At 48.9% G+C, this 57,671-nt stretch carries 38 protein-coding genes, 13 tRNA genes and 1 rRNA gene (1 of these 52 running past the window's edge); 47 read left to right on the forward strand and 5 right to left on the reverse strand.

Annotation, left to right across the window (positions count from 1 at the left end; all coding sequences use genetic code 11):
• The 26 genes from H8S44_RS02560 to H8S44_RS02685 all read left to right on the forward strand — a co-directional run.
• Window positions 1-116: ribosomal RNA gene (locus H8S44_RS02560) — 23S ribosomal RNA — on the forward strand; the annotation flags it as partial.
• 236 nt (window positions 117-352) lie between these two features.
• Window positions 353-424, forward strand: a tRNA-Asn gene (locus tag H8S44_RS02565).
• A gap of 152 nt (window positions 425-576) precedes the next feature.
• A tRNA-Glu gene (locus tag H8S44_RS02570) sits at window positions 577-648 on the forward strand.
• A gap of 5 nt (window positions 649-653) precedes the next feature.
• Window positions 654-727, forward strand: a tRNA-Ile gene (locus H8S44_RS02575).
• A 31-nt stretch (window positions 728-758) separates the two neighbouring features.
• Window positions 759-832: transfer RNA gene (locus tag H8S44_RS02580), tRNA-Asp, on the forward strand.
• A 20-nt stretch (window positions 833-852) separates the two neighbouring features.
• Window positions 853-938, forward strand: a tRNA-Leu gene (locus H8S44_RS02585).
• A 331-nt stretch (window positions 939-1,269) separates the two neighbouring features.
• Window positions 1,270-1,343: transfer RNA gene (locus H8S44_RS02590), tRNA-Arg, on the forward strand.
• A 197-nt stretch (window positions 1,344-1,540) separates the two neighbouring features.
• Complete coding sequence (locus H8S44_RS02595; RefSeq protein ID WP_186873389.1) at window positions 1,541-2,146, forward strand: cytidylate kinase-like family protein; 606 nt, start codon at window positions 1,541-1,543, stop codon at window positions 2,144-2,146.
• Window positions 2,147-2,172: 26 nt separating this feature from the next.
• Complete coding sequence (locus H8S44_RS02600; protein WP_186873388.1) at window positions 2,173-4,662, forward strand: efflux RND transporter permease subunit; 2,490 nt, start codon at window positions 2,173-2,175, stop codon at window positions 4,660-4,662.
• Complete coding sequence (locus H8S44_RS02605) at window positions 4,652-7,852, forward strand: GLUG motif-containing protein (protein ID WP_186873387.1); 3,201 nt, start codon at window positions 4,652-4,654, stop codon at window positions 7,850-7,852. The genes H8S44_RS02600 and H8S44_RS02605 overlap by 11 nt, the downstream gene beginning before the upstream one ends.
• Window positions 7,839-8,333 carry a DUF1700 domain-containing protein gene (locus tag H8S44_RS02610; protein WP_186873386.1) on the forward strand — a complete coding sequence of 165 codons (495 nt, stop codon included), beginning with the start codon at window positions 7,839-7,841 and terminating at the stop codon, window positions 8,331-8,333. Before H8S44_RS02605 ends, H8S44_RS02610 begins: the two co-directional genes overlap by 14 nt.
• Before the next feature lie 108 nt (window positions 8,334-8,441).
• Window positions 8,442-8,606 carry a hypothetical protein gene (locus H8S44_RS02615; RefSeq protein ID WP_186873385.1) on the forward strand — a complete coding sequence of 55 codons (165 nt, stop codon included), beginning with the start codon at window positions 8,442-8,444 and terminating at the stop codon, window positions 8,604-8,606.
• 128 nt (window positions 8,607-8,734) lie between these two features.
• A complete protein-coding gene (locus H8S44_RS02620) occupies window positions 8,735-9,076 on the forward strand; it encodes a rhodanese-like domain-containing protein (RefSeq protein ID WP_186873384.1) in 342 nt (113 codons plus the stop codon).
• Window positions 9,077-9,159: 83 nt separating this feature from the next.
• On the forward strand, window positions 9,160-10,317 hold the full coding sequence (locus H8S44_RS02625; RefSeq protein ID WP_186873383.1) for a THUMP domain-containing class I SAM-dependent RNA methyltransferase: 1,158 nt from the start codon (window positions 9,160-9,162) through the stop codon (window positions 10,315-10,317).
• Window positions 10,314-11,714: a lectin like domain-containing protein gene (locus H8S44_RS02630; protein ID WP_186873382.1), complete on the forward strand. Its 1,401-nt coding sequence runs from the start codon at window positions 10,314-10,316 to the stop codon at window positions 11,712-11,714. The genes H8S44_RS02625 and H8S44_RS02630 overlap by 4 nt, the downstream gene beginning before the upstream one ends.
• The gene (locus tag H8S44_RS02635; protein ID WP_186873381.1) at window positions 11,711-12,304 is read left to right on the forward strand and encodes an XTP/dITP diphosphatase; all 594 of its coding nucleotides are present in this window, start codon (window positions 11,711-11,713) and stop codon (window positions 12,302-12,304) included. Before H8S44_RS02630 ends, H8S44_RS02635 begins: the two co-directional genes overlap by 4 nt.
• Window positions 12,305-12,315: 11 nt before the next feature.
• The gene (locus tag H8S44_RS02640) at window positions 12,316-12,795 is read left to right on the forward strand and encodes a metallophosphoesterase family protein (RefSeq protein WP_186873380.1); all 480 of its coding nucleotides are present in this window, start codon (window positions 12,316-12,318) and stop codon (window positions 12,793-12,795) included.
• A 145-nt stretch (window positions 12,796-12,940) separates the two neighbouring features.
• Window positions 12,941-13,015 (forward strand) — tRNA-Pro (locus tag H8S44_RS02645).
• 10 nt (window positions 13,016-13,025) lie between these two features.
• Window positions 13,026-13,096, forward strand: a tRNA-Gly gene (locus tag H8S44_RS02650).
• 40 nt (window positions 13,097-13,136) lie between these two features.
• Window positions 13,137-13,210: transfer RNA gene (locus H8S44_RS02655), tRNA-Arg, on the forward strand.
• A gap of 49 nt (window positions 13,211-13,259) precedes the next feature.
• A tRNA-His gene (locus tag H8S44_RS02660) sits at window positions 13,260-13,333 on the forward strand.
• 20 nt (window positions 13,334-13,353) lie between these two features.
• Window positions 13,354-13,425: transfer RNA gene (locus H8S44_RS02665), tRNA-Gln, on the forward strand.
• Between the two features lie 43 nt (window positions 13,426-13,468).
• A tRNA-Lys gene (locus H8S44_RS02670) sits at window positions 13,469-13,541 on the forward strand.
• A gap of 61 nt (window positions 13,542-13,602) precedes the next feature.
• Window positions 13,603-13,683 (forward strand) — tRNA-Leu (locus H8S44_RS02675).
• Window positions 13,684-13,877: 194 nt separating this feature from the next.
• The gene (locus tag H8S44_RS02680; RefSeq protein ID WP_178039397.1) at window positions 13,878-14,138 is read left to right on the forward strand and encodes a type II toxin-antitoxin system Phd/YefM family antitoxin; all 261 of its coding nucleotides are present in this window, start codon (window positions 13,878-13,880) and stop codon (window positions 14,136-14,138) included.
• A complete protein-coding gene (locus tag H8S44_RS02685) occupies window positions 14,128-14,439 on the forward strand; it encodes a type II toxin-antitoxin system RelE/ParE family toxin (RefSeq protein WP_186873379.1) in 312 nt (103 codons plus the stop codon). The genes H8S44_RS02680 and H8S44_RS02685 overlap by 11 nt, the downstream gene beginning before the upstream one ends.
• Window positions 14,440-14,518: 79 nt before the next feature.
• Here H8S44_RS02685 and H8S44_RS02690 read toward each other — a convergent pair whose 3' ends face one another.
• Window positions 14,519-15,427, reverse strand: coding sequence for a hypothetical protein (locus H8S44_RS02690; protein WP_186873378.1), 909 nt, complete (start codon window positions 15,425-15,427; stop codon window positions 14,519-14,521).
• Window positions 15,428-15,584: 157 nt separating this feature from the next.
• Here H8S44_RS02690 and H8S44_RS02695 point away from each other — a divergent pair, with 157 nt between their 5' ends.
• Window positions 15,585-16,994 (forward strand): ABC transporter substrate-binding protein, encoded by a 1,410-nt coding sequence (locus tag H8S44_RS02695; RefSeq protein ID WP_186873377.1) that lies wholly within the window; start codon window positions 15,585-15,587, stop codon window positions 16,992-16,994.
• Window positions 16,991-18,256 (forward strand): dihydroorotase, encoded by a 1,266-nt coding sequence (locus tag H8S44_RS02700; RefSeq protein WP_186873376.1) that lies wholly within the window; start codon window positions 16,991-16,993, stop codon window positions 18,254-18,256. The genes H8S44_RS02695 and H8S44_RS02700 overlap by 4 nt, the downstream gene beginning before the upstream one ends.
• A gap of 147 nt (window positions 18,257-18,403) precedes the next feature.
• Here H8S44_RS02700 and H8S44_RS02705 read toward each other — a convergent pair whose 3' ends face one another.
• Window positions 18,404-18,820 carry a helix-turn-helix transcriptional regulator gene (locus tag H8S44_RS02705; protein WP_186873375.1) on the reverse strand — a complete coding sequence of 139 codons (417 nt, stop codon included), beginning with the start codon at window positions 18,818-18,820 and terminating at the stop codon, window positions 18,404-18,406.
• 143 nt (window positions 18,821-18,963) lie between these two features.
• The gene (locus tag H8S44_RS02710; RefSeq protein WP_186873374.1) at window positions 18,964-19,413 is read right to left on the reverse strand and encodes a CYTH domain-containing protein; all 450 of its coding nucleotides are present in this window, start codon (window positions 19,411-19,413) and stop codon (window positions 18,964-18,966) included.
• Window positions 19,414-19,554: 141 nt separating this feature from the next.
• Between H8S44_RS02710 and H8S44_RS02715 the strand changes: the two genes are divergently transcribed.
• The 8 genes from H8S44_RS02715 (at window position 19,555) to ytvI (ending at window position 28,109) form a co-directional block, all read left to right on the forward strand.
• Window positions 19,555-20,106 (forward strand): DJ-1 family glyoxalase III, encoded by a 552-nt coding sequence (locus H8S44_RS02715; protein WP_186873373.1) that lies wholly within the window; start codon window positions 19,555-19,557, stop codon window positions 20,104-20,106.
• Between the two features lie 72 nt (window positions 20,107-20,178).
• Window positions 20,179-20,388: an alpha/beta-type small acid-soluble spore protein gene (locus H8S44_RS02720; protein WP_243167460.1), complete on the forward strand. Its 210-nt coding sequence runs from the start codon at window positions 20,179-20,181 to the stop codon at window positions 20,386-20,388.
• 261 nt (window positions 20,389-20,649) lie between these two features.
• Entirely contained in the window at window positions 20,650-21,936 is a 1,287-nt protein-coding gene (tig, locus tag H8S44_RS02725; RefSeq protein ID WP_186873372.1) for a trigger factor, read from the forward strand.
• Window positions 21,937-22,043: 107 nt separating this feature from the next.
• Window positions 22,044-22,628, forward strand: coding sequence for an ATP-dependent Clp endopeptidase proteolytic subunit ClpP (gene clpP / locus H8S44_RS02730; protein ID WP_186873371.1), 585 nt, complete (start codon window positions 22,044-22,046; stop codon window positions 22,626-22,628).
• Window positions 22,629-22,641: 13 nt separating this feature from the next.
• Window positions 22,642-23,913, forward strand: coding sequence for an ATP-dependent Clp protease ATP-binding subunit ClpX (gene clpX / locus H8S44_RS02735; protein WP_186873370.1), 1,272 nt, complete (start codon window positions 22,642-22,644; stop codon window positions 23,911-23,913).
• A gap of 77 nt (window positions 23,914-23,990) precedes the next feature.
• Window positions 23,991-26,318 carry an endopeptidase La gene (gene lon, locus H8S44_RS02740; RefSeq protein WP_186873369.1) on the forward strand — a complete coding sequence of 776 codons (2,328 nt, stop codon included), beginning with the start codon at window positions 23,991-23,993 and terminating at the stop codon, window positions 26,316-26,318.
• 21 nt (window positions 26,319-26,339) lie between these two features.
• Window positions 26,340-26,960: a ribosome biogenesis GTP-binding protein YihA/YsxC gene (gene yihA / locus H8S44_RS02745; RefSeq protein ID WP_186873368.1), complete on the forward strand. Its 621-nt coding sequence runs from the start codon at window positions 26,340-26,342 to the stop codon at window positions 26,958-26,960.
• Between the two features lie 30 nt (window positions 26,961-26,990).
• On the forward strand, window positions 26,991-28,109 hold the full coding sequence (gene ytvI, locus H8S44_RS02750; protein ID WP_186873367.1) for a sporulation integral membrane protein YtvI: 1,119 nt from the start codon (window positions 26,991-26,993) through the stop codon (window positions 28,107-28,109).
• Between the two features lie 17 nt (window positions 28,110-28,126).
• Here the strand turns inward: ytvI and H8S44_RS02755 are convergent, their stop codons facing one another.
• Together H8S44_RS02755 and H8S44_RS02760 are read right to left on the reverse strand one after the other, a co-directional pair.
• Window positions 28,127-28,639, reverse strand: a complete 513-nt coding sequence (locus H8S44_RS02755) for a DUF4364 family protein (RefSeq protein ID WP_186873366.1) — start codon at window positions 28,637-28,639, stop codon at window positions 28,127-28,129.
• Between the two features lie 3 nt (window positions 28,640-28,642).
• Window positions 28,643-29,575 carry a TIGR01212 family radical SAM protein gene (locus H8S44_RS02760; protein ID WP_186873365.1) on the reverse strand — a complete coding sequence of 311 codons (933 nt, stop codon included), beginning with the start codon at window positions 29,573-29,575 and terminating at the stop codon, window positions 28,643-28,645.
• Window positions 29,576-29,925: 350 nt separating this feature from the next.
• Here H8S44_RS02760 and H8S44_RS02765 point away from each other — a divergent pair, with 350 nt between their 5' ends.
• The 11 genes from H8S44_RS02765 to H8S44_RS02820 form a co-directional block, all read left to right on the forward strand.
• The gene (locus H8S44_RS02765) at window positions 29,926-44,112 is read left to right on the forward strand and encodes a DUF5722 domain-containing protein (RefSeq protein ID WP_186873364.1); all 14,187 of its coding nucleotides are present in this window, start codon (window positions 29,926-29,928) and stop codon (window positions 44,110-44,112) included.
• 136 nt (window positions 44,113-44,248) lie between these two features.
• Window positions 44,249-44,695: a hypothetical protein gene (locus H8S44_RS02770; protein ID WP_186873363.1), complete on the forward strand. Its 447-nt coding sequence runs from the start codon at window positions 44,249-44,251 to the stop codon at window positions 44,693-44,695.
• Window positions 44,647-45,603 (forward strand): carbon-nitrogen hydrolase family protein, encoded by a 957-nt coding sequence (locus tag H8S44_RS02775; protein WP_186873362.1) that lies wholly within the window; start codon window positions 44,647-44,649, stop codon window positions 45,601-45,603. Before H8S44_RS02770 ends, H8S44_RS02775 begins: the two co-directional genes overlap by 49 nt.
• Before the next feature lie 35 nt (window positions 45,604-45,638).
• Window positions 45,639-46,274 carry a helix-turn-helix domain-containing protein gene (locus tag H8S44_RS02780; RefSeq protein WP_186997525.1) on the forward strand — a complete coding sequence of 212 codons (636 nt, stop codon included), beginning with the start codon at window positions 45,639-45,641 and terminating at the stop codon, window positions 46,272-46,274.
• The gene (locus tag H8S44_RS02785; RefSeq protein WP_186873360.1) at window positions 46,225-46,839 is read left to right on the forward strand and encodes a hypothetical protein; all 615 of its coding nucleotides are present in this window, start codon (window positions 46,225-46,227) and stop codon (window positions 46,837-46,839) included. The genes H8S44_RS02780 and H8S44_RS02785 overlap by 50 nt, the downstream gene beginning before the upstream one ends.
• A 36-nt stretch (window positions 46,840-46,875) precedes the next feature.
• Window positions 46,876-47,751, forward strand: coding sequence for an HAD family hydrolase (locus tag H8S44_RS02790; protein WP_186873359.1), 876 nt, complete (start codon window positions 46,876-46,878; stop codon window positions 47,749-47,751).
• Between the two features lie 269 nt (window positions 47,752-48,020).
• Window positions 48,021-49,775, forward strand: coding sequence for a phosphotransferase (locus tag H8S44_RS02795; RefSeq protein WP_186873358.1), 1,755 nt, complete (start codon window positions 48,021-48,023; stop codon window positions 49,773-49,775).
• Window positions 49,759-50,634, forward strand: coding sequence for an NTP transferase domain-containing protein (locus H8S44_RS02800; RefSeq protein ID WP_186873357.1), 876 nt, complete (start codon window positions 49,759-49,761; stop codon window positions 50,632-50,634). The genes H8S44_RS02795 and H8S44_RS02800 overlap by 17 nt, the downstream gene beginning before the upstream one ends.
• Window positions 50,631-52,136 carry a BCCT family transporter gene (locus H8S44_RS02805; RefSeq protein WP_186873356.1) on the forward strand — a complete coding sequence of 502 codons (1,506 nt, stop codon included), beginning with the start codon at window positions 50,631-50,633 and terminating at the stop codon, window positions 52,134-52,136. The genes H8S44_RS02800 and H8S44_RS02805 overlap by 4 nt, the downstream gene beginning before the upstream one ends.
• A gap of 800 nt (window positions 52,137-52,936) precedes the next feature.
• On the forward strand, window positions 52,937-55,501 hold the full coding sequence (locus H8S44_RS02815; RefSeq protein WP_186873355.1) for an SIR2 family protein: 2,565 nt from the start codon (window positions 52,937-52,939) through the stop codon (window positions 55,499-55,501).
• Window positions 55,502-55,697: 196 nt separating this feature from the next.
• A protein-coding gene (locus tag H8S44_RS02820; RefSeq protein ID WP_186873354.1) for a hypothetical protein crosses the window boundary here: on the forward strand, window positions 55,698-57,671 show its 5' portion. The gene runs 1,608 nt beyond the window's last position; 1,974 of the gene's 3,582 nt are visible here — the first part of the coding sequence; the start codon lies at window positions 55,698-55,700; its stop codon lies off the right edge, out of view.

Here is a 57,671-nt window from a genome sequence, read left to right on the forward strand (position 1 = left end):
GATATCCCATTCGAAAGAAGTAAGACCCCTTGAAGACGACAAGGTAGATAGGGCAGAGGTGGAAGTGTGGTAACACATGGAGCTGACTGTTACTAATAGGTCGAGGGCTTGACCAAGAGCGGAGAAAGCGGCCAGACGGCTGGGCTGTGAAGACGAAGAGTGCTTGCACTCTGAGGCGGAACAGGACAGACGGATGGACATTTGCGAAGCAAAGGACATGAGGAAGAAGCGAAGCGGATTCCGAATGACCGCTTTCGTAAATGAAAGAAGTCGCAACTCTTCGCGAAGCGTCATAGGATAGAAAATGTCTAAAAGATATGCAGTATATAGTTTTGAAGGTACAATACCTTATTCCTCGATAGCTCAGTGGTAGAGCGTTCGGCTGTTAACCGAAATGTCGTAGGTTCGAGCCCTACTCGGGGAGCTGAAAGAACTGCTAATCGGGTTTAGCAGTTCTTTTTTTCTGTAAAAATATGAATTCTGCTCTTGCAAAAACATGCAAAGTATGATAACATATTTAACGTTCAGGACATTTTACGTTCTGTAGTGTAAGGCCCTGAGGGGCATCATAGCTAAGGCTCCTTGGTCAAGCGGTTAAGACATCGCCCTTTCACGGCGGTAACACGGGTTCGATTCCCGTAGGAGTCATTTACGGACCCATAGCTCAGTTGGTTAGAGCAACCGGCTCATAACCGGTCGGTCCTGGGTTCGAGTCCCCGTGGGTCCACTTTTAAAAAGTAAACCTTATAATTTCATATGGCCCGATGGCTCAGTTGGTTAGAGCGCCGCCCTGTCACGGCGGAGGTCGTGGGTTCGAGTCCCATTCGGGTCGTTTGCACTGCTAGTGCATATGCCGGCATGGCGGAACTGGCAGACGCACAGGACTTAAAATCCTGCGGGACTAACATCCCGTACCGGTTCGATTCCGGTTGCCGGCATGAAGAAAGAGCTTGATTCTCTGAGAATCGAGCTCTTTTCTTATGGAATAGGAAATTCCGATAGAATTCCCTATTCCATAAAAGCAAGCAGGGCTTGCAAAGATGCGCACTCGGCGCAGTGGTAGATGGTTGCCAAGGCAACCGCGCCTCAGCGCGAGAATGTGCCAACGGCACATTCTTTTTTATACAAAATCCAAAGTTTTGCACCGGTCTGATGCACCTGCTACTAAAAAAAGCTACTAAAAAAATTAAAAAAAGTACTTGCATTCTGTTCATGGATATGATATTATAATCAGGCAGTCAAGAAACAGTACTTGTGAATGACTGAAATGTGGGCGTAGCTCAGCTGGATAGAGCGTTTGGCTACGGACCAAAAGGTCGGGGGTTCGAATCCTCTCGCCCACGCTGAAGAAAAAGGAATTCTGAGAAATCAGAGTTCCTTTTTTCATTATGTCCGGTTATAATAGGGCTGTAACGAATAAAAAGGTAACATTATCCGGGAAAGTGTGTATTGTTATTTTCACAGGAGTTTGCTATATAATATAAGCAGAGTGTTAAGAGGATATAAAATACTGGATTTTTGAGATCGGGAGGAAGGCACTATGGCACATAAGATACTGACAATCGGAAGGCAGCTGGGAAGCGGCGGCCGGGAACTGGGAGAGCGTGTGGCAGAGCGGCTGGGCGTGCCATTTTTCGACCAGAATCTGATTTCCATGGCGGCAGAGCGTGGAGATCTGGCAGAGTCCTATCTGGCCCGTTTTGATGAGAAAAAGCATAATCCCTGGATGTACGAGATGGTCACCGGAGGTAATAAGCATGTGCCGAAGGGGGCGTCTCTGCAGGAGGCTTTGTTTAAGCTCCAGGGAGATGTGATCCGCCATATTTCCAAAAAGACGGACGCGGTGATCATCGGACGCTGTGCGGATTATATTCTGCGGGAACGGACTGACGCAAAGGTTTTAAGCGTCTTTGTGTCTGCGCCCATGGAAGCGTGCATTGAGCGTAAGATGGAGCAGAAGGGTATCACAGAGAAAGAGGCGGAGGCCCTGATTAAAAAGGTCGATAAAGATCGCAGAAAATACTATGAGTTCCATACAGGAAAGGACTGGAGCGATCCGGAGAGCTATGATGTTTATCTGGACAGCAGCAAACAGTCCATGGAAGAAATGACAGAATTTCTCGTGAAACGATTTGAAGAGTTGTAGACAGAGGAGCAGAGGAGAATTCTATTATGGAAGAAAAGAAGCAGAAAAAGAATCCCATGGAGAAAATCGCCACTTTTATTGTGGATAAGCGCAATCTGTTTTTCCTGATTTATGTGGCGGCGTTTATCTTCAGTATTTTCGCAAAATCCTGGGTAAAGGTGGATAACGAGCTGACCGATTATCTGCCGGAGACCACCGAGACCCGGCAGGGCCTGGATATTATGGATAAGAATTTCATTACCTATGGAACCTCACGTATCATGATTTCCAATATTACATATCCCCAGGCGGAGGCCCTGGTGGATCAGATCGAGGCTGTCAAGGGCGTGGATCAGGTGGAGTTCGACGATAGCGAGGACCATTTCAAGGGAACCAACGCCCTGTATTCCATCACTTACACCGACGAGGCAGAGAGTGATGTGAGCGTGCAGGCTCTGGATGATATCAAAAGTCTGTTGTCAGATTACGATGTGTCCGTGGCAGGAGAGGTGGGCAATGATATGTCCGTGACCCTGGCCCAGGAGATCAACGTAATCATGGGTATCGTAATCGTCATCATTATTATCGTATTGCTGATTACGTCACAGACTTATGCGGAGATCCCGGTACTTTTACTTACCTTTGGCGCGGCCATTATCCTGAATCAGGGAACGAACTTCATATTTGGCGAAATCTCATTCGTCAGCAATTCCGTCTGTTCGATCCTGCAGCTGGGCTTATCCATCGACTACGCCATTATCATGTGCCATCGGTTCAGCGAGGAGCGGGAGAATCTGGAACCCAGAGAGGCCTGCATTACTGCACTGAGCAAGGCCATCATCGAGATTTCCTCCAGCTCCCTGACTACCATGTCAGGTCTGCTGGCCATGATGTTCATGCACTTCCAGATCGGCTTCGACCTGGGCCGCGTGTTGATTAAGGCAGTTATCTTCAGTATGATCGTGGTATTTACCCTGATGCCGGGACTGCTGATGCTTTTCAGCAAATGGATTGACCGCACCCATCATCGGAAATTCATTCCGGAGATCAATGGATGGGGTAAACTCATTACGAAGATCTATCCGCTGCTGATGCCGATCTTTGTGGTGGCTATCGTATTCGGCTGCTATTTTTCCAATAAATGCCCTTACGTGTTCAGCCAGAATAACATTGATACGCTGAATCAGAGTGAGACGCAGCTGGAGGAGAAGAAGATCAAGAAAACCTTCGGCGACACGAATATCATGGCGCTGATCGTTCCATCCGGTCATTATGATAAAGAGAAGGCGGTTCTGGAGAAGCTGGAAACCTACGACCAGGTGGACTACACCACGGGACTTTCCAATATCGAGGTATCCATGGACGACGAGGATGAGGACGGCGGCAGTTCCAAAAAATCAGACACATATATGCTGACGGATTCCCTGACTCCCCGACAGTTTGCCGAGATGACAGATATGGATATTGAGCAGGCGCGGATGATCTATTCGGCCTATGCGGTAGACAATGAAGAATACGGTCACATCATCAACAATCTGGACGGCTATGGCGTGCCGCTGCTGGATATGTTCCTGTTTGCGTATGACCATCTGGATTATGTGAATCTGGATCAGGATCAGGTGGATGATTTGAATGATCTGCACGACCAGCTGACCAAGGGCCAGGATCAGCTCCAGAGTGAAAAATATACCCGAATGCTGATCAGCCTGAATCTGCCTGAGGAGGATCAGGAGACATTTGATTTTCTGAGTACCATCCGGCAGGTGGCAGAGGAGGAATACGGTGAGGACGCGGAGATTTATCTGGTGGGTAATTCTACCAGCGATTACGACCTGTCCAGCAGCTTCAGCCAGGATAACCTGATGATCAGTATCCTCTCGGCGTTGTTTGTTATCATCGTTCTTTTGTTTACCTTCCAGTCCGTGGGTATGCCGATTCTGCTGATTATTGTGATTCAGGGCAGTATCTGGATCAACTTCTCTGTGCCCTATCTGTCAGGTACGCCGCTGTTCTTCCTGGGCTACCTGGTAGTAAGCTCCATTCAGATGGGTGCGAATATCGACTACGCCATCGTTATCGCGAACCGTTATACGGAGCTGAAGAAGGAAATGCCGATAAAAGAGGCGATTATTACAACGCTGAACCAGGCGTTCCCGACCATTATCACCTCCGGCGCTATCCTGGCGACGGCAGGCGTGCTGATTGCATTGATTACGACGAATCCGGCCATTTACGGCATCGGCGTATGTCTGGGCCGTGGTACGATCATTTCCATGTTTCTGGTAATGGCCATCCTTCCGGCCATCCTGATTCTGGGTGACAACATTCTGGAGCGCACCAGATTCAATATCAAGTACCCGGAGCGGACCCACAGCGTCAGCGGCAAGGTACATGTGGACGGCCGTGTGCGGGGTTATATTTCCGGCCAGATTGACGCGGAGATTCACGGCGTGGTAGACGGCGATATCGACGCGATGGTGGATGTGAAGCAGATTAAGAAACTGGATGAAGAGGAGGATGAAGAAGATGACTGGTAAAATGAGACATGCAGCGAGCTTCTTTCTGGCGGCTGTGATGACGCTGTCCCTGGCCTTTTCTCACGGCGTACCGGTATATGCGGACGGCGGGAATATTACGATTGCAAGCGTGGAGGATCTGGAAGGGCTGGCTAAGAACTGCAAGCTGGATACCTGGTCCCAGGGAAAGACGGTGACCCTGACGGCGGATCTGGATCTGACGGATTCTGATTTTACGTCGATTCCCATCTTTGGAGGAACCTTTGACGGCGGCGGACACACCATTTCAGGTCTGAGCTATACAAAGGATGGTTCCACCGAGGGCTTCTTCCGTTACATACAGGAAGGAGCAGTGGTAAGGAACCTTCGGGTGGAGGGAATCTTAAGCCCCACGGGAACCGGAAAGAATATCGGAGGTATCGCCGGAAGCAACAGCGGCGCGATTTCCTCCTGCACCTTCGCAGGAACCATTGAAGGAGAAACCAATGTGGGCGGCATCGCCGGTATCAATGAGGCCAGCGGTTCTATCTACAATTCCGCAGTGTCCGGTACGATCACCGGAACCCACAGCACCGGCGGCGTGACAGGCAGAAACCTGGGCCAGGTCATGGGCTGTACCAACAGCGCGGAGATCAATACGGGAGACTATGAAGAAAAGGGAAGCTCCCAGAGCCTGAATGTGAATCTGGACACGGATCTGAAGCAGCTGACCAATGACCAGAAGGATAAAACCGAGGTCGTGAACACCACCACAGACACCGGCGGTGTCTGCGGTTACTCCTCCGGAAGCATTCAGAATTCTTCCAATCAGGCGGCTGTCGGCTATTCCCATATTGGCTATAACGTGGGCGGTATCGCCGGACGTTCGGAGGGATATTTAAGCGGAAACCAGAACCAGGGCGACATCCAGGGCCGGAAGGACGTGGGTGGTATCGTGGGACAGATGGCTCCCGATCTGCAGCTTCACTTTGACGAGGATAAGATCGAGACGCTCCGGGGGCAGATCAATAAACTAAGCGATCTGGTGGATACGGCTCTGAGCCATATGGACGATTCCCGTTCGGATATTTCGGGACGGATGGATAAGATTTCCGACTATGCGGACACAGCCAAGGACAGCTCCAAGGCACTGGCGGATAAGACCACCAAGTGGGCGGACAGCAACCTTCAGAAGGTGAATCAGGCAGCCGCTTCCACCAAGCAGGTGCTGGAGGATCTGACGGTATTGTCCAAAGACCTTCAGGATATCTCCGGCGCAGCCCAGGACGCTATCCAGGCTGTGAAGAATATTCTGGATACCATTGCAGGTCATACGGATGAGATCAATTCCATTCAAAAGCACCTGACCAATGCTTCTTCTAAGCTGACGGAGGCCACCGAAGACCTGCAGGAGGCCATCGATGCCTATCAGAATGGCAACACTACAGAGGCCATCAGTAAGCTGACTGACGCGGTGAGCGCCCTGAACGAGGCTTCCGGCGAACTGAATCAGGCCCTGCAGGAACTGCAGGAGCTGATGAACAATCAGGATGTGAAGGATGCGCTACAGAACGCAGTGGACGCACTGCAGAAGTCTGCGGATGATATTCAGAAGGCCCTGCAGAGCCTGCGGAAGAATCTGGAGCAGCTGGGTGGCGATTTGTCGAAGGTGGATCTGTCCTTTGATACCCTGGGAGACGGCTACCGGGAAGAGGGAGACCGGCTGTACGCGGCGGTGGGAGGCATTTCCCATCAGCTGGAGCGGCTGGGAGATAACCTGTCCGATATGACTTCGGATATGGTGGACGACTTCCGCGGAATCAACGATCAGTTCCAGAATGTGATGAACTCCATGCTGGATATCGTGTCCACCAATGACGAGTCCGATTCCCTGGAGGATCGGATCGTGGACGTATCCGACGAGGAGATCGAAAAGACCACCCGTGGAAAGGCATACGCCTGCCGGAATAGCGGAGAGGTGGAGGGCGATGTGAACGTGGGCGGTATCGCTGGTTCCATGGCCATCGAGTATGATCTGGATCCGGAGGACGATATCACCAAGGTGGGCAGCGACAGCCTGAACTTTACCTTAAAGACCAGGGCGATCATCCAGAACTGCGTAAATCAGGGTGAAGTCACTTCTAAAAAGGATAATGCCGGCGGTATCGCCGGAAACATGGCGCTGGGCCTGGTGGTAGGCAGCGAAAGCTACGGAAGTGTCCTGAGCACAAACGGTAATTACGTGGGAGGCATCGCAGGATACTCCGTATCCCTGATTCGCCAGTCCTATGCCAAGTGTACCCTGGAGGGCGGCAATTATGTGGGAGGCATCGCAGGCTGGGGTAAGGATATCCGGGACTGCTACAGCCTGATCGAGGTCACCAAAGCGGACGAATACATGGGAGCCATCGCAGGCGACTGGGACGGGGACGGAACCCTGTCCGGCAACCGGTTCGTAGGTGACGATTTCGGCGGCGTGGACGGAATCAGCTATGGCAGCAAGGCAGAGCCGGTGGACTTTGATACGGTGGCTGCCACCGGAGGTATTCCCGCAGCCTTCCTGAACTTTGAACTTCGGTTTGTGGCCGACGGCGAGGTGCTTAAGACCGTTTCCTTTGAGTATGGCGATGATCTCTCCGATGTGGAGTACCCGGATATTCCGAAAAAAGACGGGTATAATGGAAAATGGGAAGAGGCAGATCTGTCCCACATGACATTTTCCAAGGATCTGAATGTACTGTACACCACAGAATCCACGGCGGTGGCCAGCGATCAGATGCGGGATCTGGCTCACTCCACCCTGCTGGCAGAGGGTACCTTCAGTCTGGACGCCAAGCTGGTACTGGCAGAGGCCGAGGAGGATACCGGCAACGTACCTACCAGGGGACGTGTGCTGGAGCAGTGGACCTCCACCCTGCGGGATCCGGTTCTGACAGACGATACCAGCTATAAGCTGCGGTTTATCGCGCCGGAGATGAAGGGAAAGCCGGGACTGTATCGTCTGAACGAGGACGGCAGCTGGAAAAAGATCTCTTATCAGAAAGATGGAAGCTATCTGGTCTTCAACGCGGACAGCGCTGAGATCACCTTCTGCGTCACAGAGGAACCGGGCGGAAAGCTCTTTGTGATTCTGCTGGGTGCGCTGGCGGTCGTTTTGTTGGCTGTGGTGGTGCTCATAAAAAAGAGGCGGAAGAAGAAAAAGGACAGAGGTGAGGCAGATGGACAGGAATGAATTTGTAAGCACGCTGCGGGCAGCATTGACAGGAGAGGTATCTCCGGCCGTCGTGGAAGACAATGTGCGTTATTATCAGGATTATATATCCCAGGAAATTGCTTCGGGAAAAAGTGAAAAAGAGGTGCTGGACAGTCTGGGAGATCCCAGACTGATCGCCAGAACCATCGTGGATACCCAGGGAGACGCTTCCTGTCAGGACGGCCCGGCCTACGGCTATTATGAAAAGGAGCCGGAGGAACAGAAGGGCTTCCACGCGGAGTTCAACGACGAGGGCGGTATCGATATCAAGTATAAAAAGTTTAATTTTAACACCTGGTACGGAAAGCTTCTGGTGACCGTGGTGCTGATCGCCATTCTGGTGCTGATAGTGGCCCTGATTACCGGAATCCTTTCGGTGGTACTGCCGGTTCTGGTTCCGATCCTGATCGTGGTATTCCTGGTGCGCCTGCTTCTGGTGCTCTTCGGAGACCGCTGGTAAATGCGGAACTGCATGCAGAACTACATGAAGAAAATGGAAACATAATTTGCCCGCGTCCTGCCATACTAGAAGTGTAAATCCAATACATTTCTCAAGGAGGCAGTGATCATGGCAAATTACAGTGATACGAAAAACAGCAGCGAGAGCAAAAATTACACCGATATGAGTTCCGCAAAGAATTCTTCCAAGAGCAGCAAGAGCTCTTCCAAATCCAAGAGCTCCGCGAAGAATTCCAGGAACGCGCAGAATGAGTCGGAAAACTGTAATTATTAAAACAGAGTCGTCAGAAAATCAGAAAAGAAAAGCCCCCGGGGACGTGAAGCTCCCGGGGGCTTTTGCCTGTCACCGGACGGGCTTTCCAGGCATAGGATAAAGCAGACCACGGATCTGAGGGGGAGAAGATGGAATTCGGAACCATATCGCCCCGGGAGCTGGACGGATATCTGTTCCGGGACGGATTTTCGGTGATTGACATACGGGAACCGCGGGAGTTTCGCAGACGGCATCTGAAGGGCGCGGTCTGCATTCCCTATGAATATCTGGAGGAGCGGGTGCGCTTTCTCCAGAATCAGACGCTGGTACTGTACTGTGAACGGGGCAGTACCAGCATGAGGGCGGCCAGAGAGCTGAGCGCCAGGGGCTATCGGGTTCTGACGGTGGTGGGCGGCATTCAGGCCTATAAGGGACGAAACACCGAGAGCTATACGGGAAAAAACATTGACAGCGGAGAGAGGGCATATTAAGATAAACTATAAGTAGAATGCATGACGGCATGCGCGGGGATTCCCGTGTCTGCCGTCTGTCTGAATGGAGAACAGAAAACTATATGGAGACATTTGAATTTCTTGCGCCCTGCCATTTCGGCCTGGAGGCGGTACTGAAACGAGAGATACAGGATCTGGGCTACGACGTGAGTCTGGTGGAGGACGGTCGGGTGACCTTTATCGGCGATATGGACGCCCTGTGCCGGGCGAACATCTTCCTGCGGACCGCGGAGAGGGTGATGCTGCAGGTGGGCCGGTTTAAGGCGGAGACCTTTGACGAGCTGTTTGAGGGAATCAAAGCCATTCCCTGGGAACGTTATATACCTGTGGACGGAAAGTTCTGGGTGACCAAGGCCACCTCGGTAAAAAGTAAGCTTTTCAGCCCCTCGGATATTCAGTCCATCGTGAAAAAGGCCATGGTGGAGCGGCTGAAGACAAAATATAACGTAGCCTGGTTCAGCGAGGACGGAGCCTCTTATCCCATCCGTATTACCTTTTTAAAGGACGAGGCGGTGGTGGGGCTGGATACCTCCGGGGTGTCCCTGCATAAGAGGGGTTACCGGAGACTGACCAGTAAAGCGCCCATTACGGAGACCCTGGCCTCCGCACTGATCATGCTGACGCCCTGGAAGGGGGACCGGATTCTGGTAGATCCCTTCTGCGGCTGCGGAACCTTCCCCATCGAGGCAGCCATGATGGCAGCCCACATCGCTCCGGGCATGAACCGGGAGTTCGTGGCGGAGGACTGGAAGAACCTGATTCCCAGGAAGCTCTGGTACAATGCGGTAGAAGAGGCAAATGATCTCATCCAGGATGATATCGAGACAGATATTCAGGGCTATGATATCGACCCGGATATGGTGAAGGCAGCCCGGGAAAATGCCCGGGAGGCGGGCGTAGATCATCTGATTCATTTTCAGGCGCGGCCGGTGGCGGAGCTCCGCCATCCGAAAAAATATGGCTTTGTGATCACGAATCCGCCCTACGGCGAACGTCTGGAGGAGAAGGAAGCCCTTCCGGCCCTTTACCGGGAGATCGGTGAGGCGTATAACCGGTTGGATGACTGGTCCATGTATCTGATTACCGGTTATGAGGACGCGGAGCGGTATCTGGGCCGGAAGGCGGCCAAGAACCGCAAGATCTATAATGGAATGTTGAAGACTTATTTCTATCAGTTTCCTGGACCGAAGCCGCCCCGGAGACCGCGGCAGGATGTATGAAAAAAGCAGGAAGAAGACTGATATTGCTGTCACTGGCAGCAGGCTGTTTTCTGGCGGTGCAGCATATGGATATCCAGCCCACAGAGGAGCCCGTGAGCGGCGCGGCGCTGGTGGAATCCGTGCTGGAGGAGCGTACGGAAAGGACGGCTGAAAGTCTGGCCATCGTCCGGGAAAAGGAAGAGGTGGAGCTTCCGAAGCGGTATGATTATCGGGAGGAGGGGCGCAGCGTCCCGGTCCGGGATCAGGGGCAGCACGGGACCTGTTGGGCCTTTGCGGCTCTGACAGCGCTGGAGACAGCCCTGATGCCGGAGGAGCAGCAGGATTTTTCCAGAGACCATCTGAATTACCATAATCATTTTAAAATGGGAACGGAAGAGGGAGGCTCCTATATCATGTCCGTGGCCTATCTGACTTCCTGGGCCGGACCGGTATCGGAGGCAGACGACCCTTACGGGGACGGAGTTTCGCCGGAGGATCTGGCGGCGGTCTGTCATGTGCAGCAGGTGCGGATGCCCGGGGCCAAGGACTATCAGGCCATCAAGCAGACAGTGTATCTCTACGGAGGCGTGGAGAGCTCTCTGTATATGGATTTTACGGATCCCGCTCAGGATTCGGCTTATTATAATGAGGCCCACGCCAGCTACGGCTATACGGGCCAGGAGGCCTCCAATCACGATGTGGTCATCATCGGCTGGGATGATAACTATCCCGCAGAATATTTCAACAGGCCGGTGACCGGGGACGGCGCCTTTATCTGCCAGAACAGCTGGGGCAGCCGCTTCGGCGAGGACGGAGTCTTCTATGTGTCCTACTATGACACGAATATTGGAAATGATAACGTGGCCTACACGGGGGTGGAGGACGCGGGCAACTACGATGTGCTGTATCAGTCGGATCTGTGCGGCTGGTGCGGACAGATCGGATATAACACAGAAAAGGCCAGCTTCGCCAATGTGTACGAGGCTACCGGCAGGCAGAGCCTTCGGGCGGTGGGTTTTTACGCCACCGGGCCGGATACGGAGTACCGGATCAGTCTGGTGCCGGAGTTCACAGACGAGAATGAACTGGGCCGGGCGGAGATTCTGCAGTCTGGCTATCTCCAGTACCCAGGCTACTATACCATAGAGCTTCCGGAGCCGGTGACGGTGGAGGAGGGCGGCCGGTTCGCGGTGGTGGTGCAGATCACCACACCGGACAGCCAGTATCCTATTGCGGTGGAGTATGCTTCCGACGAGCTCCGGGATACAGTGGATCTGAGCGACGGCGAAGGATATATCAGCGCGGATGGCGCTTTGTACTGGGAGCGGGTGGAGACCACCCAGAAGAGTAATCTGTGTCTGAAGGTCTATGCCAATGAGGCAGACACAGGAGAATGGAAAACAGGAGAGAAAAGATGAAGAAACTGATATTTGCCACAGGAAACGCAGGAAAAATGAAGGAAATCCGGGAGATTCTCGGCAGCCCGGATTTGGAGATTCTTTCCCAGAAGGAAGCGGGTATCGAGACCCATGCGGAGGAAAACGGAACCACTTTTGAGGAAAATGCCCTGATCAAGGCCCGGGCCGTGGCGGAGCAGACAGACGCCCTGGTGCTGGCGGATGATTCGGGTCTGGAGATCGATTATCTGGGAGGGGAGCCGGGCGTGTATTCCGCTCGTTATCTGGGCGAGGATACGCCCTACGAGATCAAGAATCAGAAAATTCTGGATCGGCTGGAGGGTGTGCCGGAGGAAAAGCGGACCGCCCGCTTTGTCTGCGTGATCGCGGCGGTGCTTCCGGATGGACGGACTTTCACCACCCGGGGAACCATCGAGGGTATCATCGGCTGGGAGTCCCGGGGAGAGGGCGGTTTCGGTTATGATCCCATCTTTTTTGTGCCGGAATATCATTGCTCTACTGCAGAACTGAGCATGGAGCAGAAGAATGAAATCAGCCACAGAGGAAAGGCTCTTCGGGCCATGAAGGAAGAACTGAAAGGGGTTCTGTAAGGGGGAAAAGGATGAAAGTACTGATTGTGAGCGATACCCATGGCAGACTGGGAAATCTGAAGGAGGTCCTGGAACAGGAAAAGCCCATCGATATGCTGGTACACTGCGGCGATGTGGAGGGCAGCGAGAAGCAGATCCGGGAGCTGTTCGGCTGTCCGGTACACATGGTGGCCGGAAATAACGATTTCTTTTCCGATCTGCCCCGGGAGGAGGAGTTCTCCATCGGGAAGTATCGGGTATTGCTGACCCACGGCCATTACTATTATATTTCCATGGGACCGGAGCTGCTTCGGGAAGAGGCCCGTGCCAGAGGCTTTCAAATCGCCATGTTCGGGCATACCCACAGACCGTATCTGGATGAGAAGGATGGCGTGATCGTGCTGAATCCGGGCAGTCTGTCCTATCCTCGGCAGGAGGGACGCAGGCCCAGCTATCTGATCATGGAGGTGGACGAGGCGGGAATTGCTCATTTTACCCACCATTATCTGTAAAAAATCTGAAATTCCCGGTGCTTTTTGTGGCTTTTTCGGACGCTGATAAAAAAATAAAAAAATGTCAAAAAAGGTGTTGACATTTCGGGAAACATACAGTAGAATATATTGTGCGTCACGAAAAAGACGCGACGGTGAACAGCTTCGGGGTGTGGCTCAGCTTGGCTAGAGCGCCTGGTTTGGGACCAGGAGGTCGCAGGTTCGAATCCTGTCACCCCGATTATACCTTTGCGGGTGTAGTTCAATGGTAGAACACCAGCCTTCCAAGCTGGATACGTGGGTTCGATTCCCATCACCCGCTGCACTTCTTGCAGCAGTCCGGATGGACTTGAGAAGTTTGTGTGTTCGTAGCTCAGTTGGATAGAGCAACGGCCTTCTAAGCCGTGGGTCGGGGGTTCGAATCCCTTCGAGCACATTTGCGAATCTTCGGATTTGCAGTGGCCGGTTACTTGGCAATTTATATGGTGGGTATAGCGCAGCTGGTTAGCGCGCCAGATTGTGGCTCTGGAGGCCAAGGGTTCGAATCCCTTTATCCACCCTTTTGCGAGAGCAAGATTTTGGGCTATCGCCAAGCGGTAAGGCACAGGACTTTGACTCCTGCATTCGCTGGTTCGAATCCAGTTAGCCCAGTTGGGTGGGATGCAAAACCTTCCGCAGTTTTTATCATGAATAAGGAGCATTAGCTCAGTCGGTAGAGCACTTGACTTTTAATCAAGTTGTCCCGGGTTCGAATCCCGGATGCTTCATGAAAAGGATCGAAGATTTTGTGAATTCAAGGTTTTCGGTCTTTTTATTTATCAGAGGTATGCGGATATGGCGGAATTGGCAGACGCGCCAGATTTAGGTTCTGGTGGTAACCCCGTGCAGGTTCAAGTCCTGTTATCCGCACTTATGCAGGAAATAAGGGCATTCAAAGGCTTTTAAGGCTTTTGGATGCCCTTATTTTTATGCGGTTTGACATCAACGCTGACATCAACGGGAGGTAAACTGGAAAGAAGAAATAGTTTTAGATGGAAAATGAAAAAGGTTGAAAAAAGATATAATTATGGTATAATTATACCATAATTAAGGAGGTGCTAATTATGCCACAGATAATTCCGATTAAAGATTTAAAAAATACAGCAGAGATTTCCGATATGTGTCACAAAATGGAGGAGCCGATTTTTGTTACAAAGAATGGTTATGGAGATATGGTTATTATGAGTATGGAGATTTATGAAGCAACAATGAGACAGCTTACCATGTATAAGGATATTGAAATATCTGAAAAACAGGTGGAGAATGGACAGGTGCGAGATGCAAGGGTAGCGCTCAGAGAGACGAGGGCAAAATATGGCTTATAGTTTGAATATTACAGAACATGCCAATGAGCTGCTTGATAATCTGGTGTATCATTTGATTTACCGCTTGAAGAATAAGCAGGCAGCTGGGCATTTATTGAATGGGATAGATGATATTTACGATAGATTAGAAGATAATCCTTTTCAATTTCCCGAATGTAGAGATGCGTATCTGGCGAAGAAGGACTACAGAGAAGCCATCGTTTCGGGTATGAGCTATAGTGTGATTTTCAATGTAAATGGAAATGTAGTCAATGTACTTGGAATTTTTCACCAGTTGGAAAACTATCAGAGTAAGATGTAATACAATAATAATCTGAAAAGTCCGTAGGGTATAAACACCCTGCGGACTTTATGCGCCCGGCGGACAGCCGGGGACGCGGTCAGTCGATGTGATCGTGGATGACCTGTCTGGGCCGATCCATCAGGATCTCCGGCTTGGAGATGGCGGTCTTGATGTGCTTGAAGCCCACAGCGTAGATGAAGCCGTCGCAGATACGCTCGTCTACCACGAACTTCATGTTCAGGTAGGTCTTTCGCTGCATGACCCCATTGCGGTCCAGTTCCCGGACCGTCTCCTTGCTGCCGATGGCGCCGAAGATGGAGAGGGTGCCGAACTCATAGATGTGATGGTACACCGGCTGCATGCCGATGGAGCCCATATTGGTGATAAAAAAGCTGGAGTGGAAGGGGCTCAGGTCCGTGACCTGCTTCGGAATCCAGCCGAACCGGTCCAGAAAACGCAGAAGGGTAAACACAAAGGAAATCAGGAAGTTCGGAATAATGCTCAAAGCCACCTGAAGCTTGTCGAAATCGTTCTTATTTTCATCCTCCCTGACCTTCTTGGTGCGGTCAATGGGATTGGCCAGGGCCTCGATGCCTGAAGCCACCTCGGGCAGGGTCGCGTCCATGTCAAAGCGGGGCATAATGGTGGTACGCTCGCTGTCACGCTGCATGCCTTTCATGACCACCATGGCGCCCTTCATTTCATTGCGGGCATAAATATTGCTGCCCTTGATAAAGCGGTTCAGCTCCGGCACCTGGGAATAGGCCCGGACCACGGCGGCGAAGATAATATGATACAGAGTCAGTCCCGGAAGATCAGTCTTCCGCATGGTATGCAGAAAATCCTGGGTATGGGTAATATCGATGCGATCTTCAAACAGCACCCAGCTGTCTGATTTACTTTTCATGATAAAGGGAATCAGCTTCCCCATGGGATCCAGATTCCGTACGAGAAATCCGTCCCTTCTGTCGCCGAAGCGGCGCTTTCTTCCTTCCAGTGGTTTCATTTCATAGTTCTCCCATCGTAAATTAGTATGCCCGGCAGGGTATACACAAGCATTTTACTGCATGATGGAAAAGGCTGTCAACTGTTACCACTTGTTCACAGCCGGTATCTATGTTAGAATGAGCAGAGATAAAGGAGCATCGAGGAGGCTTTCAAGAATGTCACAAATGAAATTTTGGAAAAAGGGACTCGCTCTGGGGCTCTGCGGAGCGCTGCTGGTATCCACGGCAGCCTGCGGAGGCAAAAAGAAGAGCGATGACGATATAGAAGTAACAGAAAGTACGAAGGAGACCACCACGGAGCCGGAGACCACGGAGGAAGTGGTGTCGGATCTGTCGGCGGAGATTTCCTGGTGGACCTATCCGATTTTTGTACAGGACGAGGGGCAGGAGGACGGAACCTACGAGCAGAGTCTGATTGACCGGTTCAACAAAAAGTATCCGAATATCAAGGTAAACTTGAAGGTACTGAGCTATACGGACGGCCCGGAGCAGCTGCAGGCGGCCATCGACGCAGAGGGCGGCGAGCTGCCCAATGTGCTTCTGGATGAGCCGGGACGCATCAGCGGTTACGCCAAAGGGGATCTGCTTTCCGATCTGGGCGACCTGTTTACAGAAGATGTGACATCGGATGTGGTCAGTGAAGGAATCCTGGATGCCTGCAAAAACGGGGATCAGTATGTGATGTACCCCTTAAGCGGTTCCAACTACGTGATGGCCTTTAACCGTTCCATGATCGAGGATTCGGGAGCCATCGAGCTGATGAACAGGGAGGGAGCCTGCACCTGGACCACAGAGGCCTTCGAGCAGGTGCTGGAGCGCCTGGACAATTCCGGCTTCAACAGCGGTATGCTGTTCTGTTCCGGCATTGCCGGAGACTACGCCACCCGTTCCTTCCTGACGAACCTCTATGACGGAAGCCTCATGAATGGGGACGAGACCGCTTACACCATGGACAGCGACGAGAACCGCCAGGCCCTGAACAAGGTGAAAGAATGGATGGATAAGGGATGGATTCTGAACGGATCCGGTTCCGCAGGCGCGGACGCGGTGGCCTCCTTTGTGGAGGGCAATAACGCCTACTGCCTGCTGTGGAGTCTGCCCCAGGCCATCAGCAACGCGGAGGCTCTGGCCCAGAACGGCGTGAATGTGGTGGTCATGCCCTACCCGTCCGCAGACGGCACGCCTTCCCTGGAATATATGCTGAACGGCTTCTGCGTATTCCGGACAGAGGATGAGCAGAAGGAGCAGGCGTCCCGTTATCTCATCGACTTCCTGTGTAATGATGAGAGCGTGGCGGTGGAAAACGTGGTGCGAAGCGGCGCGTTCCCGGTGCGGTCCTCCATGGGAGACATATACGGCGGCAATGAGGAGGCCCAGTTATTCGAGGCCCTGATGCCCTACAGCGGCACTTATTACAATAAGGTAAATGGCTTCGAGGAGATGCGGGTATACTGGTATCAGATGCTGGGCGAGATCCTGGACGGAGAGTACAGCGTGAACGACGCCACCTCAAGCTTTGTGGAATACGCAAATAAGACACTGACGAAGGACGGAGAAAAAGAATGACAGGGATTCGCGGAGGCCGGATTCTGGATCCGGCGACAGGAACAGAAAAAACAGCAGATCTGCTGATTCAGGATGGAAAAATCGCAGCCATGGGACAGGGACTGGACTTCAGCGGCTGTGAAGAAATCATTGAGGCCGAAGGCCTGACTGTGGCGCCGGGACTGGTGGACGTGCATGTACACTTCCGGGACCCGGGACTGACCTATAAAGAGGATATCCACACAGGCGCGGCAGCGGCGGCAGCGGGCGGTTTTACCACCGTAGTCTGCATGGCAAATACCAGGCCGGTGACGGACAATCCGGAGACCCTCCGTTACGTGCTGGAGCAGGGAAAGGATACCGGCATCCATGTGCTGGCCTGCGCTTCCGTGACAAAGGGCATGCAGGGAAAAGAGCTGACAGACATGCAGGAGCTGCGCCGCCAGGGAGCCGCGGGCTTCACCGACGACGGTATTCCCATTCTGGATCGGGAGCTTCTGCGCCGGGCTCTTCTGGAGGCAGACGCCCTTCAGGTGCCGGTGAGTCTCCATGAGGAGGATCCGGCCCTGATCGCCCAGAACGGCATCAACCGCGGCCGGATATCGGAAAAGCTCGGCATCGGCGGATCCCCGGCGGAAGCGGAGATTACCATGGTGGAGCAGGACTGCCGCCTGGCAGAGGAGACCGGAACCGCAGTAAATATCCAGCATATTAGCACGGCGGGAGCTGTGGAGGCTGTGCGCCGTTCCAAGGCCCGGGGCTCCCGGGTGACGGCGGAGGCAGCGCCCCATCATTTTACCCTGACTGAGGACGCGGTGCCGGAGTACGGAACCCTGGCGAAGATGAATCCGCCCCTTCGTACGGAGGCAGATCGGCAGGCGGTCATCCGGGGACTCCAGGACGGAACCATTGATATGATTGCCACCGATCACGCGCCCCACAGCGTCGCGGAGAAGGCAAAGCCCCTGACCGAGGCCCCAAGCGGCATCATCGGCCTGGAGACGGCCCTGGCTCTTGGCATCACAGAGCTGGTGAAGCCTGGCCATCTGACCCTGATGGAATTGATGGAGAAAATGAGCCGGAATCCGGCGAAGTTGTACCATTTACCCTTCCCGGGCGTCGCAGCGGGAGCCCCGGCGGATCTGGTGATTTTCGATGAAAATCAGGAATGGGTACCGGAGCATTTCGCCTCCAAGGCGGTGAACACCCCCTTTAAGGGAAGAAAGCTGACCGGGCAGGTGCGGTATACCATCTGTGGCGGGAAGATCGTTTATCAGGCATAAAACAGAGATAGAAAAACACCGGATGATTCGTGTATCGCGCAGGGCGATATGGGTCATACGGTGTTTTTTAAATATTTATGATGATTCTGTCTGGTACTTCTGTTTCAGATATTTCTGAAGTCTGCGGTCAGCGTAGAAATATGGCGATTATGGCGTGCCGCCCTGCCCCGGATTATCCTTGGCCAGCAGATGCTTCTTGAAACGGATAAACTCGCGGACCTCCCGCTGGACTTCCATGGGGAAGGACTTGTAATCCATCAGCATTTTCGCGTCCGCGCCGTTTAAATGCATACAGCTGTTGTCAGGCCCCGCCGCAGTGTGATAGTGGGCGGGATGGTCGGCCAGCTGTCCGTTCACGAAGGAACCGAACAGTAAGGTCTCCACCGGGATCTGATAGATATCCGCCAGCCGGCACACGGTCATGGTATCGGGAATCCGCTTTCCTGTCTCGTACAGGGAATAGGTTTGTCGGGCGATATGAAGCATATCACTGACTTCCTGTTGGGAATATTCATTTGCTGCGCGCAGATTGCGCATGTTGTCAGAAAGATTCAGTTCCGGCATCCCGCTCATCCTCCAGTATTCTAGCCATCTTGTGTGGCAATACAGGTATTATAGCAGTTTTCGGTCTCGCTGATACGCAATGGAAGAAAACGTTGCGGGGATGAAAAATATGTCGCCAAACGACGGCAAAGCAGGAAACGGTTTCAGACATGTTTACGGCTTAAGGTGCTGTTGTGGTACTTAGAAGACCAGGTCACATCTTCGCCGAACCAGGGGGGAGGAACAAAGGCCAGGGCTTCTTCCTCGGAAGAAAATTCCACCTCGGCCAGACGCAGATCCTCAAAGGGAGTGTCAAAGAGATCCAGTTCGATGGTGAGACCGGACTCCAGAGGAATGCGGTAACGGCGCTTGCGGATCACATTGCCGTCGGCCTTGGCTTTCAGATGCTCGTAGCTGTCCCGGGTCAGGGGAAGGTTATATTCCTCCCGGCTCATGAGCCCTTTGGATTTGTAGGTCAGGGTATAGGTATCGTCGCTGCGGCGCACCCGGACCACGGGCTCGGTGCAGAGATAGGCCTGCTCCAGGGTGCTGGATGGATAGGAATCCAGATCCTCCGGCAGGGTATGGATGAGAAATTTACGTTCGATTTCCATGATAGTCTCCTTGTATTCTTTGGAAATGCTTGATTGCATCAGGATTATGTTTCTTCATTTTTAACATATTCGTATGGATAATTCAACGGAAATCTGATACAATCTGGAATAAAAGAAATAGTGAAAGGACGGGGAAAGCAAATGAAAAAAGTCGGCGTTTTTCTGGCAAAGGGATTTGAAGAGGTAGAGGCACTGACACCGGTGGATCTGCTCCGCAGAGCGGGCGCGGAGGTGACCATGATTTCCATCGGCGAGATTCGCGAGGTGACGGGCAGCCATGGGATCGCCATTGCGGCGGATAAGGTATTTGAGGATATAAAATTTGACGAGATGGATCTGTTGGTGCTGCCGGGCGGCATGCCGGGCACCCGGAACCTGGCGGACAGCGGACGGCTCCTGCAGGTACTGCAGGACGCGGATCAGGCAGGCAAGCTGATTGGAGCCATCTGCGCGGCGCCCACAGTACTGGGTAAGGCAGGCCTTCTGAAGGGCAGAAAAGCCACCTGCTACCCGGGCTGCGAAGAAGGTCTGACCGGAGCGCTGGTACGGACAGAGCCGGTAGTGACCGACGGCCGCATCACCACCAGCCGGGGCGTAGGAACGGCTATTCCCTTTGCACTGCGGCTGATCGAGCTGCTGTTCGGGGAGAAGAAGGCGAAGGAGATCGCGGAGAGTATCGTGTACGGGGCATAACGCACATTCCCAGCACTTCCCAGTATCATCCCACCGCCCGCCGCACACACTACTGCCATGGAGGTGATACACATGACAGAACAGTCCAAATCCAATCAGATGGCAGTGCCGGAAGCGAAGGAAGCTATGAACCGCTTCAAGGAAGAGGTGGCCAGCGAACTGGGCGTTCCCTTAAAAGAGGGATATAACGGAGATCTGACTTCTGCCCAGGCAGGTTCCATTGGCGGAGAGATGGTCAAAAAGATGATCAGGAAGCAGGAACAGCAGATGGGCGGAAAGTAACAGCCTGAGACGCGAAAAGAAGTAAAAGAAGCGAAAAAAGAAACGGAAAAGAAACAAAAAGAGGGCAGCCTCCGGGAAAAATCCCCGCGGCTGTCCTTTTTGCGCGGAACAGGACCCTTCAGCACGAACTTTTTCCGCGTAAATACTTGATTTTTTCGGATCCTTCATGCTATACTGTTAAAATGACTGTAAGTATGTAAATATACACAGATAGAAAACGTGGAGGGTGAGAATCCCCACACTTAAGGAGGAAAATAGAAGATGAGTTTACAGGTAGAAAAATTAGACAAGAACATGGCAAAGCTTACCATCGAGGTATCCGCAGAGGAGCTGGAGGCAGCGCTTCAGAAAGCTTACCAGAAGAATAGAAAGCAGATTTCTGTTCCGGGCTTCCGTAAAGGAAAGGTACCGCGTCAGATGATCGAGAAGATGTACGGCCCGGGCGTATTCTACGAGGACGCAGCAAACGAGCTGATTCCCGACGCTTACGCAAAGGCGGCTGACGAGAGCGAGCTGGAGCTGGTATCCCGTCCGGAGATCAGCGTGGTACAGATCGAGAAGGGCAAGCCCTTCATCTTCACCGCAGAAGTAGCAGTAAAGCCGGAAGTAACTCTGGGCGACTACAAGGGCATCGAGGTAGAGAAGGCAGACACCACAGCGACTGATGAGGAAGTAAACGCAGAGATCGACAAGGAGCGCGAGAGCAATTCCAGAACCATCACCGTAGAGGACAGAGCAGTTCAGGACGGCGATATGACCGTCATTGACTTCGAGGGCTTTGTAGACGGCGTTCCCTTCGAGGGCGGCAAGGGTACCGATTATCCGCTGACCATCGGTTCCGGCGCATTCATCCCGGGCTTCGAGGAGAAGCTGATCGGTGCAGAGCTCGGTAAGGAAGTAGACGTGGAGGTAACCTTCCCGGAGGAGTACCACGCAAAAGAGCTGGCAGGAAAGCCTGCAGTATTCAAGTGTACCGTAAAGGAGATCAAGGTAAAAGAGCTTCCGGAGCTGGATGATGATTTCGCTCAGGACGTATCTGATTTCGATACTCTGGAGGAGTACAAGGCAGACGTCCGCAAGAAGGTAGAGGAGAAGAAGGCAGCAGAGGCTAAGGCACAGAAGGAAGACGCTGTCATCGAGAAGATCATCGAGGGCGCTACCATGGAGATTCCGGAGGCTATGGTAAAGACTCAGGCGGAGCGTATGGTAGACGAGTTCGCACAGAGACTGCAGATGCAGGGACTGACCATGGATCAGTACATGCAGTTCACAGGTTCTACCGTAGACGCACTGGTAGAGCAGTCCAAGCCCCAGGCTCTGAAGCGTATCCAGAGCCGTCTGGTACTGGAAGCAGTAGCGGCAGCTGAGAATCTGGTTGCTTCCGAGGAGGAGACTGAGGCAGAGCTTTCCAAGATGGCAGAGCAGTACAAGATGGAAGTTGAGAAGCTGAAAGACCTGCTCGGCGAGGAAGAGCTGAAGAATATCAAAGAGGATCTGGCTATTCAGAAGGCCGTAGATCTGGTAACTGAGGCGGCAGTAGAGAAATAAATAACGAAATTGCGAATGTGGCTCAGGCGTACCGGCGTGTATGCCTGAGCGACCGAGCTTTTACAGGCCGCCGCGAGACAGAAAGGGATTGAGAAGACATGGCAAATATGAGTTTGGTACCTTATGTAATTGAACAGACCAGCCGGGGAGAGCGTTCCTACGACATCTATTCCCGCTTGCTCAAGGACAGAATTATCTTTCTGGGGGAGGAAGTCACAGACGTATCCGCAAGCCTGATCGTATCCCAGCTCCTGTTTCTGGAGTCTGAGGATCCGGGAAAGGATATCAGCCTGTATATCAACAGCCCGGGCGGTTCCGTGACCGCGGGCATGGCTATCTACGATACCATGCAGTACATCAAATGCGACGTGTCCACCATTTGTATGGGAATGGCAGCCAGCATGGGAGCATTTCTGCTGGCAGGCGGAGCAAAGGGAAAGCGTATGGCGTTGCCCAATGCGGAGATTATGATTCATCAGCCCTCCGGCGGAGCCCAGGGCCAGGCTACCGATATTAAGATTGTAGCGGATCATATTCTGAAGACAAAGAAGAAACTGAACGAGATTCTGGCTGCAAATACGGGACAGCCGCTGGAAGTGATCGCAGCAGATACCGAGCGCGACAATTACATGAGCGCAGAGGAAGCTGTTGCCTACGGTCTGATCGACAGTATTGTGACTAAAAGAGCATAGAGGAAATAAGTGAATGGCCAGAAATAACGATGATAAGGTAAGGTGTTCCTTCTGTGGAAAGACAGGAGACCAGGTACGGAAGATGATATCCGGGCCCAGCGGCACCTATATCTGCGACGAATGCGTGGAGCTCTGCGCGGAGCTCATTGACGAGGAGCTGGATCAGGAAGGTCTGGAGGAAGAACCGGATCAGGAGGAGATCAATCTCCTGAAGCCCAGGGAGATCAAAGAATTCCTGGATCAGTATGTAATCGGACAGGAGGACGCCAAAAAGGTGCTTTCCGTAGCGGTGTATAACCACTACAAGCGGATTCTCGCCATGAAGGACAGCAAAAAGGAATCCGATGTGGAACTGCAGAAGAGCAATGTGCTGCTTCTGGGGCCCACCGGTTCCGGAAAGACCCTGCTGGCCCAGACCATGGCGCGTCTTCTGAACGTACCCTTCGCCATCGCGGACGCCACCTCTCTGACAGAGGCCGGTTATGTGGGCGAGGACGTGGAGAATATTCTGCTGAAGATTATTCAGGCGGCAGATTATGATATCCAGCGCGCGGAGCACGGTATCATTTACATTGACGAGATTGATAAGATTACGAGAAAGTCCGAGAATCCTTCCATTACCCGGGATGTATCCGGCGAGGGAGTGCAGCAGGCGCTTCTGAAGATTCTGGAGGGAACCGTGGCGTCTGTACCGCCCCAGGGAGGCAGAAAGCATCCCCATCAGGAGCTGATTCAGATCGACACCACAAACATCCTCTTCATCTGCGGCGGGGCATTTGAGGGACTGGAGAAGATCATTGAGCACCGGATGGACAGACGGACCATCGGTTTCGGCGCGGAGCTGGGCAAGCCCAATGAGAGCGACGATATCGGACATCTGCTCCATGAGATGCTGCCGGAGGATCTGGTGAAGTTCGGCATGATTCCCGAGTTCGTGGGACGTGTGCCGGTGACCGTAGCCCTGGATGCCCTGACCAAGGAGGACATGGTGCGGATCCTGGTGGAGCCCAAGAACTCCATCGTCAAGCAGTACAAAAAGCTGTTTGAGCTGGACGGCGTGAAGCTGTCCTTTGAGCGGGAGGCCATCGAGGCCATCGCGGAGCAGACTGTGACGCGAAAGACGGGAGCCAGAGGACTGCGTTCCATCATGGAGGGTATCATGATGGATACCATGTATGAGATTCCGTCTGATGATACGATCACCAACTGCATGATTACAAAGGAAGTGGTGGAGGGCACAGGCAAGCCTGTGACCACCAGCAATGAGATGAGAGCCCGGGCATAGATCCGGGTGAGAAAGAGTTCCGCTTGCGGGACTCTTTCGTGCATAAGACAGAATATACGAAAGAGAAGGTGGAAACCATGACAGATTTAATCGAAACCTTACCCGTGATAGCATTGCGCGGGATGACCATCCTTCCCGACATGGTAATACATTTTGACGTGAGCAGGGAGCGTTCGATCAAGGCCATCGAAGAAGCCATGCTGAAAGATCAGAGGACTTTTCTGGTGACCCAGAGGGATCCACAGGTGGAAAATCCGGGATCGGAGGATCTGTACCGCATCGGAACTATTGCCTGCGTCAAGCAGGTGATCAAGATGCCTCACAGCGTCATCCGGGTGCTGGCAGAGGGCCTGGAGCGGGCGGAGCTGTCCCAGTTTCATCAGGAGGATCCCTATCTGGAGGCGGAAGTGCTCCGCTTTGAGAAGGATACGGAGCTTCAGAACCTGCCGGAGAGCTGCCGGGAGGCCATGGCGCGGAATCTGGGAGAGACCTTCCAGATGTACTGCGCGGAGAACCCGAAAGGCGGCAAGGAGCTGGCCCGTCAGGTATCCCAGGAGCCGAATCTGGAAAAGCTCATGAGCCAGATCATGATCAATCTGCCCCTGTTTTACGAGGATAAACAGAAGCTTCTGGAGGCGGACAGCCTTTCCGACCGGTATGAGCTGCTCTGTCTTCTGATGAATAAAGAGATCGAGGTCATGCGGTTCAAACGGGAGCTCCAGGAGAAGGTCAAGAACCGGGTGGACAAGAACCAGAGAGAATATCTGCTCCGTGAGGAGCTGAAGGTCATCCGTGAGGAGCTGGGAGAGGACAATCTCCTGTCTGACGCGGATCATTTCCGGGAGGAAGTGGCGAAGCTGAAGGCCTCCAAAGAGGTCAGGGAAAAGCTGAACAAAGAAATCAGCCGGTTCCAGAATATGGGAATGAATTCCTCCGAGAGCGCAGTGCTCCGGGGCTACATCGAAACCATGCTGGAGCTGCCCTGGGATAAGGCGTCCCGTGACAGCAGCGACCTGAAGCGGGCGGAGGAGATTCTGAATGAGGATCACTACGGCATGGAAAAGGTCAAGGAGCGGGTGCTGGAGTATCTGGCCGTGCGGATTCTGACAAAGAAGGGCAGCAGTCCCATTCTCTGCCTGGTGGGCCCGCCCGGAACCGGTAAGACCTCCATCGCCCGGTCCATCGCTAGAGCCCTGAATAAAAAGTATGTCCGCATTTCTCTGGGCGGCGTCCGGGACGAGGCGGAGATCCGGGGACATCGGAGAACCTATGTGGGAGCCATGCCGGGCCGGATCGCGGCGGGCATGAAGCAGGCGGGGGTGAAGAATCCTCTGATGCTGCTGGACGAGATCGACAAGGTCAGCAGCGACTACAAGGGCGATACTTCCTCAGCTCTTCTGGAGGTGCTGGATTCCGAGCAGAACAGCCGCTTCCAGGATCACTATGTGGAGCTTCCCATGGATCTGTCCGAGGTGCTGTTCATTGCCACGGCAAACGACGTGCAGACCATTCCCCGTCCTTTGCTGGACCGGATGGAGCTCATCGAGGTCAGCAGCTATACGGAAAATGAAAAGGTACATATTGCCAGAGAGCACCTGATTGGAAAGCAGATGGAGAAGAACGGCCTGAAGGAAGGACAGCTTACCATCAGTCCCAAAGCACTGGAGCATCTGATTCACAGCTACACCCGGGAGGCGGGCGTGCGCCAGCTGGAGCGGAAGCTGGGAGAGGTATGCCGGAAGGCGGCCCGGGAGATCCTGGAGCAGAGCCGGGAGAGTGTCCGTCTGACTGAGAATAATCTGGAAAAATATCTGGGCAAGCCCCGGTACAGTTACGATATGGCAAATGAGACCGACGAGGTAGGTATCGTCCGGGGCCTGGCCTGGACCAGCGTGGGCGGCGACACCCTGCAGATCGAAGTAAATATCATGCCCGGAAAGGGTGAAATCTCCCTGACCGGTCAGCTGGGTGATGTAATGAAAGAGTCGGCCCGCACGGGACTGAGCTATATCCGTTCCGTCAGCGGCAGCTACGGTATTGACAAAGAGTTCTTCCGGGAGCATGATATCCATATCCACATTCCCGAGGGCGCAGTGCCCAAGGACGGTCCCTCGGCCGGAATCACCATGGCTACGGCCATGCTGTCGGCTATGACGGATATCCCGGTTTACGCCCATGTGGCCATGACCGGAGAGATCACCCTGCGGGGACGGGTGCTTCCCATCGGCGGTCTGAAGGAAAAGCTTCTGGCGGCGAAAAATGCCGGAATCAAGACGGTTATCGTGCCGGAGAAGAACCGCCGGGACGTGGCGGAGATTTCCGCGGAGATCAAAAAAGGTCTGCAGATCGTCTATGCGGAGCAGATGGAAGACGTACTGAAAATCGCGTTTCACGAAAAAGCGTAAGACGCGCTGTGGAGAAAGCATATGATTATTAAAAATGTGAATCTGGAGACGGTCTGCGGTATCACCAGCCGTCTTCCGGAAAATGAACTGCCGGAGATCGCCTTTGCGGGCAAGTCCAACGTGGGAAAATCCTCCCTGATCAACGGACTCCTGAACCGCAAATCCCTGGCCCGGACCTCGGCCCAGCCGGGAAAGACCCAGACCATCAACTTTTACAATGTCAATCAGGCCATGTATCTGGTGGACCTGCCGGGCTACGGCTACGCCAAGGTAACCCAGGAGATTCGGGAAAAATGGGGCAAGCTCATCGAGCGGTATCTCCATGGATCCAAGCAGCTGAAAGCAGTGTTCCTGCTCATTGATATCCGGCATGAGCCATCGGAAAATGACAAGCGTATGTACGAGTGGATCGTCTGGAACGGCTACGACCCGATCATCATTGCAACCAAGCTGGATAAGATCAAGCGCAGCCAGATTCAGAAGCAGCTGAAGCTGATCCGTACCGGACTGAATGTGAAGCCGGGTACCCAGATCCTGCCCTTCTCCGCGGAGACCAAGCAGGGACGGGACGAGATCTGGGCGCTGATTGATACACTGATTACGCCGGAAGCGGAGGAACAGGCAGAACTGCCGGAAGCCTAACAGAACAGAAAATCGAAAAGAGGTAAGAATATGGACAGAAAGTACTTGAGAAATCTGGTAAACATCGTACTGTTTCTTGTGGGGGTGGTGCTGGTCTGTCTTCTGGTTCCGAGACTGGTGATTTTCTTTATGCCCTTTGTGGTGGGCTGGATCATCGCCCTGATCGCGAATCCCCTGGTGCGGCTGATGGAGAAGCGGCTGAAGATTGTGCGGAAGCACAGCTCGGCCCTGATCATCGTCGGCACCATCGCCCTGATCGTGCTGGGCGGCTACGGCATTCTGTCCTGGCTGGTCCGGGAGATCTACGGCTTTATCGGTGTGCTGCCGGATCTCTATGAGGCACTGCTGGGCGATTTGGAGACCACCAGCGTGAACCTGGCCGGAATCTCCGAGAAGATCCCGCCGGAGCTTCTGGAGAAGCTGTCTGCCACCGTTCACAGCCTGACGGAATCCCTGGGTAATGTGATCAGTACCATCGGCGTGCCTACAGTGGCGGCCGCCGGAAATATCGCGAAAAATATCCCCAATATCCTGGTGCATGTGATATTCACCATCCTGTCCGCTTACTTTTTCATCGCGGAGCGGGACAAAATCATCCAGTGGGGCAGAGAGCACACGCCGGAGGAGCTGCGCTCCAAATGGCGTTTCATCACGGAAAAGTTCCGGAATGCCGTGGGCGGCTACTTTAAGGCCCAGTTCAAAATCATGGGCGTGGTGGCGGTGATTCTGTTGGTGGGATTCTTCATGCTGCATATCAAATACGCCATTCTCTGGGCCATTCTCATCGCCCTTCTGGACTTTCTGCCCTTCTTTGGGACGGGAACGGCCCTGATTCCCTGGGCAGTGCTGAAAGTCCTGAGCGGCAATTATAAATTTGCCGTGGGCCTGGTGATTATCTATCTGGTGAGCCAATTGGTACGCCAGCTGATCCAGCCCAAGATCGTGGGCGACACCATGGGCCTGAATCCGCTGGCCACCATGGTATTCATGTATATCGGTTATAAGATCGGCGGAATCGTGGCTATGATTATTGCAGTGCCTGTGGGATTGATTCTGATTAATCTTTATGAGGCAGGAACCTTTGATGACATCATTGAGGACGTCCGGGAACTGGCAAAAGGATTGAATGAGTACCGGAAGGGGAAATAGAGTATTTTTACAAACTTTTACAGCAGCGCTTTCATCAGCGAAGCATAAATCTCCTGGCTCTTGTCCCGCCAGTGGCCGCAGATGGCCTCTGCCTGCTCCCGTACCGGAACGGTCAGGGTCAGGTCAATGAGCACCGAATTCTTTTCCAGAACCCGGCAGCGGGCGGCGTACTCCCCGGAGCTGGTCTCGTAGTAGTCTGCAGGCATGGAAATGTCATTGCGCAGCTCATAGCTGTGTTCCGCCAGAAAGGCGTCGATCTCCTCCCGGATCTGGGAGGAGATTTTTTTGCCGAAATAGGACAGGGTATTCTGTCCCTCCTTGGTGATGGTGTAAAGAGAGGTATTCCGGACGGACTTCAGCCGGATAAAACGGGCCTCCACCAGCTCCGACAGGGCGGTCTGGATGGTGAAATAATCCGTATACTCCTTTTCCAGAATAAATTCAGAGATCTGGGCGTTGCTCATGGGAAAGCTGACCCGGTCCAGCATATAGAGCACAATCAGTTTTGATAAAGTAAGTGTTTCCGCCATAAATCAAATCTCCCTTCCGGCAGGCTCCCAGAGCCTTCCCTGAAATGTATCCCGTATTTTCAACTCCCGGTGGATATGGTTCAGCACCTGGCGCTTGGCCTGGCTCCACAGGGGAGCCATGAGCAGATCCTTTGGTCCGTCCCCGGTGAGCCGGTGAATCACCAGATCCGGACGGCACACCTCCAGGCAGCGGATGACCAGATCCACATAAGCCTCCTCGGACAATACCGAAAAGCCGGGATTCTCATAATAGGAGGCCAGATCCGTACCCTTCAGCACATGGAGCAGCTGAAGCTTGATACCGGAGGCGGTGGAAGCGCTGACGAAACGAACCGTGTCCAGCATCCGTTCCGGCGTCTCGCCGGGCAATCCCAGAATCACGTGAACCACCGTCTCGATGCCCCGGGCGTGAAGCTCCTCCATGGCCCGCTCAAAGACGGCTAGGGGATAGCCCCGCCGGATAAACCGGGCGGTATCCTCATGGATGGTCTGAAGGCCCAGCTCCACCCAGACAGGTTTGATCCGGTTCAGCTCCCCCAGAAGCTCCAGAATCTCCGGCTCCAGACAGTCGGGCCGGGTGGCGATGGACAGTACGGCCACTTCCGGCCGGGTGATGGCCTCCAGAAAGATGGGGCGTAAGTACTCCGCCGGAGCGTAGGTATTCGTGTAGGCCTGGAAATAAGCGATATACCGGTTCACCGGCCGCTTTCCGGAGAGGCGCGCCTTGGCGTCCTCGATCTGCTCCGACACGGACAGAGCCGCGCTGGAAGCAAACTCCCCGGATCCTCCGGCACTGCAGAAGATACAGCCCCGGGTACCCAGCTTCCCGTCCCGGTTGGGACAGCTGCAGCCTGCATTCAGCGTGAGCTTATACAGTTTTTCACCGAAGCGCTCCCGGACAGCGTCGTTCAGGGAGCGGTAACGGGCCTCAGCCATGGTCCGGGCCTCCTTTTTCAGTCTGTTTCTATTATAGGTGGAAAGACGAGAGGTTGTCAAGGAAGGGGACAGCTGGGGAGAATCAGCCGGAGCGCCCGGCGCCGGGCAGACTGGCCGACTGTGAAATAAAATGGAAAAATATTAAAAAAGTATAAAAATTTGGAGAACTCTACCATGGGGAATATGGTATAATGTTGTTAAACATTATACTCTGCCGAATGGCATCCAAAGCGGAGCGGCATATCCGGAGGATATGGTATAATGTTGTCAAACATGATACTCTGCCGAATGGCATCCAAAGCGGAACTGATACATTCGGAACAACAAAGCATAAAGTGAGGAGAGCACAGATGAAAAAGAGATGGAAAGCAGCAGTCTCCTGGCTGCTTATTATCGCAATGCTGGGAGGCTACGGAGACACCGCCCTGGCGGCCGGAACCGGCTACGGCGTGCCCCAGAACCCGGAGCAGCAGACGCTGACCGGGGACGACACCCTGACAGGCGCGGCAGACGCCGGGGAGGGGCCCGCAGCAGAGGAAAGCGGAAGCGCCGGAAACGAAACCGGAAACGCTGGGGAAGCCCGGGAAGAGCAGCCCCAGGGCGGAACGGATGAGACCGACGGGAAGGGCGGAGAAGAAAAGGGAAGCCCGGAGAAGAGTCAGGAGGAAGGGCAGGAGGATACAGAGCTGACGGAAGCCCCCGATGGGGAAGTGCAGATCCTGACCGACAGCGTCGAGATCCGGAACCCCTTCGACGCGTTCCGGGAGCAGACGGACGAAGATTTCCCTGCGCTCTATAGCAATGAAACCTATGTGGATTCCTTTGGCAGCCAGATCAAAGATGAGCTGGCAAAGGAGATTTATGCCCAGATGGTGGACAAGTATGTGACCAGACGGGAAGTGGGAGACGTGGGAAGCCTCAATGTGGAGAAGGCTCCTACGGTGACCGGAAGCACACAGAGCGAAGTGGGCACAAATCTTCAAAGTGAACTGATGAACAGTCTGAATATGGCAGCGGCTGCATTTTTAATGGATTACCCTTCCGTATTCTGGATCAAAACTTCCGGCTTGAGCTGGCGGTATTCCCTTTATCAGGATACGCAGAATACGGACGAACCCTATTACGGCAAAGTCACCACACTGAATATGACGGTGAACGCGACATACAACATCGGAGTCTCCGCCCAGATGGTCAGCGATTTCGACCAGGCCGTAGAGCAGGTGAAGCAGCAGATCCGGACCGCCGCAGGCGACCACGCGGACCGCTACGAGCTGGTCACAGCCATTCACGACTATCTCTGCGACAAGCTGAGCTACGATACGCCGGCAGCCAACGGCCTGGGCAGCGACGCCTATGACTATGCCCACGTGGCATCCACGGTTTTTCTCGGCCATAACGGAGACTACAAAGTAGTCTGCGAGGGCTATGCGAAAGCATTCAAAGTCCTCTGCGATGAGTTTGACATCCCCTGCGCCCTGGTCATCGGAACCGGAAAGACCAACGGCGGATCCGGCCCCCATATGTGGAACTATGTCCGCATGGAGAACGGCGGCTGGTACGGCATGGACGTGACCTGGGACGATTCCATCGTAAGCAAAGACTACTTCCTGTCCGGAAGCGAGACAGAGGGAGCCTGGTACGGTTCCACCTTCTCAGGAGAGCATATCGAGAGCATGCAGATCCTGACAAACGCAGCGGCGCCCTTTGTGTATCCGGTGCTGGAGACAGAAGGCTATGTCCATGACTATCAGGGAACCGTGTACACAGATGCGAATGGCGAGTCCGAGCTGTGGATCAGCGATCTGGACGCAAGAAGCCATCTCAGCAGTGCAGATATACTGAAGATTCTGGAGACCTGCTATCAGGGAAGGCAGTTCCGGGAGATTCACATCGTACGTTCCGGAGACGGGGAAGCTGCATTGAATCAGACACTGGAAGCAGAACTGCTGAACGGACTGACCGCTTATCTGACCAAAGAGGGTATGGTTGAGTTCGAACTGTGGGATTCCGAAAAGCAGGAACTGACCCAGTGGAGAATGAAAGGTCTCAAGGGCGCCACCGCGGATGTGAATGGCACCGTGACCGTGAAAAGCGGTACGACACCGACTCTGGCAGCGGAGGTAAAGGGCGTCACCGCAGATGAACTCTCTCTGTATTACTCCTCAGCAGAGGTGAAGAACATCTGGCAGACGGCACTGGACGCATCCGGAGAGGAAGAACTGCCTCTGTATCTCTACGAAGAAGGCGATCCCCAGGCAGTTACAGGGGGAAGCTATACCCGAATGGAAAGCGACACCTATGGCTCATTGGGAACCCTGTATATCCGGGATCCGGAAAAGCTGGCAGGGGACACAGTCTATGAGATATCTACCGCATCCTACGACTGGATGATGGAGGAGCAGGGAAATGCGGATCAAGTTCGCAGTGATATCATCTGTGCGGCTTCTCTGGATCAGCTGCTGGAGAAGATGGATCAGCTGTCGATTCAGGCAGGGGATACGATTCAGATCTTCTGTATTGGCGAGACACAGCCGACGCAGATCCCGGCCAGGGTATTTGAAGCGATTGCCCGGTACGGTGCGGTTCTGAACTTCCGTATCGATGGAGAAAAAGAGAATTCCTATTATTTCTGGACATTCCGGGGACTGAAGCAGGGAAGCAGATTTGAAGACTTTTCCATGGCCTTCAGTCTGACGGCAGGCGGAAATGGAGCGGCGGATAAGCTACTGGGCGCAGGCCAGTATCTGGCATTTACGCCGGAAAGCTCCGCGCCGGACTGCGAGAAAGCAACTCTGTTACTTCGGGAGGAAGGTATCGCTTCTGCACTGCGGGAAGGCGAATACCAGGATATCTGGAAAATGACCCAGGGTGAACTGACTTCCACAGGAGAGCAGGCTACGGTATCGCTGGACGGCGATATGCTGGAAATTAATTCCTGGACAGCCGGAGAGACTTATTTTATCGGAAATATCAATTCTTCCGAGGGCTACGGCTGGAAGCAGGTAACAGACGCCGAGGGCGGTTATCGTATGGTTTATATCGCAGATGAGACCGGAGAGCGCCTTCGTGGCTGGCAGCTGATCAATGGAAGAAAATGCTGGTTTGATGAAAATGGTTATCTGGCCCAGGGTCCCACGAAGGTGGACGGAGTCTGGTATCTGTTCGGAGACTATCTCTATGGAGCGGAGGATCCCGGCGATTACGGACTGCTGACCGGCTATGTAAATTACGAAAATGTATGGAACTATTATACCGATACACAGGGAGTCTTACAGACCGGCTGGCAGAAGATCGGGAATGAATGGCATTACTTTGATTCGGACAACCATTTTGCGGAAATCCCTTCTGTACAGGAAGGAAACTGGGTAACCCTGGAGAATGGAAAGCGTTATTACTTCTACTACAATGCCTATCTGCTGACCGGCTGGCAGACCCTGGAGGATGGACGCTACTACCTGAACGCGGATGGAAGTACCTATACCGGATGGCTCGCTTACGGCGGTTACTGGTACTATTTTGACCAGATGGGCGCCCTGCAGACGGGATATATCGAAGCACAGGAGAATGGAAAAACTGTTCATTACTATGTATCTGCTGCAGGAATTCGAGTAACCGGCTGGCAGAAGCTGCAGGATGGCTGGCATTACTTTGACCCGGAGACCGGAAAAGAGCAGCAGGCAGAGAACATCGGCGGATTCTGGTATCAGATGAATGGCGCGAAATATTATTTTGGCGCGGACAGCTGGCTTGCCACCGGATCCCAGTATATCAACGGACATTATTATTACTTTGACAGCACCGGAAAGATGTGCACCGGCCTTCAGTGGATCGCGGGCAATCCCTATTACTACAAAGAGGATGGTACCCAGGGAACCGGACTCTTTACGGACGGCGGAAAGACCTATTACGCGACTGCTTACGGAGTCCTTTATCGCGGCTGGCAGAAGGTAGACGGGGAATGGAGATTCTTTGACCTGGATACCGGCGCGGAAAGCCCCTGTGAGATTCAGAGCGATTATTGGGCCTATGTGGACGGAAAAAGAAGCTATTACTTCATCAATGGCGTATATCTGGCCACAGGCTTCCAGAACATCGAGGATCATCTGTACTATTTTGACGGAACCGGAAAGCTGCAGACCGGCTTCTTCCGGCTGGGCGCGAATACCTATTACGGCGAACCGGACGGAGAGAACATCGGACAGCTGGCGCTGGGCGCAAAGACCATTGATGGAAAAGACTATTATTTCGGCTCTAACTATGTAATGTACACCGGCTGGCAGAAGCTGGACGGAGCATGGTGCTATTTTGATACGGATAAAGAACAGTACGGCGTCCGGAAAAGCGTAACCTTCCTGGGTGATAACTGGTATGAGGCAGACGGAAAGCGCTTTTATTTCCTGTATGACGCTTATCTGCTGACCGGACTGCAGAATATAGGAGGTTATCTGTACTATCTGGATCCGGCCACCGGAGCCATGGTAACCGGAGAAATGCAGATCTGGGGTAACTGGTACTGCTTCGGCGCAGACGGAAAGATGCAGATGAACGCCATCGTGAACGGCTATGGCTATAATGCCAGCGGCGTGCGGGTAACCGGATGGCAGTACATTGAAAACGCATGGCGGTACTTTGACCCTGCAACCGGTCTGTATCAGGAGACCACAGCCCTGGGAGATAACTGGTATCAGGTAGGAACTGAGAAATATTACTTCCTCTACGGTTCTTATCTGGCCACGGGCTTCCAGTATCTGAACGGACATACCTACTACTTCAGTCCGCAGACAGGAGCGCTGCAGACAGGCATCTTCCGGAACGGAACCAGCTGGATGTACCTGGGTGAGGACGGCGCGCTTCAGTATGGCTGGATTACCACAGAAAAGGGCAGTTACTACGCAAACGGAGCGGGCGTACTGGTGAGCGGCTGGCAGAAGATCGACAACCAGTGGTTCTACTTTGATACGGAGACACGGATTCTGGACAAGGGAGCTTCTGTAGACGATGATTACTTTGCTCATGATTCCAGGGGAAACACCTATTACCTTTACGAGGGCTACTATGTAACCACCGGTTGGGCCTATATTCAGGAAACATGGCATTATTTCGATCCGTCCACAGGTATCATGCAGACCGGTTTCATCCATGTGGGCGGAGTGGGCTATTATCTGGACGAAAATGGCGTACCCCTGACCGGCTGGCAGACCTATAATGGAGAAACTTATTACTGCGCCAACGCCTATGGGCAGGTGCTGACCGGGCTTCAGTATGTGGATGGAAGTTATTACTACTTCGGAAGCGCCGGAGCCATGCAGAAGTACTGGCAGCAGATCGGATACAATTACTACTACTTCGGTGCTGACGGAAAGATGCGTACGGGCTTCATCGAAGCTTTTGGTACGACCTATTACTGCTACTCCAACGGCGTGATGGCTACAGGCCTTCAGTGGATCGAGGGCGCGTACCGCTACTTCAACAGCTACGGAGCCATGCAGTATGGCTGGCAGACCATCAATGGAAACCGGTATTATTTCCAGAAATCCCAGAAGGGAGCCATGGCCACAGGCCTGACGGAGATCGAGGGAGATACTTACTATTTCGGTCCCTATGGTAATATGCTGACGGGCTGGCAGTGGCTGAATAACCGGTATCATTATTTTGACCAGGCAGACGGCAGAGAGCTGGCGATCCGGATCGACGTGGACTACTGGGGAACCGTAGGCACACATCGGTGCTATTTCGCCAACGGCGTGTCTCCGGTCAGCGGCTTCCAGTATCTGCACGGAGCATATTATTACTTTGACGGAAACTGTTTTCTGCAGGGGGAGGGAGAGTTCTCTCTCAATGGATCCTATTACCGTGCCAAAGCAGATGGCAAGCTGTACTTGAATGAGTTCTATACGGATCCGGACAGCGGAAAGACTTATTATTATGGAGCAGGTCTGTACCGGGTCAGCGGCTGGAACGCCATCGGAAGCGACTGGTATTACTTTGACGGAAGCGGCGTGATGCAGATAGGCCGCATGGACATCGCGGGAATCGAGTACTACTTTAATACAAAGGGCCAGTTACAGCTGGGCCTGTTCGAGGCAGACGGAAATACCTACTATACCGGAGGCGGCTGGGCGCTCCTGAGCGGCTGGCAGTATGTGAACGGCAGCTGGATGTATTTCGATCCGGCCACAAAGGCCAGAAGAACGATTCAGACCTCCGGGGATAACTGGTACGTGGTAGATGGAAAGACCTACTACTTTGTGAACGGCTGGTATCTGGCTACCGGTTTTCAGGTCATCGGCGGAAAGTATTATTACTTCGACGGCAATGGCGTTATGCAGACCGAAGGCGAGTTTTCGCTTAACGGATATTACTATCGGGCCAAGGCGGACGGAAGCCTGTACTGGAATGAATTCTATACAGATTCCGCCAACGGAAAGACCTATTACTATGGAGCGGGCGTCTATCGTGTCAGCGGCTGGAACGCTGTGGGAAGCGACTGGTATTACTTCGACGCCTCCGGCGTCATGCAGACGGGCCGGGTGGATATCGCGGGAACCGAGTATTACTTTAACGGAAAGGGTCAGCTGCAGCTGGGCCTGTTCGAGGCGGACGGAAATACTTACTACACCGGAGGCGGCTGGGCGCTCTTAAGCGGCTGGCAGTATGTGGGAAGCCAGTGGTACTACTTCGATCCGGATACCAAGGCATCTGTGGCATACACCATGTCCGGAAACTGGGCGGAGATGAAGGGTGAGAAGTATTACTTCGTCAACGGCTGGTATCTGGCTACGGGCTTCCAGTATCTGAACGGAGCATGGTACTACTTTAACGGAAATGGCGTGCTGCAGACCGGAGACTACGTCGTCGGACAGACCTGGTACCGGAGTAACGAGGATGGTACCCTGTATACAGGCGAGTATCAGAAAAACGGAAAGACCTACTACTACAACAACGGACAGCGGTATACCGGCTGGCTGACCCTGGATGGACAGCGCTACTTCTACAATACAAACGGTGAGAAGCGCTTCGGCAAGGTATGGATGAACGGAGTCTACTATTACTTCGATCCCACCAGCGGCGCACTGCAGACCGGCCTCATCGAGCTGCCTGAAAAGGACAGCGCAGGAAATCCGGTATACTACTACACCGGATATTATGAGTATCTCCAAAGCGGCTGGCATAAGATAGACGGCAGCTGGTACTACTTTGCGGCAGACACCAAGAAGAGCGTGCCCCTGGTTCAGAAGGAAAACTGGGTCACCATGGACGGCCGGCAGTATTACTTCATCAACGGCTGGACCCTGGCCACAGGCATCCAGGTCATCGATGGCTCCTATTACTACTTCGACGGAACCGGAGCCATGACCACAGACCGGGAATTCTCTTCAAACGGTTACTGGTATCGCGCCAAGGCCGACGGCAAGCTGTACTGGAATGAGTATTATACGGCGGAAGATGGAACCAGGTATTACTATGGAGCCGGAGTTTATCGGGTGAGCGGCTGGCAGTGGATGGAGAATGCGTGGCATTACTTTGATACAAAGGGTGCGATGGCAACCGGATGGAAAAACATCGGCGGTTACTATTACTATTTCCAGAAAGACGGAGCACGTCTGGAGGGATATCAGAATATAGATGGTTCCATGTATTATATCGGAAGTGGCGGTTATCGTCTGACGGGTTGGCAGTGGCTGTCCGGAAGATACCATTATTTTGATGTTGCGACCGGAAAAGAAGCGGAGACGAAGATCGATGCTGATTATTGGGCGACCGTGGATGGAAAACGCTGCTATTTTGCAAATGGAACTTCACCGGTCAGTGGATTCCAGTATATTCATGGAAAATACTATTATTTTGACGCACAGTGTTTTCTGCAGACAGGCGACTTTTCTCCGAACGGATACTGGTATCATGCAGATGATACAGGTGTGTTAAAATGGAATGAATTTTACACAGACGAGAAGGGGAATACCTATTATTATAACTCCGGGCTCTGGAGAGTCAGCGGCTGGAATGCGATAGATGGAAGTTGGTATTACTTCGATAACAGTGGAGTAATGCAGAAAGGTTATACGGATATCGCAGGAGCAAAATATTATCTTGGAACAGACGGAAAGCTTCAGACAGGTAAAATCATCATTGACGGGGAGATGAAATACTATTCCGGAAATGGATGGAATCTGTTGAGCGGCTGGCAGTATGTGGACAATAGCTGGTGTTATTTCTCCCCGACAAACTATGAGAAGACTGAGGTGAGCCGAAATGGTAACTGGGCGGTCATGGACGGAAAGAAGTATTATTTCGTAAACGGCTGGTACCTGGCTACTGGTTTCCAGTATATAGACGGTAAGTATTATTACTTTAATGCTTCCGGAGAAATGCAGACAGAAGGCGAATTCTGCCCCAACGGTTATTCCTACAGGGCAAAGAAGGATGGAAGTCTGTATTGGAATGAATTCTATACAGATCCGGAGACCGGAAAGACCTGTTATTACGGTTCCGGTGTTTATCGTGTGGCAGGATGGCTGAGCCTCTACAATGGCAGTACAACGGATACCTATTATTTCAATAACCTGGGTGTTATGAGCAAAGGGGTTACCTATATCGGAAATACCGCTTTCTTATTTGACATGGATGGAAAACTGGTCCGCGATCAGGTAACGCTTCAGGGAGTAACTTATTACGCAAACTGGAATGGAACCCTGAGGAATGGTCTGCTCTGGGAGAACGGATCTTATCATTATTATGTAAGCGGCCTTGTACAGACAGGAATGCAGAAGATAGGAGACAACTGGTATTATTTTGACACAGCTACAGGCCAGATGCAGATCGGATGGGTCAGAGAAGACGGAAAGGACTATTGGTTCGCTTCCAATGGTGTTCGTGTCAGCGGCTGGCAGTATGTGGACAATAGCTGGAAGTATTTTGCAAAAGAGACCGGAGAGAATCTGGAAGTAAAGAACCGGGGAGACGGCTGGTATGAGATGGAAGGCGACACCTACTATTTCATCAGTAACTGGTATCTGGCTACCGGATTCCAGTACATCAATGGAAGCTATTACTATTTCAATGGAACAGGTATTCTGCAAAAAGGAAGTCTCCGGGTAAATGGATATCGATATCAGACGGATGAGAACGGAAAAGTCCTGAAGAATCAGTTCTATACAGACGCAAAGACAGGAAAAACTTATTATTTCGGAGCCGGATTGTATTGTATCAGCGGTTGGCAGTACATTGATGGCAACTGGTATTACTTTGACGCTTCCGGCGTGAAAAAAACGGGAATCCAGACGATCAACGGAAATAAATATTATCTGGATGAAACCGGACACCTGAGAACCGGATTCATCGAAGCAAAAGAAGGAACATACTATTCCGGAAATGGATGGGAACTTTTAAGCGGCTGGCAGAATGTAAATAACCAGTGGTATTACTTCGATTCAGAAACGAAGAAGAGCGTCGAGATACAGTATCATGGAAACTGGGCGGAAAAAGACGGCGAAAGATATTACTTTATCTATGGCTGGTATCTGGCTACCGGATTCCAGTACATCGACGACGCATGGTATTACTTCAATGGCAGCGGCGTACTGCAGACTGGAAGCTATGCAGTGGGCCAGACCATGTACCGAAGTGACGCGGACGGAAAACTTCTGACAGGAGTATATAAAGAGGCCGGAAAGGAGTATTACTATAACGGAGGACAAAGAATAACAGGCTGGCTGGTATTGGACGGCAAAAAGTATTATTACAATGCAGATGGTGAAAAGCAGTTTGGAAAAGTACAGATTGGAAGCGTTTTCTATTATTTCGCACCGGAAACAGGAGAGCTGAAGACCGGACTGATTACAACAGAGGAAAACGGACAATCAGTAACTTATTATACAGGCTGGTACGAGTATCTCCAGAGCGGCTGGCACCGGATTGATAATCAGTGGTATTACTTTACATCGGATACAAAAGAAAGTGTAAAACTGGAAAAATCAGATGCTGAAGAGAACTGGATTACCATGGAAGGAAAAACCTATTACTTTATCAACGGATGGACTTTGGCTGTCGGTTTCCAGTATATCGATGGAGCATATCATTATTTCGACGGTAATGGCGTAATGCAGAAAGGAACCTTCTGTGTAGGAAACAACTGGTATCAGACCGATGAGAAAGGAGCCGTGCTTCAGAATCAGTTTTACATAGACACAGCTACAGGGAACCGTTATTATTATGGAAGCGGACTGAATCGTGTGACAGGCTGGCAGTATCTGGACGGAAACTGGTACTATTTTGATGGAAATGGCATTCAGCAGACCGGAATCACAAAGATAAATGGAGAACTGTATTATCTTACAGAGGATGGAGTTTTGAAAACCGGACTGATTGAGTCTCAGGATGGAACCTATTACAGCGGCGGCGGTTGGACTCTGTTGAGCGGCTGGCAGAAGATTCAGGATCAGTGGTACTATTTTGACGCGGAAACAAAGAAGAATGAAGAACTGCAGCAGAACGGAAACTGGGTTACCAAAGCAGGTGAGAAGTATTACTTTATCTATGGCTGGTATCTGGCTACCGGTTTTCAGTGGATTGATGGTAAGCTGTATTACTTTGACGGAACCGGAGCATTGCAGACCGGAAATTATAAGGTCGGACAGATCTGGTATCGCAGCAATGAGGATGGTACTCTTTATACAGGAACTTATAAAGCAGAAGATGGCAGGGAGTACTACTACAATCAGGGACAGCGGTATACAGGCTGGTTGAGCCTGGAGGGTAACAAGTATTTTTATAATGCAGCCGGAGTAAAACAGTATGGAAAGATCTGGAGCGGAGGCGTCTACTATTATCTGAATGAAACAACAGGCGCGTTAGAGACCGGACTGATCATTGGAGTGAACGCAGAAGGAAAATCCGTAACCTATTATACGGGTGGCTATGAATATCTGCAGAGCGGTTGGCACAGAATTCAGAATCAATGGAGATATTTCTCGGATGATTCTAAAGAGGAGCTTCCAGTAAAATCCCTGACCGCTGATGGAAACTGGGTGATGATGGAAGGAGATACCTATTATTTCGTCAATGACTGGACGCTGGCTACAGGCTGGCAGTACCTGAACAACAAATGGTATTATTTTGACGGAAACGGAATCCTTCAGAAGGGCTGGTTTACGATCGGGGCAAGCTGTTATTATGCAGACCCGGAACAGGGTGGAGCATATACAGGGTTTAAGGAGTTCGGTGGAAAAAATTACTATTTTGACGGCTACGGGACCATGTATCGAGGCTGGCTTACCCTGAATTCCGGTTCTAAGACTGGTACGTTCTATTTTGACGAGAAAGGGGAACTCTGCACCGGCGTAACGCAGATAGGAGCTACCTACTATCTGTTCGATACCGAGGGAAAACTGGTAACGACGCAGACGGTCATTGGTGGAGTAACCTATTATGCGACAGTATATGGAACACTTCGCAGCGGGCTGAACTGGGAGAACGGAGGATACTATTATTATCTGTCGGGACTCAGAAAGACAGGACTGCAGGAGATAGGAGGAAACTATTATTACTTTGATGCCGCCACAGGATTGATGAAAACCGGCTGGGTTACCGTGGAGCAAGACGGAGAAAGTAGAACCTGGTGGTTTGCCGGAAATGGTGTCCGTGTAACGAGCTGGCAGTGGATTGATAATGAAATGTATTATTTCAATCAGAACGGAGTCCTTCAGAAAGGCTGGTTCAACGTGGGAGCAAGTCATTGCTATGCAGATCCGGCTACCGGCATTCTGGCGTATGGACTTCAGAAGATTGGAGAAGACACCTACTATTTCAACCGAAATGGTATAGCATTGGAAGGCTTCGTATATGTAGATGGATGGCGATACTTTAAAAACTATAAGATGCAGACCGGAATCGTTCCGGTAGGAGAACTCTTTTATTTCTTTGATAAGAATGGAATCCGGCAGACCGGTCTGGTGACAGTGGAAGAAAACGGGCAGGAGGCCGAGTATTATCTGGACAGAAATGGAATCGTTCAGAGAGGCTGGTTCTACACAAACGGCGGCTGGAATTATTATTCCTGGGAAACAGGAAAGAAAACAGCGGCAGAAAAGATCCCAGCAAGCGAACTGAAGGAAGACCTGAGCTCTTACTGTCAGTGGTATCGGGTAACCGAGAACGGCAAGGAAAGCTGGTACTGTGTCTACGCAAACAGCTATGCGTTGACGGGTCTGGTAACCCTGGGAAATTATCGTTACTACTTTGATAATCATGGAGCCCTTTACAAGGGCAGATTCGAGGTAGACGGAACCTCCTGGTACGCAGACGAGGCAACCGGTTCGATTCCGGTGGCCGGTGTCTTCTATACAGATGAGAATGGAGACATCTACTTCTATAATACCTACGGTCAGATGGCCAAGGGCTGGGTGTATTATAACGGCAAATCCTATTATTTTAACCAGGTGAACGGAGCGGCATATCGAAGCGGCTGGTATTATGTGGACAATGTGCTGTATCTGTTCTCACCGCTGGGTTCCGTAGTAACTCAGCCGATCCTGACCGGTCTCTACAATATCAATTACAAGACCATGGAACTGACCTGGAACGCTTACGACGGAGCGGATCAGTACTGCATCGAATACTCAGAGCTTCCGGATTTTTCAGAAGCGAAGGCAGTATATTACGATAAGGATACGGTGAAAACACAGATCGAAGATCTGAAAGAGAATACCGTATACTATGTGAGAATCCGTTATCAGATGACCGGAACCGTATTACATTCTGAGGATGGAAAGGATGCTGTGGGTGAAAACCTGTACAGCGACTGGAGCCAGGCTTACAGCATCCAATCACAGGGAAAGACCGCTCCCTATTATGGGGCAGCGGCTCTGAACCGGTGCGATGTGGTTACCGTAGAGAATGGAAGCGTAGAAGAAGGCAGTGAGCAGAACAGCAGTACTTCCTACGGTATCCAGATGCGTATCAATATCAGCGGAATGCTGAACAGCGACGACGACCAGTATTATATCGTACATCTGGATACCTATAACGGCGGTATCGTGGACAATCAGGCACTGTACAGCTTCTCAAAAGAGGATGGAGTAAAGTCCGAGGACAAGCGGAGCTACGTGTACGATATCACCATGCCGGTCGATAATACAAATGAAAGTATCATGAACAAATATGCGGTAGCTGTGAAATGGGGCGGTTATTATTCCCTCATCAGCGCCGGAAGCTTCGTGTCCAATCCGGGATATGTGGCAGAAAATCAGAGTCCCTACTTTATGCCGGCTTCCAAGAAGGGAATCCAGAGCAGTCAGTGGGCACAGGATTCCGGCACAAAGAATGTGACGATGAATCTGCTGATGTCCAGCGTATTGAAATACGGAAATATCCCCTATGAATACAAGGGAAAAACCTATTACTTTACCGACCTGGCAGATCAGATAGCTACCGTAAAGGAATATAACCGGGGTGATGAAGGAAATAAGATACAGGTAACCATGATCCTGTTGCTGGATTACCGCTCTTCCACAGAAGACATGATTCATCCGGCAGCCCGAAACCGTGGCGCAGCACCTTACTACATGTTTGACACGACCTCACAGGCAGCACAGGAGAAGCTGGAGGCAGTATTCAGCTACCTGGGCGAAGTGTTTGGACGGAAAGACTGCTTTGTGTCCAACTGGATTCTGGGGAATGAGGTGAACTCCTGTAATGCGTGGAACTATAAGGGAGGCTTAGATGATTATTCATATATACGCGGATATGCTAATGCATTCCGGACATTGTACTACGCAGTGAAGAAAAGTTGTGCAAGTTCTAGGGTATTCATATCTTTGGATAATGCCTGGAACTGGGCAGTGGCGGGGTATAGTGGAAAATATATCTTGGATAATTTTGCGTATTATATATGGGTAGAGAATCCTAATGTGGAATGGAACGTAGCATTTCATCCATATTCTCAGCCTATGACGAGAGTAGATTATTGGAATGATGGCTCTAATACAACGAATAGTTATGATACTCGTACTATTTCCATGCAAAATATATCAGTGTTAACTAGCTATATGGCTTATATGGAAAATATTTATGAAAAGCCATCTGGAAGCATCCGGGTGATATTATCTGAACAAGGATGGAGCGCCGGAGGCGGTGAATGGAATCAGGCATTTGCCATTGCACTGGGATATTATATCGCGGAGTTCAATGATCGGATTGATGCATATATTATTCGGGCAGAAATTGATGACTGGTCGGAGGTGTACTGGAATAATCTGTATCTGGGATTGAAGGATTTGAATGAGAATAAGCGTATGGCCTATTATGTATACAAGTATATGGATACGCCGCGAGTGTCAAATCCGGATGGCAGCAGTATCGATTACGCGCTGAAGGACTACAATGCCAGCAGCATTGGCTTCAGTTCAGATGCAAACAGACAGCGATTTATAGATACACAAAATTTATTGCAGAATTGGAACTGGGCAGCCTGGGTAGCCGGATATGATGAAAGCAAGTTGAATAAGATGCCTTATGCGTATTCGGAGTTGAATCCGTAATTTGGAAAAGAGATCTCATTACAGAATGGGGTCTCTTTTTTGCGAAGTAGTCCAGTACAATAAACTGAATAAAAACTGAATAATAATTGAAAAATAGAAAATGATGTGGTATGGTAAAGAAAAGGGGGTGAGACGAGTGGTTCAGATAAAAAGACTGTATAACATACTTGCGCTGGCGATACAAAAGATAGAACAGAAAATGAAACCGGATGACTTTAAGAATCTTAAAAATATTCATCCATCTTACGGACAAAAAATACTGAGAAGTCTGCAGATAAAAATGCCGGAACTGTTTGCGGAGGACGGAAGCCTGAACAGCGGCAGAGCATCTGAATGGAAATTGAAGAAGACAACGCTGGTAGAAAGAGTAGAGGAGTGTATCAGTTTTGAGGAAGATACAGAAAAATTGGTATATCTGATACGACAGTTGGATTTGTTTCTGGAAAAAAGTATCAACGGTTTTATTCCTGTGGGAGAGGATAGCTATCGATTTGAAAGCCTGAATGATAATGTGAAGGAAAGCGGGATTTTTTATTGCCAAGGCTTGAGTGCAGGTGGGAACATAAAAGCAGAAATACCGTAGGCGTTTATGATATCACATGCTATCTGAAAAATTTCTATTTTCTCAGAGCGGGAAATGAAAGTTATAAAGTAGAACATATCTTACTAAAGGCAAATCGATTTAAACAGGCCATTTACAGAGGAGAACTGAGAATAGCAGTCTCTCCGATTACTACAAAAGATGTCTTGAATGTCAGAGAATATACAAAAGATAACCGTGAATATATATCTGTAGAACCATTTTCGCAATCAGCGGAAGAAGAGTTGAAAAAACGGATTTTAAATATGATATGTCGCGCAGAAGCAGAAGAAGCGGACCTTCTACTGTTTCCAGAAATACTGGGAACAAAAAGCATACAGGAGGAAATAGAGGCTGCGCTTTATGAGAATGAAAGCGAGTATCCGCGGATGACGATATGCCCAAGTATATGGAAGAGAAATAAAAATAGTTGCAGAATTCTGGACGAAATGGGTATGCTTCTGGCAGAACAGGAAAAGCACTTTGGCGCGCAGCTCGGTGGAAAACTGGAGGATATCAAGTCAAATCAGAAAGTGTATTTGTTTCACTGCGAAGGAATAGGAAGAATCGCCGTACTTATCTGTATGGACTTTCTGGTGAACACATATCGGGAGTTTGTAGTGAAAGAATTAAAAGCTACGTTGGTACTGGTTCCGTCTTATTCGTCAGGAGAATACAATTTTGAAACAAAGGCGATGAATTATATGGATTTGGATTGCCAGGTTATATGGATAAATTGCTGCAGCGCCGCTAAAGGAAAGAATGAGCCGATTACATTGCGGTATGGGGCAGGCAGGAAAGGAGTATATAGGGAAAGAAAGATGGTAAATGAATTGTGTGGGGAGCATTGTACAGGTGAGTGTCTGTGGATTTATGAAATAGAACTGGAAGGAGGAACACAGGAAAGATGAAAGAAACAGGATGGGACTTCCTGAAAACCCTGGAAATGTTAAACGGACTGAGTGAAAAGAGCCAGGAAGAAATAAAGACCTATATAGCAGTTGTGAAATCAAGAAATCAAACCTATATCCGCAGTACAGTTCAGGCGGTAGAGGAACAGGATTACGCTACCGTAGATCAGATTGTAAAAGAGTGCAAGAGAGCGCAAAAGCAGATAGCGCATCTGCAGAAAAATATGGATGAGATGCTATATTATGAATTAGGAATTTTCAATGGGTTTTATGAAATAGTGGAATCTTTGAAAGAAATAAAAGAAAAGAAGGAGGAGCATCGCAAAAAAGAAGATATCTTAGGAAGAAAGCATGTAAAAAATATTTTGGCTTATCTGTATGAAAATCCCTATGCAAGACAGGGGCAGACGGCAGAGGCAGTGGGAATAAAACCCAATCAGTTAAGTGAATTACTGAACTATCTGATGGATGCAGATTATGTGAACAGGTATGGAAAAAATAAGAGTACACAATATGTGCTGACCAGGGAAGGCCAGCAGCTATGCAGAGACAAGATAAAAGTCAGAAAAAATGAAACAATATTAGAATATAGCTATGAAGCAGAACTGAAGGAGAATGATTATGGTTATGAGAAATGGAAGGATAGAGAATATTATATCCCAACTATATGAATTGGATGAAAAATGGGAAGTGCATCTTCTGAAAAATGAAAAAAATCCAGTACAGGTTACGAATAAAATAAGGGAGCTGAAGCAGGAATTAAAAAATCTGGGTAAATATGAGGAAGCGGGAGAAATAAAAAGTCTTTTATTAAATAGCAATTTGCAGGAGGAGACTATAGAATATTTGCTTCAGGAAATGGAAAACGAGCTCGGTTTTTACAGAAGTTTTGCTTACCTGCGTTTCAGAGAAGAAGAAGGAGAAATAGAACTACGTGGTTTTATCGATGCAGTATACCGAAATTATATTTTGAGATTTGACGCACAATTTATGAACCAATGGTGTTCCGGACCACAGGGAGAGGAAATACGCGACGTCATCTACAGAATGCGTTTTCTGACGGAACAGTGGATAAAAGGCAGAACATCCAAGAACGGCATTATCAGGATACTTCAGCAAGAGGCAGGACTCGAGATCGAAAACTGTATATATTGGGCGGAGATTGTGGAAGCGAATTATATGGAATTGAAGTTGGATTATATTATGGAACAGTTGAAACAGGAGAATGGGAAGTAGTAAAAAACCAATCTGGTTAAAGAAGGGGGTTGTACTATGGGATACGAAAGAAAACACAAGGAAAAATTTCCTGTACTGGCCATCTGCTATGATTTTGATAAAACCTTATCGCCGGATGATATGCAGGCCCAGGGATATATTCAGTCTGTAGGATACGACACAGGGCAGTTCTGGAAAGAGTCCAATAGTATGGCTTCCGCCAATGATATGGATAATAATCTGGCCTATATGTATAAAATGGTTCTAGAATCAGAAGGAAATTTTATCTTTAATAAAAAAACACTTGCCGAGTATGGTGCAAAGGTGAAACTGTTCAATGGCGTGAATGGATGGTTTGAACGTATCCGTGAATATGGAAAAGAACGAAACGTGCTCGTGGAACACTACATTATTTCATCGGGACTGAAGGAAATGATAGAAGGAACGGCCATTGCGAAGAATGGAGCGTTTGAAAAGATTTACGCAAGTTCCTTTTATTATAACGAACGAGGAGTCGCAAAATGGCCGGCACAGGTGATTAATTATACCAGTAAAACACAATTCCTGTTTCGGATAGAAAAAGGAGTCCTGGACATCAACGATCCCGGTGTGAATGATTATTTCCCACCGGAAGAAATGAGAGTTCCGTTTCGAAATATGGTTTACATAGGCGACAGCGATACAGATATTCCCTGTATGAAACTCGTGAACGCATACGGAGGGCATTCCATCGGTGTCTATAATCCAGATACGCAGGATAAGACAAAGGTATTAAAAATGATTCGTGATAAACGCATTAAGTATTTTGTACCCGCGGATTATTCAGAAGGCCTGGAATTGGACAAGTTAATAAAGTCCATCATTGATAAGACAGCAGCGTATGAAGCCCTGGAAAATCAGTATTTTAAGAATCTGGCGGAAGCGAGAGAATAAGGAAACGGTGAAAAAAGCAGTGGGAAATTAGAGCGTTTTCTGCTGCTTTTTTAGAATATCTAGTAAAAAGGGGAGCCCTACATAGAAAAAGTATTGCAGGAAGACTTCAGATATGATAAGATAGCAAAAGAATATCAGGCTTCTTTAAAGCCGGAGACTTTTCAGAAGAAATATAAAATGTTATATGAAGAAGTTATAAGCAGAGCGTCCAGATAGCGGTCTGCTTCATCTTAAATTTAATGTTCACGAAAAATAGAAAGGAACAGTTAATGAACAAACAAAAATGCGATATTCTCCTCGCACTTAACAACTCCCCATTCATCAACCAGCGTCTCTTATCAGAAACATCCGGCTACTCCCTTGGCATCGTAAACCGTTGCCTGAAGGAGCTGCTGGAAAAAGGATATCTGAATGAGGAGATGCAGCCGACGGAACTGGCGAAAGAAGAATTGGAAAAGAGCCGTCCGGAACGGGCAGTGATTCTGGCAGCAGGATACGGTATGCGGATGATTCCCATTAACACGGAGACGCCAAAAGGCCTTTTGCAGGTCAATGGGGAGACCCTGATAGAACGGGTGATCCGGCAGCTCCAGGAGGTTGGTGTTCGTGATATTACGGTGGTGACAGGTTTTATGAAGGAGGCCTATGAATTTCTCATTGACCAGTATGAAATTCAGATGGTCATCAATATGGACTATGCCTCAAAAAACAACCTGCATTCCATGGCTCTGATAAAGGAAAAGCTGCGGAATGCTTATGTGGTTCCCTGCGATATCTGGTGTGAAGAGAATCCGTTTCATCGGAACGAACTGTATCCCTGGTATATGGTCTGTGATTTGGTGGATGATGAAAGTAATGTGCGGGTAAATCGGAAGCAGGAGCTGGTCAGAACGGAGTTGGGCGGCAATCGGATGGTGGGAATCGCCTATATCACCGGGGAGGCGGAACAGAAGCTGCAGGATAAACTGGGAAACATGGATGTATGCCCGGAATATCAGGAATGTTTCTGGGAGGAAGCGCTCTTTGATGATGACAGGATGTATGTGGCGGCGCGGATGGTTCCCTCGCAGAAGGTGTATGAGATTAATACCTATGAAGAACTGCGGGAACTGGACGCGTCCTCCAAGCAGCTGGATTCCAGAGTGCTGCGGCAGATTTCAGAGATCTTACAGGTCACGGATCAGAAGATTGAGAGTATTACAGTCCTGAAAAAAGGAATGACGAATCGGTCCTTTTTGTTTTCCTGTGAGGGGCAGCGCTACATCATGCGGATTCCGGGAGAAGGAACGGGAGAACTGATTAACCGGCAGCAGGAATATGCTGTTTATCAGGCCCTGGCTGACAGTCATATCAGCGATCAGGTTGTGTATATGAATCCGGAAAACGGGTATAAGATGACCCGGTATCTGGAACAGGTGCATAACTGTGATGCGAATGATCAGGAGGAAGTTCGGAAGTGTATGGTATTTCTGCGGAAATTCCATGAAAAGAAGTTACAGGTAGCTCATGCGTTTGATTTGTTTGAAAAGCTGGAATTTTACGAGGCATTGTGGAAAGGCGCGGATTCCTGTTTTCGGGACTATCGTGAGACAAAGCGAAAGGTCTATGAACTGAAAAAGTATATTGATGAGCAGCCGAAGGAATGGACGCTGACACATATAGACGCGGTTCCGGATAATTTTCTGATAGCAGATTCTGATGAGGCAGAGATACATCTGATCGACTGGGAGTATGCGGGAATGCAGGATCCCCATGTGGATATCGCCATGTTTGCCATCTACGCCATGTACGACAGAGCGCAGGTGGAAGCGCTGATAGACGCCTATTTTCCGGAGGGGTGTTCTGAGGCGGTACGTCGTAAGATTTATTGCTATATCGCAGTCTGCGGGCTGCTTTGGAGTAACTGGTGCGAGTATAAACGACAGCTGGGCGTGGAGTTCGGTGAGTATTCCATCCGTCAGTATCGTTATGCCAAGGAGTATTATCGGATTTTTCAGGAGGAGCAGAATGGGATATCAGGTTGACAATGCGGTGATTATGGCGGCGGGATTATCCAGCCGATTTGCCCCGCTTTCTTATGAGCGGCCGAAAGCCTTGATTACGGTAAAAGGAGAGGTGCTGATAGAGCGGCAGATCCGGCAGCTCCGGGAAGCCGGAATCAGAGAAATTATTCTGGTGGCAGGATATAAAAAAGAGCAGTTTTATTATCTGCGGGAAAAATATGGAGTGATCGTGATTGAGAATCCGGAATATCTGACCCGGAATAATAACAGCAGCATCTATGCGGCAAGAAAGTATCTGAAAAACAGTTATATCTGTTCGGCGGATAATTATTTTGCGGAAAATCCCTTTGAAAAACAGGTGGAGGACAGCTATTATGCGGCGGTTTATGCCGAAGGAGCTACGGAAGAGTGGTGTATGACATCGGATAGGGAAGGATACATTACCGGGGTGCAGGTAGGCGGAAAAGACGCCTGGTATATGCTGGGCCATGTGTTCTGGTCTGAAAAATTCAGCCGCAGGTTTCTGGAGATTCTGGAGCGGGAATATGACAGGGCGGAGACCCGGGATAAGCTGTGGGAAAGCATTTTCATCGAGCATTTGCGGGAGCTTCCTATGAAAATAAGAAAGTATCCAGAAAATGAGATTTATGAATTTGATTCTCTGGATGAATTAAGACAGTTTGATACATCCTATATTTCCGATACCCGCTCTGAGATTTTGAAAGAGATAGCAGGAAAGCTGTCCGGAACAGAAGCAGAGATACAGAATATTCGGGCATATAAAGCCGGAAACGCAGCGGCGGGATTTACCTTTGATTTTCGGGGAAAAAAGTATCGCTACAGTTATGAGGATGAAGAACTGGGAGAGGAAAGAGCATGAAAGAGAAAAAAATTGACTGGATGATCACATTAGTGCCATTGGTTTTAGTGGTAGGACTGAGCATTTTGTTTTTCCTGCTGCCGGAACAGTCGAATCAGGTATTGAGTCAGATTCGATTTTTCTTCGGAGATACCTTTGGCGTTTATTACCTGCTGATTGGTCTGGGAATTTTTCTGCTGTCCATATATATTGCGGCATCCAGATACGGAACGATTGTTTTGGGAGCGCCGGATGAGAAGCCGAAATATTCGTTTTTTGCCTGGGGATCCATGATGTTTACCTGCGGTCTGGCAGCGGATATTCTTTTTTACAGCTTTTCGGAGTGGGTGCTTTATGCGGTGGATCCGCATATTGCGGAGCTGGGAAGCATGCAGGAATGGGCAGGGGTATTTCCGCTGTTTCACTGGAGCTTTATCCCCTGGGGCTTTTATCTGGTGCTGGCAGTGGCCTTTGGGTTTATGCTTCATGTGAGAAAGCGGGAGCGCCAGAAATACTCGGAGGCATGTCGGCCGCTCCTTGGGAAATACACGGATGGCCTGGCGGGCAGAATCATTGATTTGCTGGCGGTCTTTGCGCTGCTGGCAGGAACAGCCACGACCTTCAGCGTAGCGACGCCGCTGATGGCAGGAATCGTCAGCGAACTCTTTCATGTGGAAATCAGCCGGACGGTGATTACCATTATCATTTTGCTGATCACCTGTGTGATTTATACCTATTCATTGCTGCATGGGTTCAAGGGGATCAGTGTGCTGGCGAAAGCATGTATTTATCTGTTCTTTGGTCTTCTGGCTTATGTGCTGCTTTTCGGAGGTGAAGGCAGATATATCATAGAGACCGGACTCACGTCACTGGGCAAAATGGTGGGAAATTTTCTGGAGCTTTCCACCTATACGGATCCCCTGCGGACTACGAATTTTCCGCAGAACTGGACCATATATTACTGGGCCTACTGGATGGTCTGGTGTGTGGCTGCTCCATTCTTTATCGGAAGCATCAGCCGGGGACGGACAGTACGGCAGACGATTCTGGGCGGTTATGTATTCGGCGTCGGTTCCACACTGACCAGCTTTATCGTTCTGGGCAATTATTCCATGGGCCTGCAGGTGACCAAGGCAGCTGATTTTATCGCGATTTACCAGGCGGACGGAGATTTGTATGGAATGATTATCGCCATGATCAAGACGTTGCCCTGCACGCCGCTGGTGCTGTTAGTGCTTCTGGTGACCATGATAGCTTTCTATGCCACATCCTTTGATTCCATTGCGTTGACGGCGTCCTGTTACAGCTACCATCGGCTGGGAAAAGAGGAAAAGCCTCACCGGATGATTCAGCTCATGTGGTGTATTATGCTGATTGTGCTTCCGATTGCGCTGGTATTTTCCGAAAGCTCCATGAGTAATCTGCAGTCGGTGAGCATCGTGGCGGCGTTTCCCATAGGGGCAGTGCTGGTGATGATAGCGGCCAGCTTTTTGAAGGATGCGAAGGCGTATCTAAATAAATAATGTAGGAAATCCTACAGAATACATTCGATTGGGCAGGGAAATGTCTTGACGAGGTGGTTCACAAAAAAGTGCTGATGAGCATGTAGTGTGCTTCTCAAAAGTTTCTACAAACCGCCAGCTGGAAAACGCATCAATCGCAGTATACTGATAAAAATGCAGGCTTTTGGCTTCGTTTACAAGGCATATAGTGGGAACAAATTTTACATCAACCTGAATTCGCTGACCGAGATAATTCATCTTCTCGTAAGACTTAGGAATATATTTAGGATTAGCAGGCTTTATGCCCTAAGCTTTTGTTTTCGAAGAAAACGATATAAGCCTGGAATCGAGTGTGTATAGCCGCACTGCATAAGCTTTACCCAGAAGATAACAAGCCCGGCATCGGGATTACGTCTACGCATATTTGAAATAAGTTTGATTTCTTCTGGAGTATGCTGATTAGGATGGTGATGGGGTCTGCGGGAACGCTCTCGTAGGGACTCTATAGAACCATTATAGTAACGTTTCCACCGATAGACGTACTGACGATTTGTTTTGTGTTTGATGGTAGCCTTTGTGATACCGAATTTTTCAAGAAAAGAAATGCCAGTGAGGGAATTGAAGATTGCTGTTTTTACCAGAAAGTGGTAAAATAAATTTGAATTAGTTAAAAATGTGCTTTGATAATTTACCCAGTAAGACAGAGATTGTTTTATTGGGCTTTATTGTTATTGGGGGATAACAAAGAACACGACTTATTACAGAAAATAGTAATTGAGAAACGTATAAAACTAAGAAAATAAAAAGGGAGTGAAATAGTAATGTGTGACGCTATTTTGAAATTAAAGTTGTCTTTAGAGGAAAAAACACCAGCGCTGCTATTAGGAGCCGGATTTTCGTATGGAGCAAAAAACGAAAGAGGTGAATTACTGCCAATGGGGAGAGAACTGACTGAAAAATTATATAAATATATGTTTATAATGAATCCTCCCGAAGAGGATATTTTAGAAGAGGACAAGGAGGGGGCAGAACGGTATAAAGAAAATGGAGATTTAAAAGGATTATGTGGTCTGTTGCGTGATGAAGGAAGGGTTGATGAGCGTAATAAGTATTTAACATCTATTTTTAGTGGTGCAACTATTGATAAAAAAAGTAAAATTTACAATATTAAAAATTATAAATGGGATAAAATATTTACTTTGAATATTGATTGCCTTCTAGAAAATATATTTGAGCAGGAAGCGGTTTCATATAGGGTGTGGAATCGGGATAATGATGATAGAAGGAATACGTATTCGGATACAGTGATAATTAAATTACACGGTTGTGTAAATAATGCTAAGGCAGGTTATATTTTTGATGATCAAGAATATATTAATTTTTTAAATGATGATGATTGCTTTGCCAGAGATTTTGGCGATGCGTACTCAAAAGGAGATATGATATTTATTGGAACGGAGTTTCAAGAAGATGATTTGAAAACTATTATTACTAAATATGGTTCTAAAGGGTATGATACAAGTGCAAATAATTACTTCTTTGTTTGTCCTCAAATAAATAGTGTACGTTTAAATAGACAAATTAGAAATACTACAAATTTTTATTGGATTCCGTGGACGGCTGAAAAATTTTTTGATTTTCTTTATGATAACGTGAGCGTGAAAAAGGATATCAAAAAGATTTTATTAGAGAAAGGTATGCGTTCATTAGACGATATATATAAAGAAAAGGGAAAAGGGTATGAAAGTAAACTATATATGGGATATGAATCACAATATGCAGATTTTTTCGATGAGTGGGATATTATTCATCCTGGAGTAGTACGATTTGAAGAAAAGATTATAAATAGTAAGAAAAATTTATTTGCAGTAATATATGGAAAAAGCTATGTGGGAAAAAGCTGTATTGCAAAAAGAGTTTTAATTGATTTAAGAAAACAAGGCTTTTTGGCTTTTGAATTTAATATGAGATCTTCGGAATATATACATCTTTTTAGAGAATATATTGCACAATTGCCGGAAAATACGAAGATCGCAGTTTTATTTGATGAAGCAACATTTTATTTCAACTTACTATATACAAACCTTATTGATAAATGCCCGAGTAATATAAAGCAGCTCATAGTTATAACATCAGATAATAGTAGTAATTACTTTGCTAAGCGAGATATTTTGGAAAGTAAACATTGTGTAGAAACATTTAAAACAGATGAGCATATCTCGTGTTTTTTTGCTGAAGAAATATATATTAAATTAAAAGATAAACATTGGCTAAATAAACCAGGGATACTTGGAAGCAAAAAAAGTGAAATAAAAAATTATGCGATTCAGGTAAATGATATTATAGAATTTTTGTATAATATTTCTCATGGACATGGATTTGAAGCACATTATGAAGATATGTTCACATTATTGACACACGATGTTAATTATAAATATTTACAAGCATTGGCAGTTCTAGAGGTATTAGGCTTAGGAAGTATAACGACTAGAATTTTACCTAGTTTAATTAAAAGTGAATGTAATAATTTTAATTTTGCAGAATTTAAGAAGAAATTCGATGAAATATTATTAGTTTCAGATCATAGAGTGAAAATTAGATGTTTGCGATTAATACAAAAAGCAATTTTTACAGATATGAATAAAGAAAATATAATTAATATTCTTGAGGAAATTGTACGCCAAACATATGGTCAATTTAATGAAGGAGATATTAACGAGTGGAGCGAGATTTTTCAAAAAGCATTGACGGTAAAGAAAATTTTAAAAGAAAAATTACTTACATTAGAGGATATAAGAGAATTACTAAATAATGTAGAAAAATATGGAGAAAACTATAGCTTTTATTGGATTCAAAGAGGAATTGCGGCACAAAAAGCCAATGAGTTTGATTTGGCAGATCATTATTTTAGAGAGGGAATTCGGATTAGACCTGTATCTTATCAAGCGCGTCATGCATTAGCAAAAAATTTGATGGAACGAGCTGTAGAACAGGTGAATAATATGAATTTGTCATATGCAGCATATTATATGGATGAAGGTATTAGAGAAATGAAAAGTATCATAGATGATAGTGCATTTAGTAGAGGCTACAAGTACTCTTTACATGCACTTATAGATATGAGCATAAAATATTTTAATGCGTGTCAAAAAATTATGGAATTTGAGCATATGAAATATATCCAAAGTAAAATATTACATATGTCTACAAAGGAATTGGATACCTGTATTCTTGCAGAAATCCAGAGGTATATTGATTATTGTATTTATAATGGATGTAGTAAAATTTGTGAACCTATTATACTTAAACATTATGAAAAAATTCCTTTAATAAAAGAAATTACAGAGCAAGATTACTTGATAGAAAATTTAGATTGGGAATCTTAATAGGAAAAAGATGATATGACAGTATGATATGGAAAATAAAGTTAGTCAGTGAAGTAAATTGAAAAGTAAATGTGATCTTTGTGAAATTGATAATTAATAGAGCAAGAGAGGGTATATATTTTAAGATTATTAAACGAAATTGGTAATCGCTTATAAAATTATATTTTATAAAGTATTAAAATGAGGAGGTGATGTGATGATAGTGGAGTTGTTAAGTGCCATATTAGAAAGCTTTATATATGACATCACCAGTTCTGGAATAAAGAATTGGATAGATAAACGGCGCTTGAATGAGTTACTTAAAGGTATTAGAGAAGATATCCGTAATTTTTGTGGAAAAAATGAATGCAGTTATCTCGACTCGAGTGCCTTCGAATATTTTATTAGAAATACAGAATTTTTACAAAGAGTGATTGAGAGGGCGGTGACAACTAAACTTGAAAAGACAGAAAAAGAGTTCCTTAGGGATGAGATTAAAAAGGCTAGAGAAATTGCTGTAGCGGAAAATATTTTATTTACAAATAATGAAGAACGTATAGTACGTGATCTGTATCATATTACGACGGAAAAAGTAGAGAATTATTATCGAAATAAACTTTCTGCGGGACAGCGTCACGCAGTGGCAGTATACTTGGCTAATCTTACGGAATTAAGGGAGTCAATGGAGGAGTTTAGGGATAAGAGTTTGGCAAATGATAAGGAAATCCTTAAAGCGATTAAAGAAAAAGGAAAGATTAGTGATACTAAAGCAGCAAAGATAGCATATTTGCTATCAGAGGAATTAGTTGAAGGCCGTTTCCTGGAATACAATAGTCTTGCAAAAGCAATTGAGGATAAATCTGATGATTTGGCAGTCTTTTACGAGTGCTTGTTGCATATATTCTGTTCAGAAAAATGCACAGATGCGGTGCGAAAAATAGGGGGTATTTCCAATGCAGATATTAGAGATATCGCTGTTAGAACGGCACTTCCTATACTTGTTTATAGAAAAGAACAGTTAGATTGTTTGTATGAGTTTTCATCTGCAAGTTCACTGAAAGGTATTATCTATGGTTTGGTAAATGATGATTATACAGATATTTTTTTGGAGAAGATTACGTTTGAAGAAGGGGTTGAGATTCATAACCTTACTTTCAATAAAAAATTACTTTATGAAGAGGAACAGCTTGTAAAGCAGATTGCTATTATATCTTTATATAAGAGACAGATCAGAACCGTGCATCTGGCCATGGAAGAACTGGAAAATGGAAATCAAACATGGTTAACGGAGCTCTTAATAGCGGATAAGAGAGTGGATAGTCTTATCGGTGGAGATGTTATTGATGGAAAATATGCGGGACTAAATGAGCTGGTGGAGTATATACAGCAATATCAAAACATTTATGATGGCTTGTGTAAAGAACTTCGAACGGTTTACTATTCTGTTTTGGTAAAAGCTTATTTATTCATAAATAAGGTAGATAAAGCAGAGCAATCGATCCCGATTGAATTAGCAAAGGAGCGTCCTCTTTCAGATTATATGTATGAAATAAAGATTGAAAAAAATGAAGTAGAATTAGCGGAAGTATATTCATATTCTGTACAAAATGAAACTTTTTGGTTACTTAATAACTATTTTTCGTTACGTAGAAATGAACGGGAGTTGATAGAATTTTGTAGAAAACATGAAGATATTTTTGAAAAAGATTGGCCGTTATTCTTTATGTATCAGGGCGCATTACAAGCGCTGGGATTTCAGAACGAGCGGGAAAAACAATTGAGAAAACATTCTGATAAATTAAATCAGACATACGAGTATTGGAATGAATTACTGAATATAGATACTTCAAAAAAAACTCGGGAGGAGTTTGTTGAGGCATGTCAAAAAGGAAAAATGACAAGCTTATTTTATAATTCTGAGTATTTAATAATTGAGCGTCTTTTAAATTATCAAGAATATGCACTTGCAGAATTATATATAGCAAAGCATGAAAGAATTGGTGGAACGAATTATCAGATCAAAAAATATAAAGCTATCATTCAGCAAAGTAAAGAAAATGAGATTGAGGCATTGAAGTGGTATAGGGCTTCGTTCGATGAGAACCAAGAAGATGCATTTGTTATAGATTCTTTAATTACTTTGTTACTGTGTAATAGACGAAATGTGAGTAAGAATATAGTAGATGCGGCA

Origin of the sequence: Anaerosacchariphilus hominis, assembly GCF_014290175.1 — a bacterium.
Lineage (GTDB): Bacteria > Bacillota > Clostridia > Lachnospirales > Lachnospiraceae > Laedolimicola > Laedolimicola hominis.

Bases quoted from the DNA above. Each gene is read 5' to 3' on its own strand.
- H8S44_RS02790 (WP_186873359.1), top strand. From the start codon at position 46,876: ATGGGATACGAAAGAAAACACAAGGAAAAATTTCCTGTACTGGCCATC.
- H8S44_RS02715 (WP_186873373.1), top strand. From the start codon at position 19,555: ATGAAAAAAGTCGGCGTTTTTCTGGCAAAGGGATTTGAAGAGGTAGAG.
- H8S44_RS02805 (WP_186873356.1), top strand. From the start codon at position 50,631: ATGAAAGAGAAAAAAATTGACTGGATGATCACATTAGTGCCATTGGTT.
- H8S44_RS02800 (WP_186873357.1), top strand. From the start codon at position 49,759: ATGGGATATCAGGTTGACAATGCGGTGATTATGGCGGCGGGATTATCC.
- H8S44_RS02765 (WP_186873364.1), top strand. From the start codon at position 29,926: ATGAAAAAGAGATGGAAAGCAGCAGTCTCCTGGCTGCTTATTATCGCA.
- ytvI (WP_186873367.1), top strand. From the start codon at position 26,991: ATGGACAGAAAGTACTTGAGAAATCTGGTAAACATCGTACTGTTTCTT.
- H8S44_RS02615 (WP_186873385.1), top strand. From the start codon at position 8,442: ATGGCAAATTACAGTGATACGAAAAACAGCAGCGAGAGCAAAAATTAC.
- lon (WP_186873369.1), top strand. From the start codon at position 23,991: ATGACAGATTTAATCGAAACCTTACCCGTGATAGCATTGCGCGGGATG.
- H8S44_RS02710 (WP_186873374.1), bottom strand. From the start codon at position 19,413: ATGGAAATCGAACGTAAATTTCTCATCCATACCCTGCCGGAGGATCTG.
- H8S44_RS02620 (WP_186873384.1), top strand. From the start codon at position 8,735: ATGGAATTCGGAACCATATCGCCCCGGGAGCTGGACGGATATCTGTTC.
- H8S44_RS02705 (WP_186873375.1), bottom strand. From the start codon at position 18,820: ATGCCGGAACTGAATCTTTCTGACAACATGCGCAATCTGCGCGCAGCA.
- H8S44_RS02600 (WP_186873388.1), top strand. From the start codon at position 2,173: ATGGAAGAAAAGAAGCAGAAAAAGAATCCCATGGAGAAAATCGCCACT.
- H8S44_RS02605 (WP_186873387.1), top strand. From the start codon at position 4,652: ATGACTGGTAAAATGAGACATGCAGCGAGCTTCTTTCTGGCGGCTGTG.
- H8S44_RS02785 (WP_186873360.1), top strand. From the start codon at position 46,225: ATGGTTATGAGAAATGGAAGGATAGAGAATATTATATCCCAACTATAT.
- H8S44_RS02700 (WP_186873376.1), top strand. From the start codon at position 16,991: ATGACAGGGATTCGCGGAGGCCGGATTCTGGATCCGGCGACAGGAACA.
- H8S44_RS02640 (WP_186873380.1), top strand. From the start codon at position 12,316: ATGAAAGTACTGATTGTGAGCGATACCCATGGCAGACTGGGAAATCTG.
- H8S44_RS02625 (WP_186873383.1), top strand. From the start codon at position 9,160: ATGGAGACATTTGAATTTCTTGCGCCCTGCCATTTCGGCCTGGAGGCG.
- H8S44_RS02595 (WP_186873389.1), top strand. From the start codon at position 1,541: ATGGCACATAAGATACTGACAATCGGAAGGCAGCTGGGAAGCGGCGGC.
- H8S44_RS02720 (WP_243167460.1), top strand. From the start codon at position 20,179: ATGACAGAACAGTCCAAATCCAATCAGATGGCAGTGCCGGAAGCGAAG.
- H8S44_RS02780 (WP_186997525.1), top strand. From the start codon at position 45,639: ATGTTAAACGGACTGAGTGAAAAGAGCCAGGAAGAAATAAAGACCTAT.
- H8S44_RS02760 (WP_186873365.1), bottom strand. From the start codon at position 29,575: ATGGCTGAGGCCCGTTACCGCTCCCTGAACGACGCTGTCCGGGAGCGC.
- H8S44_RS02755 (WP_186873366.1), bottom strand. From the start codon at position 28,639: ATGGCGGAAACACTTACTTTATCAAAACTGATTGTGCTCTATATGCTG.
- H8S44_RS02795 (WP_186873358.1), top strand. From the start codon at position 48,021: ATGAACAAACAAAAATGCGATATTCTCCTCGCACTTAACAACTCCCCA.
- H8S44_RS02635 (WP_186873381.1), top strand. From the start codon at position 11,711: ATGAAGAAACTGATATTTGCCACAGGAAACGCAGGAAAAATGAAGGAA.
- clpX (WP_186873370.1), top strand. From the start codon at position 22,642: ATGGCCAGAAATAACGATGATAAGGTAAGGTGTTCCTTCTGTGGAAAG.
- H8S44_RS02695 (WP_186873377.1), top strand. From the start codon at position 15,585: ATGTCACAAATGAAATTTTGGAAAAAGGGACTCGCTCTGGGGCTCTGC.
- H8S44_RS02690 (WP_186873378.1), bottom strand. From the start codon at position 15,427: ATGAAACCACTGGAAGGAAGAAAGCGCCGCTTCGGCGACAGAAGGGAC.
- clpP (WP_186873371.1), top strand. From the start codon at position 22,044: ATGAGTTTGGTACCTTATGTAATTGAACAGACCAGCCGGGGAGAGCGT.
- H8S44_RS02630 (WP_186873382.1), top strand. From the start codon at position 10,314: ATGAAAAAAGCAGGAAGAAGACTGATATTGCTGTCACTGGCAGCAGGC.
- H8S44_RS02680 (WP_178039397.1), top strand. From the start codon at position 13,878: ATGCCACAGATAATTCCGATTAAAGATTTAAAAAATACAGCAGAGATT.
- H8S44_RS02815 (WP_186873355.1), top strand. From the start codon at position 52,937: ATGTGTGACGCTATTTTGAAATTAAAGTTGTCTTTAGAGGAAAAAACA.
- H8S44_RS02685 (WP_186873379.1), top strand. From the start codon at position 14,128: ATGGCTTATAGTTTGAATATTACAGAACATGCCAATGAGCTGCTTGAT.
- yihA (WP_186873368.1), top strand. From the start codon at position 26,340: ATGATTATTAAAAATGTGAATCTGGAGACGGTCTGCGGTATCACCAGC.
- tig (WP_186873372.1), top strand. From the start codon at position 20,650: ATGAGTTTACAGGTAGAAAAATTAGACAAGAACATGGCAAAGCTTACC.
- H8S44_RS02610 (WP_186873386.1), top strand. From the start codon at position 7,839: ATGGACAGGAATGAATTTGTAAGCACGCTGCGGGCAGCATTGACAGGA.